The sequence below is a fragment of the Alteriqipengyuania triglochinis genome (genome assembly GCF_054655655.1).
The window spans coordinates 109582-164692 of record NZ_BAAHNC010000002.1 but is presented as its reverse complement, the minus strand read 5'-3'; the positions used below and the strand labels follow the sequence as shown (position 1 = coordinate 164692).

At 66.9% G+C, this 55111-nt stretch carries 54 protein-coding genes (2 of these 54 running past the window's edge); 22 read left to right on the top strand and 32 right to left on the bottom strand.

Annotation, left to right across the window (positions count from 1 at the left end):
• Positions 1–879, top strand: the 3' portion of a protein-coding gene (locus tag ACYQ0L_RS06520) for a DNA polymerase III subunit delta (RefSeq protein ID WP_459788226.1). 165 nt of this gene lie to the left of the window's left edge; 879 of the gene's 1044 nt are visible here — the last part of the coding sequence; its start codon lies off the left edge, out of view; its stop codon occupies positions 877–879.
• A 33-nt stretch (positions 880–912) separates the two neighbouring features.
• Here ACYQ0L_RS06520 and ACYQ0L_RS06515 read toward each other — a convergent pair whose 3' ends face one another.
• Genes ACYQ0L_RS06515 through ACYQ0L_RS06505 form a run of 3 tightly spaced genes read right to left on the bottom strand, consistent with a single transcriptional unit; the run spans position 913 to position 2775 of the window.
• On the bottom strand, positions 913–1467 hold the full coding sequence (locus ACYQ0L_RS06515; protein ID WP_459788225.1) for an LptA/OstA family protein: 555 nt from the start codon (positions 1465–1467) through the stop codon (positions 913–915).
• Positions 1464–2132 carry an LPS export ABC transporter periplasmic protein LptC gene (lptC, locus tag ACYQ0L_RS06510; protein WP_459788224.1) on the bottom strand — a complete coding sequence of 223 codons (669 nt, stop codon included), beginning with the start codon at positions 2130–2132 and terminating at the stop codon, positions 1464–1466. Before lptC ends, ACYQ0L_RS06515 begins: the two co-directional genes overlap by 4 nt.
• A gap of 22 nt (positions 2133–2154) precedes the next feature.
• The gene (locus ACYQ0L_RS06505; protein ID WP_459788223.1) at positions 2155–2775 is read right to left on the bottom strand and encodes a ribonuclease D; all 621 of its coding nucleotides are present in this window, start codon (positions 2773–2775) and stop codon (positions 2155–2157) included.
• Between the two features lie 146 nt (positions 2776–2921).
• Here ACYQ0L_RS06505 and ung point away from each other — a divergent pair, with 146 nt between their 5' ends.
• Positions 2922–3608 (top strand): uracil-DNA glycosylase, encoded by a 687-nt coding sequence (ung, locus tag ACYQ0L_RS06500; RefSeq protein WP_459788222.1) that lies wholly within the window; start codon positions 2922–2924, stop codon positions 3606–3608.
• On the opposite strand, the gene ACYQ0L_RS06495 is transcribed toward ung, so the two are convergent.
• Together ACYQ0L_RS06495 and ACYQ0L_RS06490 are read right to left on the bottom strand one after the other, a co-directional pair.
• Entirely contained in the window at positions 3609–4868 is a 1260-nt protein-coding gene (locus tag ACYQ0L_RS06495) for a hypothetical protein (protein ID WP_459788221.1), read from the bottom strand.
• Entirely contained in the window at positions 4868–6139 is a 1272-nt protein-coding gene (locus tag ACYQ0L_RS06490) for a TIGR04063 family PEP-CTERM/XrtA system glycosyltransferase (protein ID WP_459788220.1), read from the bottom strand. The genes ACYQ0L_RS06495 and ACYQ0L_RS06490 overlap by 1 nt, the downstream gene beginning before the upstream one ends.
• 124 nt (positions 6140–6263) lie before the next feature.
• Here ACYQ0L_RS06490 and ACYQ0L_RS06485 point away from each other — a divergent pair, with 124 nt between their 5' ends.
• From ACYQ0L_RS06485 to ACYQ0L_RS06455, 7 genes are all read left to right on the top strand, one after another.
• A complete protein-coding gene (locus ACYQ0L_RS06485) occupies positions 6264–6407 on the top strand; it encodes a hypothetical protein (protein ID WP_459789036.1) in 144 nt (47 codons plus the stop codon).
• On the top strand, positions 6404–7834 hold the full coding sequence (locus ACYQ0L_RS06480; RefSeq protein ID WP_459788219.1) for a DUF5935 domain-containing protein: 1431 nt from the start codon (positions 6404–6406) through the stop codon (positions 7832–7834). The genes ACYQ0L_RS06485 and ACYQ0L_RS06480 overlap by 4 nt, the downstream gene beginning before the upstream one ends.
• Positions 7831–8952: an acyltransferase family protein gene (locus ACYQ0L_RS06475; RefSeq protein ID WP_459788218.1), complete on the top strand. Its 1122-nt coding sequence runs from the start codon at positions 7831–7833 to the stop codon at positions 8950–8952. Before ACYQ0L_RS06480 ends, ACYQ0L_RS06475 begins: the two co-directional genes overlap by 4 nt.
• A 129-nt stretch (positions 8953–9081) precedes the next feature.
• Positions 9082–9531, top strand: a complete 450-nt coding sequence (locus tag ACYQ0L_RS06470) for a MaoC family dehydratase (protein WP_226661464.1) — start codon at positions 9082–9084, stop codon at positions 9529–9531.
• A gap of 105 nt (positions 9532–9636) precedes the next feature.
• Positions 9637–10818, top strand: a complete 1182-nt coding sequence (locus ACYQ0L_RS06465; protein WP_459788217.1) for an acetyl-CoA C-acyltransferase — start codon at positions 9637–9639, stop codon at positions 10816–10818.
• 85 nt (positions 10819–10903) lie between these two features.
• Positions 10904–11566: a hypothetical protein gene (locus ACYQ0L_RS06460; RefSeq protein WP_459788216.1), complete on the top strand. Its 663-nt coding sequence runs from the start codon at positions 10904–10906 to the stop codon at positions 11564–11566.
• Positions 11567–11598: 32 nt separating this feature from the next.
• Positions 11599–12204 (top strand): DUF4126 domain-containing protein, encoded by a 606-nt coding sequence (locus tag ACYQ0L_RS06455; protein ID WP_459788215.1) that lies wholly within the window; start codon positions 11599–11601, stop codon positions 12202–12204.
• Between the two features lie 17 nt (positions 12205–12221).
• On the opposite strand, the gene ACYQ0L_RS06450 is transcribed toward ACYQ0L_RS06455, so the two are convergent.
• Complete coding sequence (locus ACYQ0L_RS06450; RefSeq protein WP_459788214.1) at positions 12222–13457, bottom strand: polyhydroxyalkanoate depolymerase; 1236 nt, start codon at positions 13455–13457, stop codon at positions 12222–12224.
• Between the two features lie 251 nt (positions 13458–13708).
• Between ACYQ0L_RS06450 and ACYQ0L_RS06445 the strand changes: the two genes are divergently transcribed.
• The 5 genes from ACYQ0L_RS06445 (at position 13709) to ACYQ0L_RS06425 (ending at position 19410) form a co-directional block, all read left to right on the top strand.
• On the top strand, positions 13709–15445 hold the full coding sequence (locus tag ACYQ0L_RS06445; protein WP_459788998.1) for an ABC transporter transmembrane domain-containing protein: 1737 nt from the start codon (positions 13709–13711) through the stop codon (positions 15443–15445).
• A gap of 160 nt (positions 15446–15605) precedes the next feature.
• A complete protein-coding gene (locus ACYQ0L_RS06440) occupies positions 15606–17774 on the top strand; it encodes a M13 family metallopeptidase (RefSeq protein WP_459788213.1) in 2169 nt (722 codons plus the stop codon).
• 82 nt (positions 17775–17856) lie between these two features.
• The gene (locus ACYQ0L_RS06435) at positions 17857–18666 is read left to right on the top strand and encodes an undecaprenyl-diphosphate phosphatase (protein WP_459788212.1); all 810 of its coding nucleotides are present in this window, start codon (positions 17857–17859) and stop codon (positions 18664–18666) included.
• 90 nt (positions 18667–18756) lie between these two features.
• Positions 18757–19011 (top strand): hypothetical protein, encoded by a 255-nt coding sequence (locus ACYQ0L_RS06430; RefSeq protein ID WP_459788211.1) that lies wholly within the window; start codon positions 18757–18759, stop codon positions 19009–19011.
• Between the two features lie 120 nt (positions 19012–19131).
• Positions 19132–19410 (top strand): pentapeptide MXKDX repeat protein, encoded by a 279-nt coding sequence (locus ACYQ0L_RS06425; protein WP_459788210.1) that lies wholly within the window; start codon positions 19132–19134, stop codon positions 19408–19410.
• A 112-nt stretch (positions 19411–19522) separates the two neighbouring features.
• Here ACYQ0L_RS06425 and phhA read toward each other — a convergent pair whose 3' ends face one another.
• From phhA to ACYQ0L_RS06400, 5 genes are all read right to left on the bottom strand, one after another.
• Positions 19523–20458 carry a phenylalanine 4-monooxygenase gene (phhA, locus tag ACYQ0L_RS06420; RefSeq protein WP_459788997.1) on the bottom strand — a complete coding sequence of 312 codons (936 nt, stop codon included), beginning with the start codon at positions 20456–20458 and terminating at the stop codon, positions 19523–19525.
• 74 nt (positions 20459–20532) lie between these two features.
• The gene (locus ACYQ0L_RS06415; RefSeq protein ID WP_459788209.1) at positions 20533–21384 is read right to left on the bottom strand and encodes an HTD2 family dehydratase; all 852 of its coding nucleotides are present in this window, start codon (positions 21382–21384) and stop codon (positions 20533–20535) included.
• Positions 21384–22604: an acetyl-CoA C-acetyltransferase gene (locus ACYQ0L_RS06410; protein ID WP_459788208.1), complete on the bottom strand. Its 1221-nt coding sequence runs from the start codon at positions 22602–22604 to the stop codon at positions 21384–21386. Before ACYQ0L_RS06410 ends, ACYQ0L_RS06415 begins: the two co-directional genes overlap by 1 nt.
• The gene (locus ACYQ0L_RS06405; RefSeq protein WP_459788207.1) at positions 22604–23773 is read right to left on the bottom strand and encodes an acyl-CoA dehydrogenase family protein; all 1170 of its coding nucleotides are present in this window, start codon (positions 23771–23773) and stop codon (positions 22604–22606) included. The genes ACYQ0L_RS06410 and ACYQ0L_RS06405 overlap by 1 nt, the downstream gene beginning before the upstream one ends.
• 71 nt (positions 23774–23844) lie before the next feature.
• Complete coding sequence (locus tag ACYQ0L_RS06400) at positions 23845–24183, bottom strand: hypothetical protein (protein ID WP_459788206.1); 339 nt, start codon at positions 24181–24183, stop codon at positions 23845–23847.
• Positions 24184–24348: 165 nt separating this feature from the next.
• Between ACYQ0L_RS06400 and ACYQ0L_RS06395 the strand changes: the two genes are divergently transcribed.
• On the top strand, positions 24349–25359 hold the full coding sequence (locus ACYQ0L_RS06395) for a polysaccharide lyase domain-containing protein (protein ID WP_459788205.1): 1011 nt from the start codon (positions 24349–24351) through the stop codon (positions 25357–25359).
• A gap of 16 nt (positions 25360–25375) precedes the next feature.
• On the opposite strand, the gene ACYQ0L_RS06390 is transcribed toward ACYQ0L_RS06395, so the two are convergent.
• From ACYQ0L_RS06390 to xth, 3 genes are read right to left on the bottom strand one after another with little or no spacing between them, the layout of a single operon-like run.
• Positions 25376–25897, bottom strand: a complete 522-nt coding sequence (locus ACYQ0L_RS06390) for a GNAT family N-acetyltransferase (protein WP_459788204.1) — start codon at positions 25895–25897, stop codon at positions 25376–25378.
• The gene (gene ribA, locus ACYQ0L_RS06385; protein ID WP_459788996.1) at positions 25894–27015 is read right to left on the bottom strand and encodes a GTP cyclohydrolase II; all 1122 of its coding nucleotides are present in this window, start codon (positions 27013–27015) and stop codon (positions 25894–25896) included. Before ribA ends, ACYQ0L_RS06390 begins: the two co-directional genes overlap by 4 nt.
• Positions 26964–27761, bottom strand: a complete 798-nt coding sequence (gene xth / locus ACYQ0L_RS06380) for an exodeoxyribonuclease III (protein WP_459788203.1) — start codon at positions 27759–27761, stop codon at positions 26964–26966. Before xth ends, ribA begins: the two co-directional genes overlap by 52 nt.
• Before the next feature lie 134 nt (positions 27762–27895).
• On the opposite strand from xth, the gene ACYQ0L_RS06375 reads away from it, so the two are divergent.
• The gene (locus tag ACYQ0L_RS06375) at positions 27896–29359 is read left to right on the top strand and encodes an alkaline phosphatase (RefSeq protein WP_459788202.1); all 1464 of its coding nucleotides are present in this window, start codon (positions 27896–27898) and stop codon (positions 29357–29359) included.
• A 392-nt stretch (positions 29360–29751) separates the two neighbouring features.
• Here ACYQ0L_RS06375 and ACYQ0L_RS06370 read toward each other — a convergent pair whose 3' ends face one another.
• The 5 genes from ACYQ0L_RS06370 to pabB all read right to left on the bottom strand — a co-directional run bounded on the left by ACYQ0L_RS06370 (position 29752) and on the right by pabB (position 33739).
• Positions 29752–30420, bottom strand: coding sequence for a LolA family protein (locus ACYQ0L_RS06370; protein WP_459788201.1), 669 nt, complete (start codon positions 30418–30420; stop codon positions 29752–29754).
• A 76-nt stretch (positions 30421–30496) separates the two neighbouring features.
• Positions 30497–30664, bottom strand: coding sequence for a 50S ribosomal protein L33 (rpmG, locus tag ACYQ0L_RS06365; RefSeq protein WP_129792036.1), 168 nt, complete (start codon positions 30662–30664; stop codon positions 30497–30499).
• A 160-nt stretch (positions 30665–30824) separates the two neighbouring features.
• Positions 30825–31244: an alternative ribosome rescue aminoacyl-tRNA hydrolase ArfB gene (arfB, locus tag ACYQ0L_RS06360; protein ID WP_459788200.1), complete on the bottom strand. Its 420-nt coding sequence runs from the start codon at positions 31242–31244 to the stop codon at positions 30825–30827.
• Entirely contained in the window at positions 31234–31920 is a 687-nt protein-coding gene (locus tag ACYQ0L_RS06355) for an RluA family pseudouridine synthase (protein ID WP_459788199.1), read from the bottom strand. Before ACYQ0L_RS06355 ends, arfB begins: the two co-directional genes overlap by 11 nt.
• A gap of 10 nt (positions 31921–31930) precedes the next feature.
• Positions 31931–33739, bottom strand: a complete 1809-nt coding sequence (pabB, locus tag ACYQ0L_RS06350; RefSeq protein WP_459788198.1) for an aminodeoxychorismate synthase component I — start codon at positions 33737–33739, stop codon at positions 31931–31933.
• A 107-nt stretch (positions 33740–33846) separates the two neighbouring features.
• On the opposite strand from pabB, the gene ACYQ0L_RS06345 reads away from it, so the two are divergent.
• Positions 33847–35421 (top strand): helicase HerA-like domain-containing protein, encoded by a 1575-nt coding sequence (locus ACYQ0L_RS06345; RefSeq protein WP_459788197.1) that lies wholly within the window; start codon positions 33847–33849, stop codon positions 35419–35421.
• 95 nt (positions 35422–35516) lie between these two features.
• On the opposite strand, the gene ACYQ0L_RS06340 is transcribed toward ACYQ0L_RS06345, so the two are convergent.
• From ACYQ0L_RS06340 to ACYQ0L_RS06315, 6 genes are all read right to left on the bottom strand, one after another.
• Complete coding sequence (locus ACYQ0L_RS06340) at positions 35517–36968, bottom strand: sensor histidine kinase (protein WP_459788196.1); 1452 nt, start codon at positions 36966–36968, stop codon at positions 35517–35519.
• A 6-nt stretch (positions 36969–36974) separates the two neighbouring features.
• A complete protein-coding gene (locus tag ACYQ0L_RS06335) occupies positions 36975–37718 on the bottom strand; it encodes a response regulator (RefSeq protein ID WP_459788195.1) in 744 nt (247 codons plus the stop codon).
• Between the two features lie 4 nt (positions 37719–37722).
• A complete protein-coding gene (locus ACYQ0L_RS06330) occupies positions 37723–38313 on the bottom strand; it encodes an EF-hand domain-containing protein (RefSeq protein ID WP_459788193.1) in 591 nt (196 codons plus the stop codon).
• 233 nt (positions 38314–38546) lie between these two features.
• The gene (locus ACYQ0L_RS06325) at positions 38547–38945 is read right to left on the bottom strand and encodes a cupin (RefSeq protein WP_459788192.1); all 399 of its coding nucleotides are present in this window, start codon (positions 38943–38945) and stop codon (positions 38547–38549) included.
• Positions 38938–39336, bottom strand: coding sequence for a VOC family protein (locus ACYQ0L_RS06320; RefSeq protein ID WP_459788191.1), 399 nt, complete (start codon positions 39334–39336; stop codon positions 38938–38940). The genes ACYQ0L_RS06325 and ACYQ0L_RS06320 overlap by 8 nt, the downstream gene beginning before the upstream one ends.
• A gap of 72 nt (positions 39337–39408) precedes the next feature.
• Positions 39409–41253 (bottom strand): aminopeptidase P family protein, encoded by a 1845-nt coding sequence (locus ACYQ0L_RS06315; protein WP_459788190.1) that lies wholly within the window; start codon positions 41251–41253, stop codon positions 39409–39411.
• Between the two features lie 112 nt (positions 41254–41365).
• Here ACYQ0L_RS06315 and ACYQ0L_RS06310 point away from each other — a divergent pair, with 112 nt between their 5' ends.
• The 3 genes from ACYQ0L_RS06310 to ACYQ0L_RS06300 are packed head-to-tail and all read left to right on the top strand — an operon-like array spanning position 41366 to position 44591.
• The gene (locus ACYQ0L_RS06310; RefSeq protein WP_459788189.1) at positions 41366–43561 is read left to right on the top strand and encodes a S9 family peptidase; all 2196 of its coding nucleotides are present in this window, start codon (positions 41366–41368) and stop codon (positions 43559–43561) included.
• Complete coding sequence (locus ACYQ0L_RS06305; RefSeq protein WP_459788187.1) at positions 43558–44187, top strand: HAD family hydrolase; 630 nt, start codon at positions 43558–43560, stop codon at positions 44185–44187. The genes ACYQ0L_RS06310 and ACYQ0L_RS06305 overlap by 4 nt, the downstream gene beginning before the upstream one ends.
• Complete coding sequence (locus ACYQ0L_RS06300; protein ID WP_459788186.1) at positions 44184–44591, top strand: acyl-CoA thioesterase; 408 nt, start codon at positions 44184–44186, stop codon at positions 44589–44591. The genes ACYQ0L_RS06305 and ACYQ0L_RS06300 overlap by 4 nt, the downstream gene beginning before the upstream one ends.
• Before the next feature lie 24 nt (positions 44592–44615).
• Here the strand turns inward: ACYQ0L_RS06300 and ACYQ0L_RS06295 are convergent, their stop codons facing one another.
• The 3 genes from ACYQ0L_RS06295 to ald all read right to left on the bottom strand — a co-directional run bounded on the left by ACYQ0L_RS06295 (position 44616) and on the right by ald (position 48269).
• A complete protein-coding gene (locus ACYQ0L_RS06295; protein WP_459788185.1) occupies positions 44616–45350 on the bottom strand; it encodes a hypothetical protein in 735 nt (244 codons plus the stop codon).
• Between the two features lie 789 nt (positions 45351–46139).
• Entirely contained in the window at positions 46140–47123 is a 984-nt protein-coding gene (locus tag ACYQ0L_RS06290) for an oxidoreductase (RefSeq protein WP_459788184.1), read from the bottom strand.
• A 30-nt stretch (positions 47124–47153) separates the two neighbouring features.
• Positions 47154–48269 (bottom strand): alanine dehydrogenase, encoded by a 1116-nt coding sequence (ald, locus tag ACYQ0L_RS06285; RefSeq protein ID WP_459788183.1) that lies wholly within the window; start codon positions 48267–48269, stop codon positions 47154–47156.
• A gap of 172 nt (positions 48270–48441) precedes the next feature.
• Between ald and ACYQ0L_RS06280 the strand changes: the two genes are divergently transcribed.
• Positions 48442–49557, top strand: a complete 1116-nt coding sequence (locus ACYQ0L_RS06280; protein ID WP_459788182.1) for a substrate-binding domain-containing protein — start codon at positions 48442–48444, stop codon at positions 49555–49557.
• Positions 49558–49638: 81 nt separating this feature from the next.
• Here the strand turns inward: ACYQ0L_RS06280 and ACYQ0L_RS06275 are convergent, their stop codons facing one another.
• The 3 genes from ACYQ0L_RS06275 to ACYQ0L_RS06265 all read right to left on the bottom strand — a co-directional run bounded on the left by ACYQ0L_RS06275 (position 49639) and on the right by ACYQ0L_RS06265 (position 53672).
• Complete coding sequence (locus tag ACYQ0L_RS06275; protein WP_459788181.1) at positions 49639–50490, bottom strand: EamA family transporter; 852 nt, start codon at positions 50488–50490, stop codon at positions 49639–49641.
• Positions 50491–50657: 167 nt separating this feature from the next.
• A complete protein-coding gene (locus ACYQ0L_RS06270) occupies positions 50658–53018 on the bottom strand; it encodes an FtsK/SpoIIIE family DNA translocase (protein WP_459788180.1) in 2361 nt (786 codons plus the stop codon).
• A gap of 111 nt (positions 53019–53129) precedes the next feature.
• The gene (locus tag ACYQ0L_RS06265; RefSeq protein WP_459788179.1) at positions 53130–53672 is read right to left on the bottom strand and encodes a thiamine phosphate synthase; all 543 of its coding nucleotides are present in this window, start codon (positions 53670–53672) and stop codon (positions 53130–53132) included.
• Between the two features lie 25 nt (positions 53673–53697).
• Between ACYQ0L_RS06265 and ACYQ0L_RS06260 the strand changes: the two genes are divergently transcribed.
• Positions 53698–54369, top strand: a complete 672-nt coding sequence (locus ACYQ0L_RS06260) for a YggS family pyridoxal phosphate-dependent enzyme (protein WP_459788178.1) — start codon at positions 53698–53700, stop codon at positions 54367–54369.
• Between the two features lie 109 nt (positions 54370–54478).
• Here ACYQ0L_RS06260 and ACYQ0L_RS06255 read toward each other — a convergent pair whose 3' ends face one another.
• On the bottom strand, positions 54479–55111 hold the 3' end of the coding sequence (locus ACYQ0L_RS06255) for a DcaP family trimeric outer membrane transporter (RefSeq protein ID WP_459788177.1). It continues 726 nt past the right edge of the window; only the last 633 of its 1359 coding nucleotides appear in the window; the start codon falls outside the window, past its right edge — the gene reads right to left on this strand; its stop codon occupies positions 54479–54481.

Sequence of the window (55111 nt, the reverse complement as noted above, 5' to 3'; positions counted from 1 at the left end):
ATCGACATGGCAGGCGCAGAGCTGCGCCGCGATCCCGTGCGCCTCGCCGATGAGGCGCGCTCTTCCTCCCTCTTCGGCGACGCGCGCCACATCCTTGTGCGTGCCACCGGCGAGGAGGCGCATGATGCGCTCAAGCTGCATCTGGAGGCAGAGGGGGAGGCGTGCCCCGTGCTGATCGTGGCGAGCAGCGCGACCGACAAGTCGCGCACGGCCAAGCTGGTCGCGGCTGCTGATGGCACGCTGATCGCCATGTTCTACCCGCCCAACCTGCGCGACATGGCGGAGACCGTGCGCGATCTCGCCGATCGCAGCGGGCTGCGGCTCGGCGGGGATCTCGCGCAGCGGATCGCCCGCGCCTCGGGCCTCGACCGGCGACTGGCCGAGGCCGAGGTGGAAAAGCTGGCGCTGTACCTCGATGCCGCGCCCGATTCGCCCAGGACGGCAGACCTCGCCGCCTGGGATGCGATCGGCGCGACGAGCGAGGAGGACGGCTTCATGCCGCTGGTCAACGCCGCGCTGGGCGGCCATGCGAAACGCCTGCCGGGCGAACTGGCGCGGCTGCATACGCTGTCGCTCAATCCCGTCGGCGTGGCGCTGGCGTTCGAGCGCAGGGCCGCTCAGCTGGCGCAGCTTTCGGCACGGATGCGTCCGGGGGAGGATGTCGCCAGCTTCGTCGAGGCGCAAAAGCGCGCGCGGCGGATCTTCTTCAAGGACGAGCGCGACCTGTCGGAGCAATTGCGCATCTGGCGCGGGCGGCGGCTCGACCGGCTGGTCTCGCGCCTCACCGTGCTGCATCAGGCGCTGCTCGCCAACAGCCAGCAGGCCGAATTGCTCCTCAGCCAGGAAATCGCGTGGATCGCGCGCGCGGCTTCGCGCTAGTTCGATACGGCTGGCGCCGCAGCAAAGCTAGAATCAGTCTTCGGGTACGGAGAACGAACCCGTCACGCGGCCACCGTCCTGCGAATTTCCGCCGGAACCGTCTACGCTGGAAAGACCCGTGCGCAGGTCGATCGTCAGCCGTCCGCCATTGAGCGTGTCCGAACCGCGCCGCAGCCGGACGTTGCCGGTCATGGTGATGACCCGGCGGTTGAAATCGTACACGGCGACATTGCCCTGCGCGCGCTCGTTCCCGCGGGTCACGGTGACGCCGCCGGTGGCCGAGATGCGCTGGATGCTGAGCGAGCCAGCATCCGAATAGTCGACGATCGTGCGCCCGGCGGTCATCTTCAGGTTGGCCTGGTCGATCACCACATTGCCCGACAGGACGACCCGGTTCTGCCGGTCCTGCAGCTCGATCCGGTTGGCCGAGTAGTTGACCGGGGCATTGGAATTATGCGCGGCGATGGCCTGCGCATTGAGGTGGAGGCCGGCCACCGTACAGATCGCGAGGGCAAAGCCCGCCACGCCCGATCGCGCGGCGAGGCGATAATGCTCACGGGTCAAAAAGGGGCGCTTTCGCGGGCTCATTCCATGGTCTCCAGTGCGCCGGGCACCATGCGCAGGCGCGCATTGCCGTCAAGCGTAATCGTCCGGCTTTCAAGGTCGACCTTCAGGCTGTCGGCAGAGAAGGTTCCGGCGGGGACCGCGCCCGACACGCCCTCGCTCCCGACCAGCAATTGCTCGCGCAGGTCGACCGACACGCCGCGCGCGACGAGGTTATAGCCGTCTGCGGCGCGCAGCATCACCGGGCCCTGCACGTTCAGCAGTTCCTCGTCGATGTCGTAGGCGCCGCCCTCGGCCGCGATCTGTGCGGGGCCTTCGCTCAGCAGGATGCGGGCGATCACATCGTCGAGCCGCACGATCCCTTCCGCGCTCGACCTCTGCACCGCTGCCTTCGCGGCGAGCGAGAAGGGCCGGCCCTTCTCGTCCGATCCGCGATAGGTCGCATTGTCGATCCGCAGGCGTTCGTCGACCTGCTCCACCTTGTCGCGGTCGAGGATGAAGGAGACTTCGCTGCGTGGCGAGAAAGGCGCGATGACGAGGAAGGCGACGATCGCGCCGGTCGCCATCGGCAGGGCGATCGCCAGGATCTTGATCAGGCGATCGTGAAACCCGCCGGGCGCGGCCTGACGCTCCCGCCCGCGGCGCTGGTTGCGCGCCTCTTTCGTCTCTTCCACCGGATCGTGATGCATAGCGGGTCCAGGCCGGTGCGGCCTACTCGTGGCTGAAGATGTCCGCGTTCGGCCAGCCGGCAAGGTCCAGGCGGGCGCGGGTCGGCAGGAAGTCGAAACAGGCCTGCGCGATTTCCAAACGCTGTTCGCGCAGCAGGCGTTCCTCGAAGATGTCGCGCAGGCGGTGGAGATAGCGCACGTCCGACGCGGCATATTCGCGCTGCGCATCGTTGATTTTGGGCGCGCCCCAGTCGGAACTCTGCTGCTGCTTCGAAATATCCTCGCCCAGCAGTTCGTTGACCAGCATCTTCAGGCCGTGGCGGTCGGTATAGGTGCGGGTCAGCTTGCTGGCGATCTTGGTGCAGAACACCGGCGCCGCGGTGACGCCCAGCCAGAACTCGATCGCGGCGAGATCGAAGCGTGCGAAGTGGTACAGCTTCACCCGCGCCGGATCGGCCAGCACGGCCTTCAGGTTGGGCGCATCGAAGCTGCTGCCCACCCCGAAGCGGACGAGATGCTCGTCGCCCTGACCGTCGCTGATCTGGACGAGACACAGCCGGTCGCGATGGGTGATGAGACCCATCGTTTCGGTGTCGACGGCCACTGCGGCCCCCTCGGCAAGGACGCCTGCGGGCAGGTCTTCTTCGTGGAAATGGACAGCCATTAAGGAACCTTCGATTGGTGGGTAAAATCTGCGGGGCTAACCGCTATCGGGCCGGCATCGGAATCTGCCCGCTGCCCTAGGCCGATTGGGGAAAGAGGGAAAGGGCGTCTGGCGCGCCCGGCCTTCCCGGCATAGCCAGTGGGGCGATGACCAATGACCTGCCCGAAAGCTGGCGCGCGACGCTGGAGCCGGTGCTGGCGAGCCCCGAGGCGCGTCGGCTGGGGGGCTTCCTGCGCGCAGAAGCGGACGCGGGCAAGGCGATCTATCCGCCCGAGGGCTGCCGCCTGCGCGCGCTCGAACTGACCCCGCTCGACCGGGTGAAGGTCGTTATTCTCGGGCAGGACCCATATCACGGGCCGGGCCAGGCAATGGGGCTGAGCTTCTCGGTCCCCGAGGGCGTGCGGCCCCCCCCGTCGCTCAGGAACATCTTCAAGGAACTGGCGGACGACTGCGGGATCGCCCCGCCATCGAGCGGCGACCTGACGCCGTGGGCACGGCAGGGCGTGCTGCTGCTGAACAATTCGCTGACGGTCGAGGCGGGGCAGGCGGGCAGCCATGCCGGGCGCGGGTGGGATGCGATCACCGATGCCTGCGTGGCGGCGGTGGCGGAGCGCGAGGAGCCTGCGGTGTTCATCCTGTGGGGCAGCCATGCGCAGAAAAAGGCTTCGCGAATCGCCCAGATGAATGCGCCGACGCGCCACTGCGTCATCCGCTCCGTGCACCCGAGCCCGCTATCGGCCCATCGCGGCTTTTTCGGCTCGAAGCCGTTCAGCAAGGCCAATGCCTTTCTGGAACAGGCGGGCCGCGATCCGGTGGACTGGCGGCTGGACTAGTCAGGCCACATCGTCGAGGCGCGACAATCGCTCGAGCGCCTGACGAAGCGCCCGATCGACATCGACCGGCGGAGCGGGTCTGGAGGCCAGCGCCGACTCGTAGCGAAAATCGCCGGTCCGCCGCGGCACCCCGGAGAACGGCGCATGCGCCTCGGCCCGCATTTCCGCCTCGGCTCTGGCATCCTCGCCCTGCAGGGCGCGGGCCAGCCGCTCGACCAGTTCGGCGACGCCCAGTTCGGTCAGCTCGGGCTCCTCGGCGCGCGGTGTCGGCCAGGCGGGCGGAGGGGGCGAGGCAGCGGCGGCCCGCATCGCGCGCGACAGTTCTTCGAACCCTTCGAGCGGCGGGAGCTGCTGGGGTCGTGCGGGCTGGCGCGGTTCCTCGGCTTCGGGCGGTGTTTCGGCTTCGCGCGGGGAGAAGCTGCGTAGGTCCTGCGGCTCCTCGTCCTCTTTCACGAAATCGGCGAAGGGATTGTAGCGCGGCGGCGCAATGTCGTGCGAATCGGTTTGCGGCCCGGTTTCGGGCCGAGCTTCGGTTTGGCGCGGCGCGCCGGACTGCCACTCGCTCCCTGCAGCGTGCGGATCGTCGAACGGGCGAGGGGCGAAGCGCGCATCGGGTTCCGGCTTCCGGGTAACCTCCAGTTCCTTGAGGTCATAGGTGCCCGAATCGCTCCAGGCGGAAGCGAAATAGGGGTCGTCGATCGGCGGCCTCGTCTCGTCGACATCGTCATCGGCGACAAGTTCGTCGGACAAGGTGTACTCGTCGTCGTTTTCCGCATGGGGCTTGGGCCTGTCACCGGCGTGCGCGTCTTCTTCTTCGTCGTCGTCGTCGATCAGATGGCCCAGGCCAAGGGCCGAGCGAATGTCGAGCGGCGGGCGCGTATCGTCCTTGCTCTTGCCGCCGATGCGCCTCTTGCGGGTCTTCTCCTGGGGGAATTCCCTGTTCGGCGCAGGCTCGCGTTCGGACGCGGCACGCTCCGGCAGATCGCTTCGCACGCGGCTGGCGATGAACAGCCCGAGGACAAGGCCGATCCCGGCGGCGACCAGCGCCGCGATGATGCGGGTATTGGCCCCCAGGGGCGAGCTTTCGCCCAGGGCCGCGTCGAACACGATCTGCGGCAGGAACAGGCAGCCCCCGCCGAACAGCGCGGCAAACCACAAGGCGACAAGCGCGGGGAACACGGGGCTGGACGTCAGCCCGCCAGACTGCGGCTCCGCCTCTCGTGTTGCATATTCGTTCTCGGCCACGGGCCCTTCCTTCATCACTGACCACCCTGGCGGGCATGGATGCGCGCATGCGGCCTCATCCACGCCTCGCTTCCGGGCGACCGATCCATCGGCCTGCCTAACAGGCGATGGTAAACCTCTTCATAACGGCGGCTGTTGATCGACCAGTCGCGCGTCGCCGCGATGAAGGTGTGCGCGCGTTCGCGCATGGCCGGCCATGCGCCGCGCGCATCCAGCATGTCCGCCAGCGCCCCCGCCATACCCTGCGAATCGTCGGCGGGGAACAGTACGCCGGTCTCGCCATCGGCGATCAACTCGCCATGGCCGCCGACATCGGACGCGGCGACGATTCGCCCCTGCGCCATCGCTTCGAGCGGTTTAAGCGGCGTCACCAGATCGGTCAGGCGGCTGCGCTTGCGCGGATAGGCGAGCACATCGATCAGGCTGTAGTAATTCTCGACCTCGTCGTGCGGGACGCGGCCGGTGAAGACGATGCCGTCGGATGCGGGCGAGGCGGCGGCCTGCGCGCGCAATGCCGCGTCGTCCTGCCCGCCGCCGACCAGCAGGAGCTGCGCCTGCGGATGCCGCGCGCGCAGCAGGGGCAGGGCGGCGATCAGATCATCCAGCCCCTCGTAGGGATAGAAGCTGCCGATGAACCCGATCACCGGACCATCGCCAAGGCCGATTCGCGCGGCGAGCGCGGGGTCGCGCGCGACCGGCGTGCCGAACTGCGTCAGGTCGACCGCATTGGGCGAAAGGCCGATCTTCTCAGGAGCGAAGCCGCGCGTGACGAGATCGTCCCGCAGGCCCTCGCAGATCGTGAACACCGCATCGGCCCGCGCGACGACCCGATTCTCGAGCATGCGGGTCAGCCGGTATTTGAGCGAGCCTTCGGTGCCCGTCCCGTTGCCGACCGCCGCATCCTCCCAGAAGGCGCGAATCTCGTAGACCACCGGCAGGCCGAGTGCGCGCCCTGCGCGAATCGCGGCCAGTCCGGCGAGCGCGGGCGAGTGGGCGTGAAGCACATCGGGTCGCCAGTCGCGCGCCAGACGTTCGATCGCGTCTGCCTGGGCGCGCACTTCGCGCCACTCGTGCAGCAGCGGCGGCCCGGCCACAGCGGCGGTGGTCCGATGGAAGCGCAGGCCCTCGCAGGTCTCGTCCGCCGGGCCGTCGGCACTGTGACGCGGCCCGGTGATGCCGCGCACCTCCAGCCCGTCGTCGGCCTGCGCGCGCATGATCGCGCGGGTGCGGAAAGCATAGCCGCTGTGGAGCGGAAGCGAGTGATCGAGGACATGGAGAACGCGCATGACGCGGCAGGGCGTAGCGCAGGCGTACTTAACGCCGCGTCAACTCACGGCTGCTAGCGCCTTCGCAACGATGCCCCGCGATGCGCGCGGGAGCCGAGAATTGCGAGCGAGGAGCTCATCCGCCGTGATCGACATGATCGTCCTCGTCTCGATCCACGGCCTCCTGCTGTTCGCAGCCTACCGACTGACGACGCGCGACGATCTGGACGAGGATCCGATGATCGAAGGTGACGAGCCGGGCGGGCGCGGAGCCGGGAACGCTCCATGACCGACCTGTTCCTGCTCTCCTTCTTCGGTGCGTTCCTGCTGCTCGGGCTGAAGCGGCCTTTCCTGTGGGTGTGCCTGTATCTCTATGTCGACATCCTGATTCCGCAGAAGATCGGCTATGGCCCGATCACGAGCCTGCCGCTGTCGCTGATCGCCTTTGCCGCCGCCTTCGGCGGATGGCTGCTGATGGATCGCAAGAGCAGGCTGACCTTTACCGCGCGTCAGGCGATCATGCTGTTCCTGCTGGGCTGGGCCTGGTTCACGTTGCAAGGCGCAGAGTTCGCGCAGCCCGCGGCGGAAAAGTGGGACTGGGTCTGGAAGACGCTGGTCTTCGCGATCTTCCTGCCCTTTACCGTGACCACCCGGCTGCGGTTCGAAACCGCCGCGCTGATCATGGTGCTGACCCTGTCGGCCATCCTGATCTCGGGCGGGATCAAGACCGTATTGGGCGGCGGCGGCTATGGCAGCCTCGCCCTGTTCGTGAACGAGAACTACGGCCTGTACGAAAGCAGCACGCTGTCCACCGTGGGGATCGCGATCATCCCGCTGATCTACTGGTTCACGAAGCACGGCACGATCTTCCCGCCCGGCCTGCCGGTAAAGCTGTTCGCGCTGGGCCTGACCGGGGCCTGCCTGCTGATTCCGGTCGGCACGGAAACGCGCACGGGCCTCGTGTGCATCGCGATGCTGGGCCTGCTGGTCCTGCGCGAAAGCCGCCACAAGGTGCTGCTGATCTTCGGCGGCGTGCTGCTGGTGCTCGTCGCCATTCCCTTCTTGCCGCAATCCTATGCCGACCGCATGTCGACCATGGCAACGGCCGAGGAGGACGAAAGCGCGTCCACCCGCGTGGCGGTGTGGCAGTGGACGATCGACTACGCGAAGGAGCATCCGCTCGGCGGCGGGTTCGAAGCGTACCGGGGCAACAGCTTCACCTATCGCCTGCCGCAGACCTCGGGGGAGGGCAACTCGACCACCGTCCGGTACGAGAAGGTGGTGGACGAAGGGCGGGCATACCATTCCGCGATCTTCGAGATGCTGGGCGAACAGGGCTATCCCGGGCTGGCGGCATGGCTGCTGCTTCAGGTGCTCGGCCTGATCCAGATGGAGGTGCTGCGCCGGCGCATGCGCAGGCTCGGCGATCCGCGACTCGAATGGCTCGGCCATCTGGCGATCGCGCTGCAATATGCGCAGATCATCTATCTCGTCGGCGCGCTCTTCCAGGGGCTTGCCTGGCAGCCTTTCATCATGATGCTCATCGCGCTGCAGATCGCGCTGGTCATTTACGCCCGGCGCGTCGATGCGCCCAAGGGTGGCACGATCGGCGAACGGCTGGCTGCAGAGCGCAGGCGGGCGGCTGAAGCGGAACAGCAGGCGAGCGCTGCCGGGCATCCCCAACCCGCGTTCGGAGAGGCGGGGAGGGCGAAGTGATCGCGCCGCCACTGCCTGCGCCGGGCGCGGCGCGGCCCCCGCAGATCGACCAGTTGACCGGCCTGCGCGGGATCGCGGCATGGTTCGTGGTGGTCTATCACATGCGGATGTCCTGCACGGCGATCATGCCGGAGTGGGCACTGGGCGTGTTCGACCGGGGCTATCTCGCGGTCGACCTGTTCTTCATGCTGTCCGGCTTCGTCATGTGGCTCAACTATGCCGACAGGATGCGCAGGGGCGGCTTGCGGCAGGCACCGGCATTCTGGTGGAAACGGGTCGCGCGGATCTGGCCGCTTCATCTCGCCATCCTTGCGGCGATGGCGGCCTTCGCGCTGGTCCTGCTGGCGACCGGGCGGGAAACGGCCAATGATCCCTTCGCGCAGCTGCCGCTGCATGTCTTCCTGCTGCAGAACTGGGGGCTGACCGAGGCGCTGGCGTGGAACCATCCCGCATGGTCGATCAGCACCGAACTGGCCGCCTACCTGGTCTTTCCCTTCATCGTCCTCGCCGTGCGGTGGGAAAAGCTGCCGAGTGTCATGCTCGTCGTGCTGGCCGGGCTGCTGTGCGGCGCGATCTTCGCGCTGTTTTCGGCCAGCGGGCACGATTGGCTCGGCGCGGACATTCCGCAGCTCGGCCTGTGGCGGTGCCTCTTCGAATTCGCCGTCGGCATCGTGCTCGCGCTGCTGTGGCAGCGTTGGCAGAGCTTGCGCCGCGCGGGCGTGCGCATCGCCGCGGCGCTGGTCGGCCTGCTCGCGATCGCGTGGGCTCTCGACCTTACGGAGACCGCCTTCGTGCCCGCGGCGTTCGCGCTTCTCCTGCTGGCGCTCGCACTGGGCCAGGGGCCGGTGGTGCGGCTGTTCGCATGCCGCCCGATGCGCATGCTGGGCGACCTCAGCTATGCGACCTACCTCGCCCATTATTTCCTCTTCATCCTGTTCAAGGTCGCGTTCGTCGGGCCCGATGCGCAGCTCGGCGTGCCGCAGTTCGCGGCCTTCCTGCTGCTGCTTCTGGCGGTCTCGGCAGCGCTGTTCCACGCGTTCGAAAAGCCCGCCCAGCGGGCCCTCAACGCGCTTCGTCCAGCCGAGTCTTTCCGGAACGGCCTGCCCGCCAGACCGTAGCACCAATGGCCAACCCAGCCGTGTCGTAGCGTCGGATTCAACGCATTTGCATCCCGCGCCGCGCTCCGCCATGAACGCTGGCAATCCGCGCGCCGTCCGGCCCGCGAAAGACATTGGAGGATGACAGGAATGAGCCCGCAGGACATCGCCGAAAAGGTCGGCGAACAGATCGGCACCAGCCCCTGGGTCGAGATCAGCCAGGAACGGATCAACCAGTTCGCCGAGGCGACCGGCGACCACCAGTTCATCCACGTGAACGAGGAAGCGGCCAAGATGACGCCGTTCGGCGGCACCATCGCCCACGGCTTCCTGACCCTGTCGATGATCCCCTATCTCAGCGCCGAGGCCGACCTGCCCAAGCCCGACGGCATCAAGATGGCCGTCAACTACGGCGGCAACAAAACGCGCTTCATCAACCCGGTGAAGAGCGGCAAGAAAATCCGCGGCCACTGGAAGCTCCTCGAAATGACCGAGAAGCGCCCCGGCCAGTGGCAGCAGACGGTCGAGATCACGATCGAGATCGAAGGCGAGGAAAAGCCCGCCCTGATCTGCGAATGGATGACGATGTTCTTCGTCTGAAAATTCCTGGTGTGAGTCCCAGCGGAAGCTGGGACCTCATGCGATCAGGCAGCAAGAATAAGGAGGTCCCAGCTTCCGCTGGGACTCAGCAAGAGGACCCTTCCCATGACCCGCAGCGCAGTTATCGTATCCACCGCACGCACCGCCATCGGCCGCGCCTACAAGGGCGGCTTCAACGACACCAAGGGCGCAACGCTCGGCTCGTACTCGCTCGCCCCCGCGATCGAGCGCGCCAAGATTGAGGCCGGCGAAATCAACGACGTCGTATGGGGCGCCGCGCTCCAGCAGGGCGCGCAGGCGGGCAACCTCGGCCGCCAGGTCGCGCTGCGCTCGGGCTGCCCGATCGGCGTTTCTGGCATGACCATCGACCGCCAGTGCTCCTCGGGCCTGATGGCGATCTCGACCGCGGCGAAGCAGATCATCGTCGACAACATGGATATCGTCGCCGGCGGCGGCCAGGAATCGATCAGCCTCGTCCAGACCCCCGAAATGCGCGTCATGCCCGATCCCGAGCTGATGGCGATGCACAATGCGGTCTATATGCCGATGCTGCAGACGGCTGAAACGGTCGCCAAGCGCTACGGCATCAGCCGCGAAGCGCAGGACGAATACGCGCTCCGCTCGCAGCAGCGCACCGCCGCCGCACAGGAAGCGGGCAAGTTCGACGACGAGATCGTGCCCGTCACCGTCACCATGAAGGTGAAGGACAAGGAAACCGGCGAGGTTTCCGACCAGGAAGTGACCGTCGCGAAGGACGAAGGCAACCGCCCCAGCACCACGCTGGAAGGCCTGCAGTCGCTCAACCCCGTGATGGGCCCCGACAGCACGATCACAGCCGGTAACGCCAGCCAGCTGTCCGACGGTTCGTCCGCCAGCATCCTGATGGAAGAAAAGCTGGCCGAGAAGCGCGGCCTGACCCCGCTCGGCCGCTATGTCGGCATGGCGGTTGCGGGCACCGAGCCTGACGAAATGGGCATCGGCCCGGTCTTCGCGATTCCCGCCGTGCTCGAACGTACCGGCCTCAAGATGAGCGATATCGGCCTGTGGGAACTGAACGAAGCCTTCGCGGTGCAGGTGCTCTACTGCCGCGACAAGCTCGGCATCCCCGACGAGGACCTGAACGTCAACGGCGGCTCGATCTCGATCGGCCACCCCTACGGCATGACGGGCGCACGCTGCGTCGGCCACGCGCTGATCGAAGGCAAGCGTCGCGGCGCCAAGTACATCTGCGTCACCATGTGCGTCGGCGGCGGCATGGGCGCGGCGGGCATCTTCGAAGTCCTCTGACGCTGCGAGATTTCGCATGATACAGGGCGGCACCCGGGGAATACCGGGGGCCGCCCTTTTTCGTTCGGCAGGCGGAGGATTGCTCGTGAATGTCAGGATGATCGGATGTGCGCTCGCGGCGCTGGCGCTGATGGCATGCGAGGGGCAGGACGATCCCGCCGGAAAGGCCGACGCGCCTGCGCAAGCCGGGCGGCCGGGCGAGGAGGCGGGCCCGCCAGCATCCACCCCGGCATCCCCGCCAGCATCGGCTTCCTCCGCGGGAAACGCGGCCGGCTCAGCGGGATATTCTTCGCACTACACCCCCCTCGACCTTGCGACCTGCACGGTGACCGATTCGGAAAGCGAGGAGGGCCAGTGGGCCGAGCGGACCTGCCCCGGTTATCGCGGCATTCCCCTGTTCGTGGACGATGGCGACGGGCGGTTCGATATCGATGCGGGCGTGCGCAATGAGAAATTCCAGTCTTTGGGTGCCTTCAACGATCCGCCCGACACGATCGAATGGCGCATGAAGGACGGCGTGCCCTTTGCGATCATTTACCGCCTTACCGACGCGAGCCCGGACGATGTCGGGCGCACCGTGCTGATGGTCGAACGGATCGGAACGGCGCAGCGGCCCGGCTGCACCGTGGCGCAGGTTGTGGGGAGCGCACAGGGCGCGAATGCCAGAGCTCGCGAATTGGGGGACCGCACTGCCGCAGGATTCGATTGCGCAGCGGGCAAGCCGGAAGCGGTCGGCAAAGCGCGCTGATGCATACCGGCTGATCGTGCTATAGGCAGGCGATGGGTGTGATCGAACTCCTCGGCCTTGCAGGCTCGATCAGCCTGCTTTCGGGCTGGCGCCTTTACGCGAGTGTGCTGGTCACCGGAATCGCGATGCGCACCGGCTGGGTCCCGCTGCCCGAACAGCTGCAGGTGCTCGACGTGCTCGCCAACCCCTGGGTGCTGGGGATCGCGGCGGTCGGCACGGTGATGGAGTTTCTCGCCGACAAGGTGATGTGGCTCGATTCGATCTGGGATGGGATCCACACGCTGATCCGGCCCGTCGGCGGGGCGCTGCTGGCGCTGGCGATCGTCGATCCGGCCGATCCCGCGTGGCAGGTCGTCGCCTTCCTGCTCGGCGGAGGAGCCGCCTTTGCCGCCCATGCGGGCAAGGCAACCGCCCGCGCGGCGGTGAACACCAGTCCCGAGCCGGTCAGCAACGTGATGGTCTCCACGGCGGAAGACGTCGCAACCGTCGGGTTGCTGGCGGTCGCCATAGCCAACCCGGTCGCCGCCGCAGTCATCGCGCTGCTGCTGTTGACGGTCTGCATCTGGCTGGTCGTGGTCGTCCGGCGAACGCTGCGGCGTTTCCTGCGAAAGACCAGGCAGCCCCGCGACCTCGCCTAGCGGAGCGCCATACCGGCCTAGCCGTGGGCTTCCATGAACTGCTCGATCACCGGCGCGACCTTCGTGCGCCACTTGCTGCCGTTGAAGATGCCGTAATGCCCCGCCCCCTCGACGAGGTAGTAGCGCTTCTTTTTCTCGGCCAGGTTGCGTGCCAGCGGCAGCGCGGCCTTGGTCTGGCCGATGCCCGAGATATCGTCGCGCTCGCCTTCGACGGCCAGCAACGCGGTCTGCTCGATGTCGCCGAGGTCGATCACCGTGCCGCGATGTTCGAAGCTGTTGTTGGGCAGCGAGTGTTCCTGGAACACCTCCCGCACGGTCTGGAGGTAGAATTCCGCGGTCATGTCGCAGACCGAACGGTATTCGTCGTAGAAATCCTTGGTCAGCTGGGCGCTTTCGTCCTCGCCCGCGACGAGATGCTTGTACATCTCGTAATGCGACAGGATGTGGCCGCCCAGGTTCATGCTCATGAAGCTCGCGAGCTGCATGAAGCCGGGATAGACTCGCCGCCCGCTGCCCGAATATTGCGCGGGCACGGTGGCGATAACGTTCTGCTCGAACCAGCTGAGCGGCCGCTTCATGGCCATGTCGTTGACCGTGGTGGGGCTTTCGCGCGTGTCGATCGGGCCACCCATCATGGTGAGCGTTTTCGGTGCGGCCTCGTCCTTCGCGCCGTTCATCAGCGCAGTCGCGGCGAGCGCGGGCACCGATGGCTGGCAAACCGCGACCACATGCGCCGCGCGGCCATCGTTACGCCCGGCGATGACCTGCAGGAACTCGACGATGTAGTCGATGTAGTCGTCGAGGTCGAAACGTCCCTCGCTCATCGGGACATCGCGGGCGTCGTGCCAGTCGGTAATGTAGACTTCCGAATTCTCGACCATCCGCTCCACCGTGCCGCGCAACAGCGTGGCGAAGTGCCCGCTCATCGGTGCGACGATCAGGACGCTGGGCGCATCTTCGGGCAGGTCGTTGCGGCGGAAGCGCTTGAGGTCGCCGAAGGGGCGGTGCAGCACCAGCGTTTCGACCACCGGATCGGGCTTGCCGTCCACCATCACGCTTTCGATGTCGAACTCGGGCTTGCCGCGGCGGATGGTTGCATGGGCGAAAACTTCCAGCGCCGACCCGGCGATCGGGCCGATGCCGCTATAGGCCAGCGGATTGCGCGGATTGGTCAGCAACTCGGAGCCGATCGAGGCCATCGCGCTGGCGCTGTTGAGCCAGGCGGCCTGAATTTCGTAGGCGTGGTAGAGCAAGGCAAACCCCTAAAAAGTCACATATCCGGCATTATAGCCGGTCCCGTAGGCGCAGCCTGCCGGGCTTGGTGTATTTGTGCAATGCACAAGATTGCGTCCAAGGTCCATGCCCCGTGGATTTCCGCGCGCCGTCCCGCTAACCGGGTGCCGCAATGGCACGTGACAATCAGCGATCGAGGCGCCGCCGCGGCGGCGGTAAGGAAGACGGGCGAGCAAAGGGCGAAAAGGCCCGCTCGCTCGCGCCGCTGCGGATGGTTTACCGCGAGGCGGCGCGCTACCCGCGCCAGACCGCGCTCGCCTTCGCCGCTCTCGTCACGACATCGGCGGCGACGCTGGCGATCCCGTGGCGCTTCAAGGTCATCGTGGACGAGGCGTTCGGCGGGTCCGCCGGCCCGGCCGAGATCGCGCATGCCTTCGAATATCTGCTGATGATCGTGGTGGTGCTGGGCATCGGCACTGCCATGCGGTTCTATTTCGTCAGCTGGATCGGCGAGCGGGTCGTGGCCAACCTGCGGCTGAAGGTGCAGCGCAACCTGCTGCGCCAGTCGCCCAGTTTCTACGAAGAGAACAGCCCCAAGGAAATCTCCAGTCGGATGACCTCCGACACGGCGATCATCGAAACGGTCGTGGGCACGACGGTGTCGGTCGCGCTGCGCAACCTGCTGACCGCGATCGGCGGTATCCTGCTGCTGCTGTATCTCGCGCCTTCGCTGACCCTCGGCCTGCTGATCGGCATTCCACTGGTGCTGGCGCCGATCGTGATCTTCGGGCGCAAGATCCGCACGGTTTCGCGTTCCAACCAGGATCGGGTGGCCGATGTCGGCGCCTATGTGACCGAAGTGTTGAGCGCGATGCCGATCGTCCAGAGCTTCGGCCAGGAAAAGCGCGAGGGAGAGCGCTTTTCGGGAGTGGTGGAGCGCACGTTCGAGACCGCCAAGCGCCGCATCCTGCTGCGCGCGGCGATGACATCCATCGTCATTGTGCTCATTTTCGGCGGGATCACGATGGTCATGTGGCGCGGTGCGCTCGCCGTGTCGGAAGGCGTGATTACCGGCGGCACGATCACCGCCTTCGTGCTCACCGGCGGTCTGGTCGCGGGCGCATTCGGCTCGCTGACCGAGGTCTACGGCGATCTGCTGCGCGGAGCGGGCGCGGCGGACCGGCTGGCCGAACTGTTGCAGGCAGAGCCGACGATCGCGCCGCCCGCCAAGCCGCAGCCGCTGCCCGTGCCCGCGCGCGGCAGCCTCTCGTTCCGCAATGTCGGCTTCACCTATCCCTCGCGCCCCGGAGAGCCGGTGGTCGAGGACATCAGTCTCGAAGTGGAGCCGGGCGAAACCGTGGCACTGGTCGGCCCGTCGGGCGCGGGCAAGTCGACGCTCTTCATGCTCGCCCAGCGATTCTACGATCCCGAAGAGGGCACCATCCGGCTCGACGGGATCGCGCTGCCCAGCGCGGACCCGGCGGAAATTCGCGCCCGCATGGCCTATGTTCCGCAGACGGGCACGCTGTTTTCGGGCAACGCGCGCGACAACCTGCGCTATGGCCGGTGGGACGCGAGCGACGACGAGATCTGGGAGGCCGCGCGCCTCGCCAATGCCGCCGAATTCCTCGAAACCCTGCCTCACGGGCTCGACACCAGTCTGGGCGAGGACGGCACCCGGCTTTCGGGCGGGCAGCAGCAGCGCATCGCGATCGCGCGTGCGATCCTGCGCGATGCGCCGATCCTGCTGCTGGACGAGGCGACCAGCGCGCTCGATGCGCAGAGCGAGCGGCTGGTGCAGGATGCGCTCGCCCGGGTGATGCGCGGGCGCACGACGCTGGTCATCGCGCACCGGCTGGCGACCGTGCGCGAGGCGGACCGGATCGTGGTCCTCGATGGCGGGCGGATCGTCCAGCAGGGCACGCATTCGCAGCTGCTCGCCCAGGGTGGCCTCTATGCGCGACTCGCGAAGCTGCAATTCCAGGCACCGGAAACCGGCGCTGCGTGACCTGAGGGCCTGATCGGAGCGCACGTGATCGACCAGCGACATAGCAGGGTCGACGGGCGTCGGCACTATGGCCCCGCGCAGGGCTATGGCATGATCGCGCGCAAGCCGCCGTTCATCGCGGACGGCGATAGTGCAAATGTTTGAACAGAGGGCACAATCTATGATCCGCACACTCCTAGCCACCACTGCCAGCGTCGCCGCGCTGGCGCTTGCCGCGCCCGCCATGGCGCATGACGGACCGGCTGGCGACGATATCGAACTGCTGGTGCAGGATGGCGATGCGGCCGAGGCGCAGACCCCGACCATGAGCTTCGGCGAATGGGGTGTGGACCCGACCACGCTGTCCGACAGCATCGATCCGGGCGACGACTTCTTCGCCTACGTCAACCAGGAATGGCTCGACGCGAACCCGCTGCCGCCCGAATACAGCCGCTTCGGCGCGTTCAACCTGTTGCGCGAAAAGTCGACCAGCGATGTGAAGACGCTGGTGGACGGCCTGCTCGCCAAGCCCGCAGCGCAGCTGACGGCGGACGAGCAGCGCATCGTCGATGCGTATAATTCCTATTTCGACACCGCCGCGATCGACTCGGCCGGCCTCGCCCCCGCGCAGCCTTATCTCGACAAGATCCACAACGCCAAGACGCTGGCCGAACTCGCTACCCTGTGGGGCACGCCGGGCTATTCCGCGCCGCTTGGCGGCGGGGTGAGCGTCGATTCGAAAGAGCCGACGCGCTATTCGGTCTATGTCGGTTCGGGCGGCCTCGGCCTGCCTGACCGCGACTACTATCTCGACGAGAGCGAGAAGGGCCGCGACATCCAGGCCAAGTATCGCGAATACCTGACCTTCCTGATGACCGAAGCGGGCTATGACGATCCCGCAGGCATGGCGCAGTCGGTCTACGACTTCGAGGACACCATCGCCCGCACCGTATCGTGGGACCGCGCGACGCGCCGCAACCGCGACCTGACCTACAATGCCCTCACGCCGAGCGAGCTGGGCGCGATGTCGGGCGGCTTCCCGCTGACCGCGATGCTGACCGCGAGCGGCTTTGCCGAGACCGACCGCTTCATCGTCGGCGATCTCCCGCCGAGCCTCGAGGAAGCGGAAGAGCTGGGCCTGACGCAGGAAACGCTCGACAAGATCGGCGGCGGTACGCCCGCGATGATGGAACTGATCGTAAACACACCGGTCGAGATTCTGCAGGCGTGGACGATCAAGGAATTCCTCGAAAACAACGCCTCGGTCCTGCCTTCGCGCTTCGACGAGGCGGACTTCGCGTTCTACGGCAAGGTGCTGCAGGGCACGCCCGAACAGCGCCCGCGCTGGAAGCGCGCGATCGGCGAATCGGAAAGCCTGCTGGGCGAGCTGCTCGGCAAGTCCTACGTCGCCGAGTACTTCCCGGCGGAAAACAAGGCCGCGATGGAAAAGCTCGTCACCAACCTGCGCCGCGCGCTCGCCAACTCGATCGAAGAGCTGGACTGGATGGGTGAGGAGACCAAGGAAGAAGCGCTCGCCAAGCTCGATGCGTTCGATCCCAAGATCGGTTACCGCGACAATCTGGAAACCTACGAAGGCCTGACGATCACGCCCGGCGATCCGATCGCCAACCGCATGGCGGCGGCGCGCTGGAGCTGGCAGGATAGCCTGTCCAAGCTGGGCGGCCCGATCGACCGCACCGAGTGGTTCATGCTGCCCCAGACGGTGAACGCGTACTACAACTCCACCAAGAACGAGATCGTGTTCCCCGCAGCGATCCTGCAGCAGCCCTTCTTCGCGCTCTCCAACGATCCGGCGGTCAACTACGGCGGCATCGGCGGCGTGATCGGGCACGAAATGGGCCACGGTTTCGACGACCAGGGCGCCAAGTCCGACGGTACGGGCATGCTGCGCAACTGGTGGACCGATGCCGATCGCGAAGCCTTCGAAGGGCTGACCGATGCGCTGGTCGCGCAGTACGACGCGTTCTGCCCGCTCGACGATGGCGAGACCTGCGTGAACGGGCGTCTGACGCTGGGCGAGAATATCGGCGATCTCGGCGGGCTCAGCCTTGCCTACCGCGCCTACAAGCTCAGCCTGAACGGCAAGGAAGACAAGGTGATCGACGGGCTGACCGGCGACCAGCGCTTCTTCCTCGCCTGGGCGCAGGTGTGGCGCAGCCAGCAACGCGAGGAAGCGGCGCGCCAGCGCCTGCTGACCGATCCGCACAGCCCGGAACAGTACCGGGTGAACGGCATCGTGCGGAACATGGACGCATGGTACGAGGCGTTCAACGTGACCCCGCAGGACGATCTGTACCTGCCGCCGGAAGAGCGGATCAGCATCTGGTAAGGCGCAACACGCCTTTCAAATCGGCAACCGGGGGCCGTGCGAGGTTGACTTGCACGGCCCCTTTGCTTTCAGGCTGATCGCCATGGATACCATCGTCTCCGCCATCCTCCTCGGCATCCTCGAAGGGCTGACCGAATTCCTGCCCGTTTCCTCCACCGGGCATCTGATCCTTGCGCAGGCGTGGTTCGGCTACGACCCCGCGCTGTGGCGGCAATACAATATCATCATCCAGCTGGGTGCGATCCTCGCCGTGGTGGTGACCTACTTCAAAACCTTCTGGTCCATGGGCACGGGGCTGCTGCGCGGAGAGCGCAAGGCGATCATGTTCGTGCGCAACATCCTGCTCGCCTTCCTGCCTGCGGCGGTCATCGGCCTGCTGATCCTCGACGTGATCGATGCGATGCTCGAAAGCCCGGCAGTGGTCGCGACCGCGCTGATCATCGGCGGGATCGCGATCCTCGTCCTCGAAAAGACGATCCCCACGCGCGAGGAGCAGGGCGTCGAGGCGCTGTCATGGAAGGCGGCGATCGGGATCGGCTTCGTCCAGTGTCTCGCGATGATTCCGGGCACCAGCCGCTCGGGCGCGACCATCATGGGGGCGCTGGCCATGGGCGTGGGCCGCAAGACGGCGGCCGAGTTCTCGTTCTTCCTTGCCGTGCCGACCATGCTCGGCGCATCGGTGGTCAAGATCTTCCAGGAGCCCGAGCTGCTGGAGGGCACCGCCACGATCGGCTGGACCCATATTGCGCTGGGGTTCTTCGCCAGCTTCCTCGTCGCGCTGGTCGTGGTGCGCGCCTTCGTCGCCTATGTCAGCAAGCGCGGTTTCGCGCCCTTCGCGTGGTACCGCATCCTTGTCGGTTCGGTTACGCTGATCTGGCTCTTCGCATTCTGAAATCGCGCAAAAGCGCACTTTTCGGGAACCTGATGCGCGCCTGTCGGTTCGACGGAAACATGCTTATAACAAGTTAAGTTTTCGAGGCTGATGGGCTTACTGGTTCTTCTTTCTACCGGCGCGGTGCTGGGCTGGCTCGTGGCTCTGGTCACCGGGGCCGAGCATACGCGGGCCGCGTGGCTGCGGATCGGTCTCGGCTCGGTGTCGACCGTCGTGACCGGCGCCCTCGTCAGCGAGAGTTCGTTGATCCACACGCTGGGCGCGAATGCGCTGCTTCTGGCGATTGTCTGCGCCTGTATCGTCCTCGCGTTGGTATCCGTCATGGAGCCGCTGACCCGGCGGTAGCCGTTTTCCCCAAGATAGCGCTGTCCCGCGCCGATACGGACCTGAATGCGGCAATTTCAGGGTATCCGTGTGGCGAAAACATGGCTATGCGGATCGCCCAACCAATTCAGGGGAAGAATGATGAAGACCACTTTCAAGGCAGCAATGCTCGCTTCGACCGTCGCTCTGGGCCTCGGCGTCGCCGCTTGCGGTGAAACCGAAACCGCCGACACCACCACCGAAGACGCGATGGCGGAAGACGCGATGGCTGAAGACGCCATGGCCGAAGACGCGATGGCCGAAGACGTGATGGCTGACGATGCGATGGCCGAAGACGCCATGGCCGACGAGACCATGACCGAAGACGCGATGGCTGACGAAGCCACCGACGAAACCGTCGAAGAAGAAGCCGCCGAGTAATCGCGCTTCGCCTTCTGGCGAATTCGACCGGCCCCGAAGCGATTCGGGGCCGGTTTTCTTTTGTTCGTGTGGGATGCCTGCCCGACGCGTGTCGCCCGCTCCGGGGCGCGGTTCAGACGGGCCTGGCGCCGCTGCCCAGCCCGCCGCGCAGGTTGTATTCCTGCGTGCCCACCTGCAGCACATCGTCGGTGTCGATCACCGCCGTGGTCGCATAGGTGAAGTGCGGGGGCAGCCGCTGGTAGAGCCGCGCGAAGTCGCGCTCTTCGGTCTTGTGGAACAGGTCCTCGAAGCTCTCGATCACGAAATAGGTGTTCTGCAGGTCCGAGATCACATAGTCCGTGCGCATCACCCGATCGACGTCGAGCATGATGCGGTTGGGGCTTTTCGCCTCGACCGAGAACTGCACCTCGGTGGGGCCGGACAGGATGCCCGCACCATAGGCGCGCAGGCCCTCGTCCTCCTGGATCAGGCCGAACTCGACCGTGTACCAGTACAGCGCGCCGAGCGCCTTGAGGCGGTTATACTGCATCGCCCGCCAGCCGGCCTTGCCATAGGCTTCCATATAGTCCGCGAAGACCGGATCGGTCAGCATCGGCACGTGGCCGAACACATCGTGGAACACGTCGGGTTCCTGGATGTAATCGAAATCCTCGCGCGTGCGGATGAAGTTGCCCGCCGGGAAACGGCGGTTGGCGAGGTGGTAGAAGAACACCTGATCGGGCACGAGCGCGGGCACGGCGACCACGCTCCACCCGGTCAGCTGTTCGAGATCCTCCGACAATTCGCCGAAATCGGGCACGCCGCCGCGATTGAGATTGAGCTTGTCGAGCCCGCGCATGAAGGCCGAACATGCCCGCCCGGGGAGCAGGTTCATCTGCCGTTCGTACAGATCGTTCCAGACCGCATCGTCTTCGGAGGTGTAGGTCGACTGCTTTTCGAGCCAGTCTTCCCCCAGATGCTCGGGCCGCTTGAGCGGCGCGGTGAATACCTTGTCCGACGGGGTCGGGATGGTGCCAAAGTCGGTTTCGGGTTCGAGGACGGTTGCCATATCGGTAAGCATACCAAACCCCGTGGAGTCGTGCAATTTGCGTTGCTCATCGCGCACGCAAAAGGGTCGCCGGTCTAGAGGTGCGCGGACGCCTGGGTCAGCACCGCCCCGCCATCGTTCAGGGCGGCCAGCTCAAGCCCTTCGTCCACCCGGCGTACCGCGAGGTGCAGCTTGTCGCCCGCGATTGCGGGAGAGCGCGCCGAAAAGGCGAAGCTGCGCACACCATCGGGCCCGCCCAGCTCGGCGGCGAGCTGGAGCAGCAGGGTCGCGATCAGCGGACCGTGGACCACCGGCCCGCGATAGCGCTCGACCTCGCGGGCATAGGGCGCGTCGTAGTGGATGCGGTGGGTGTTGAAGGTGAGCGCGGAAAAGCGGAACAGCAGTGCCTCGTTCGGCGCCAGCGTCCGGACGCGATCCCACGCAGTGGGGTCGAACAGCGGCTCGCCGACCGGTGGAGGCACGAGGGCCGCGTCGCTTGCCGCAGCCTCGCGGTAGACGAGCGTCTGCACCTCGCGGATCGCGGGCGCGCCGCCCGCAGCCAGTCCATGTTCCAGTTTGAGGAAGGCGAGCCGCCCGCTGCGGCCGTCCTTCTCCTCGATCGAGAGCACGCGGCTGGTTTTCTCGATCCGGTCGCCGAGCGCGAGCGGACGCAGGAACTCGATCTCGCTGCCCGCCCACATCCTGCGCGGCAGGTCGATCGGCGGGTAGAGGCTGGCGGGATCGTCGGAGCGGGCGGGGTGCCCGTCTTCCCCCAGCATCGCGGTAGGCGCCTGCGGGGTGCACAGCGCGAAGTGGATGCCCTGCGGCATGGCAGCGCCTTGCCGAGCCGACAGGTCGAGCGTCGCAAGCCAGCGCGCGGCGAGCGACTCGTCGAGTCGGTCGGCGGCCCGCGCCTCGCGCCCGATCCACGCAGACCAGTCGGGCACTAGGCTGCGCGCTCGAACAGGGCGGCTAGGCCCTGTCCGCCGCCGATGCACATCGTCTCCAGCGCATAGCGCCCTTCGCGCCGGTGCAGCTCGTGCGCCATGTCGGCGAGGATGCGCACGCCGGTCGCGCCGATGGGGTGACCGAGCGAAATGCCCGATCCGTTGACGTTGAGCATGTCGCGCCGCGAATCGTCCTCGCTCCAGCCCCAACCCTTGAGGACGGCGAGCACCTGCGGGGCGAACGCCTCGTTCAGTTCGACGACGTCGATATCGTCCCAGCCCTTGCCGGTACGCGCGAAGAGTCGTTCGGTGGCGGGCACGGGGCCGATGCCCATCCGCGCCGGATCGCAGCCGGCAGCGGCCCAGCCTTCGAACCACAGCAGCGGTTCGAGGCCGAGTTCGGCCAGCTTGTCTTCCGACACGACGAGGCACGCGGCGGCGGCATCGTTCTGCTGGCTGGCATTGCCCGCGGTGACGATCCCGTCCTTCTCGATCGCCCGCAGGCCACCGAGCGTTTCCATCGAGGCATCGGGCCGGAAGCCCTCGTCACGCTCGAAGCGGATCGGGTCTTTCCGGCGTTGCGGCACCTCGACTGGCACGATGTGCCCATCGAACTTGCCCGCTTCCCATGCGGCGGCGGCCTTCCGGTGCGAGGATACCGCGTATTCGTCCGCCGCCTCGCGGCTGATGTCGTAATCCTTCGCGAGGTTTTCCGCCGTCTCGATCATGCCCGAGATGACGCCGAACCGCTCGATCGGCTGGCTCATCAGCCGTCCGCGCGTCAGCCGATCCCACAGCGCCATGTCGCCCATCTTCGCGCCGTGGCGGGCCTTGGTGGTGTAATGCTCGACATTGGACATCGACTCGACGCCGCCCGCCAGCACGCAGTCGGCCGCGCCGGTCTGCACCATCATCGCCGCTTCGATCACCGCCTGCAGGCCTGAGCCGCAGCGCCGGTCGAGCTGGAAGCCGGGCGTCTCGATCGGCATGTCGGCGGCGAGCCAGGCCCAGCGGCCGATCGCGGGCGCTTCGCCGCTGCCGTACCCTTGCGCAAAGACCACGTCGTCGACTCGCGAGGGATCGACGCCGGAGCGTTCGACCAGCGCCTTGATGATGATCGCGGCGAGCGGCCCTGCCTCCAGCGGGGTCAGCGTGCCGAGGAACCGCCCCACGGGCGTGCGGAGCGGCGAGACGATCGCGGCGCGGCGCAGCTGAGCCATCAGGCCTGCGCCCCGGCGGCGAAGTTCCGCAGCATGTTCTTGGCGATCACCAGCTGCATGATCTGGCTGGTGCCTTCGTAGATCGTGTAGATCCGGCTGTCGCGATAGAACCGCTCCGCCTCGTATTCGGCGAGGTAGCCCGCGCCGCCGTGGATCTGCACGCAGCGGTCGGCCACGCGGTTGCACATTTCGGAGGCGAACAGCTTGGTGCAGGCGGCGGGCAGCAGCGAAGGCTCGCCCGCGTCGACCTTGGCGGTGGCATCCTTGAGCATGCACTCGGCGGCGTAGATCTCCGCTTCGCTGTCCGCCAGCATCGCCTGGATCAGCTGGAACTGATTGATCGGCTCGCCGAAGGCCTTGCGGTCCTGGGCGTAGCGCATCGCGGTATCGAGGATACGCCGCGCATAGCCCGCACTCGCCGCCGCGACGGACAAGCGCCCGTTGTCGAGGCTCATCATCGCGGTGCGGAAGCCCTTGCCTTCCTCCCCGCCAAGCAGCGCATCGCCATCGACGCGAACGTCGTCGAAATAGATGTCGGCGATCTGGCTGCCTTCCTGGCCCATCTTCTTGTCCGGCTTGCTGACCGTGACGCCCGCCTTTTCCATGTCGACGAGGAAGGCGGAGACATGCGCGTTCTTGGGCAGCGCTTCCTTGCTCGTGCGCGCCATGATCAGGCCCAGCTTCGCGAAGGGCGCGTTGGTGATGTAGCGTTTGGAGCCGTTGAGGATATAGCCGTTGCCGTCCTTCACCGCGGTAGTCTGCATCGCGGCGGAGTCCGATCCGCTGCCCGGCTCGGTCAGCCCGAAACACGCGATCTCGCCCGCGGCGAGGCGCGGCAGCCATTCGGCCTTCTGTTCTTCGGTCCCGGCGTTCTTGAGCGCGGTGCACACCATGCCGAGGTTGATCGAGGTGATCGAACGGTAGGCGGGCAGTGCGTAGGAGAGGACGCGGATCGTCTCGACATATTGCGAGGTATTCATCCCCGCGCCGCCGTATTCCTCGGGCATGGTCAGGCCGAACAGGCCCATTTCACGCATCTCGTCGAGGATCTCCTCGGGAATCGCGTTCGCTTCGATCACGTCCTTCTCGGCAGGGATCAGCCGCTCCTGGATGTAGCGTTTGAGCTGCTCGATGAATTGTTCGAAGGTGTCTGCGTCCATTCCCGACATGCGTAGTATTCCTCTCCCTTGGTTCGCGTGCGATCCGGGCGGGCGCGTTGCTCGCTCCGCCCGGAAGCCGCTCAGTTTTCGGTGCCCATGTTCTCGAGCTCGGCCTGGATGTCGGCCGCCGCGGCTTCGGCCGCTTCGGCATCGCTCTGCATCCGCTCGCGCTCGCTGGCGACGCGTTCCTCGTCGGTCTGGGTTTCGACCGGGGCGGGGGCCGGCATGGGCTCGGGCGAGGCAAGCTCGTCGTCCTCGATCGGCTCTTCGTTGACGTCGCTCAGCGCTTCGTCGGCCATGATCTCGACATCCTCGGCCACGACCTCGTCGCTCGCGTCGTCGGAATCGCCACACGCGGCGAGGGACAGGGCGCCGAGCGTGATCGCCCCCGCCAATCCGGTTCGAATTGTGAATTTCATCTGCGCATACTCCAATGGAAAAATTGCGGGCTACCGGCGATTTCGCACCACCCGCGCGGCGCCGAATTAAGCAGAGGATGACCCGCGGGCAAAGGGAAATCCCCTGAGCCGAGCATGCCGGAGGGTTAGCCGAGTGTTTACCATTATGCATTAGTCATCCCGCCCATGGCCCATGTTCACGACCTTTCCGACCATCCGATCCGCAACCGTCCGGCGCCGGGGCGGCCATCGATGCTGCTCGCAGGCCTTGTTGCCGTAGCGGCGATCGCGCTGATCCCGATTGCAGCGCTGATGGCGCAGTCGGGCGGCGCGGCCTTCACCGTCGTCGAAACCAATCGCCGCTATGCCAGCCTGCAGGCGGCGGTCGACGCGATCGGCCAAGGCGAGGGGAGCATCGCCATCGCGCCGGGCACCTATCGCCAATGCGCCGTACAGGGTGCCGGGCGGATCGCTTACCTGGCGAGCGAGCCGGGCCGGGTCGAGTTCACCGGCACCGCGTGCGAGGGCAAGGCGGCCCTCGTCCTGCGCGGTGAAGAGGCCAGCGTTTCGGGGATTGTCTTCAGCAATATCGCGGTCGACGATGGCAATGGCGCGGGCATCCGGTTCGAGGCGGGCAAGCTGACCGTCGCCAATAGCTGGTTCCGCAACAGCCAGCAGGGCATCCTGACTGCCGGTGGCCCGATGATGCGCCTCGTGGTCGACAAGTCCACCTTCACCGCGTTGGGCACGTGCGAGAATTCGGGCGGCTGCGCACATTCGATCTACACCGGCGATATCGGCCATTTCCGGCTGACCCGCAGCCGGTTCGAGCAGGGCACAGGCGGTCACTACGTGAAATCGCGCGCCGCCCGGGTCGAGATCGCTGCGTCCAGCTTCGACGATTCGAACGGCCGGGCGACCAATTACATGATCGACCTGCCCGCCGGTGCGCGCGGCCAGATCACCAACAACTGGTTCGTGCAGGGGCGCGACAAGGAGAATTACTCCGCCTTCATCGCGGTGGGAGCGGAGGACCAGCTCCACAGCTCCGACGGGCTGACCATTGCCGGCAACGATGCCCGCTTCGTGCCCGAACTTTCGCGCGAATCGACCTTCGTCGCGGACTGGACCGGGGCGCAGCTGCGCATCGCCGACAACCGCCTTGCAAGCGGGCTCAAATCCTTCGAGCGCCGCTGAGCCGATTTGCGGATTGTCAGTTCTGCGGCTTCACGCTGAAGCCGGGAGCATAGGTCACCTCGCCTTTCGGGCGGGGCCCGTCGCCCAGCATCCGGACCTGGAAAAACTCGGGCTGCACGTCGCGCAGGATCAGCTCCGGATCGGGCCGGAAACCATATCGCTCGTAAAGCCCGGGTTCGCCCAGCAGGACGATGCCTTCGGCGCCCAGCTCGCGCATCCGCTCGATCCCCGCTTCCGCCAGCTGCGAACCGATTCCGGCGCGCTGGCGCGTGGGCATCACCGAAACCGGACCGGCCGCGTACCAGTTGCCGGTCCCGTCGGAAATGCGAACCGGCGAGAAGGCGATATGCCCGATGATCGCCTCGTCCATGTTGGTTGAGACCAGCGACAGGCTCAGGTCGCCGCTGGCGCGCAGGGCATTGACGATTTCGTGCTCGTTACCGTCCGATCGGTCGGCCTTGGCGAAGGCGGCGCGGGTCAGCGCGCAAATCGCCGGGATATCGGCCTCGCGCTCTTCGCGAATTGTCAGCTTCCTCATGGCAGGAGATGGCCGGACCGGTCCCGCTTCGTGGCAAGATAGCGCTCGTTGTGAGGATTGATACCCGTGCTCAAGGGGACCCTTTCGACGATGTCTATTCCCAGTTGCTGCAGCGCGGTAAGCTTCGCCGGGTTGTTCGTCAGCAAGCGAATTCTGGGAATCCCCAAAAGTGAGAGCATCCGTCCCGCAATGGGAAAGTCCCTCGATTCGTCGGGCAGGCCGAGCCGCTGGTTGGCCTCGACCGTGTCGTGCCCCTGTTCCTGCAACTGGTAGGCGCGCAGCTTGTTGACCAGCCCGATTCCGCGCCCTTCCTGCCGCAGGTAGAGCACCACCCCGTAGCCGCCCGCCTCCGCCTCGTGGGCGAAGGCGTGCAGCGCCGCGTCGAGCTGCGGGCCGCAATCGCACTTGAGGCTGCCGAAGACGTCGCCGGTAAGGCATTCCGAATGCACCCGCACCAGCGGCACGCGATCCGCACTCTGTTGCCCGATGATGAGCGCGGCATGTTCGCGCAGATCGGCGGGCGAGCGGAAGATCGCGATCTGTGCATCGCTCGCCGCAGCGGTGGGCAGGCGCGTGCGGGCCGCGATCCGCAGGTGTTCGGGCGCGGAGAACGCCGCGAGGTCGCCGGTGCTCACGGCGACTGGCGTATCGTCCACGTCGGGGTCGATCAGGAATGCCGGCAGGATCCCTGCGCGCCGGGCCATGTCGAGCGCGCTGGCGGGCCAGTCGTCCGCGGGCAGGGGCAGGGCGCGAAACGGACCCTTCATCGGATGACTGAGGTCGAGCGCCGGATCGGCCACCGCGCGCGCCAGATCGAGCGCGAAGGCTTCGCCGCCCTCGATCAGCACCGGCGCATGAGGAACTGCGGCATCGCGCTGGTTGGCGAGCTTGAGGGTCTGCGCGCGCGCGGCCGAGATCAGCATGCGCGCCGCCGATGCGTCGGGCTCCGCCGCCGTCTCTACCGGCAGCAGCACCGGGCCCTGATCGACCCGGATCGGCCAGCCATGGCGCAGGGCGTCGATCGCCTGGGCAAGTGCCCTCGCACTGCCGCCGGAAGCGGGCTCGCTCAGAGGTCGAACTCCGTCGTCAGCGGCACGTGGTCCGATGGGCGCTCCCAGCCTCGCGCTTCTTCGAGGATGGAGTGGCCGGTCGCCTGCTTCGCCAGTTCGGGGCTGGCCCACATGTGGTCGAGGCGGCGGCCCTTGTCGTTGGTCTGCCAGTTCGGATTGCGATAGCTCCACCAGCTGTAATACCGCTCCGGCGCAGGCACGTGCTCGCGGCCGATATCGGTCCAGCCGTGCGCGTCCATGAAGCGCTGCAGCGCCTCGACCTCGACTGGCGTGTGGCTGACCACTTTCAGCAGCTGCTTGTGGCTCCACACGTCGCTTTCGAGCGGGGCGATGTTGAAATCGCCCACGATCAGCGTGGGCTGCTCGACCTTTTCGGCCCAGCGCGTCATGCGTTCGAGGAAGTCGAGCTTCTGGCCGAACTTCGCGTTCACCTCGCGGTCGGGGACGTCGCCGCCTGCGGGCACGTACACATTCTCGATCACCATGCCCTGATGCGCGGGATCGGTCAGCTGCACGCCGATATGGCGCGCCTCGCCGTTATCCTGCCAGTCGTGGCGGGAGAATTCCTCGAACGGCAGGCGGCTGACGGTGGCGACGCCGTGGTAGCCCTTCTGGCCGTGGATCGCGATATGCTCATACCCGAGTTCGCGGAACGCCTTGGCGGGGAAGGCCTCCTCGACGCACTTGATCTCCTGCAGGCACAGCACATCGGGTGCGTGGGCGTTCAGGAACTGCTCGACAAGCGGCATCCGCAGGCGGACGGAATTGATATTCCAGGTGGTGACAGAAACCATGCGGGGGGACTTAGGCGCGGGCTCGGGCGCCCGCAAGCCGCACGAATGGCGATCGCTGCGGTCGCACGCTTGTCTCATTCCTGCGCGAGGGGCATGGGAACGCCGATCCGGTTATTTGTTCGAGGGAGCCTGCCATGATCCGTCTTTTCGCCCGCCCGCAACAGCGGCGCTGGGCCGCACCTGCAGTTGCCGCGCTGGCCATGCTTCCGCTGGCGGCGTGCACCTCGACCACCAATTACTACGGCACAGAGCCTTCCGCGCAGACCGCTCCCCCGGTTGCGCAAGGGACGGCGAAGAACGTGATCCTGTTCGTCGGCGACGGGATGGGCATTTCCACGATCACCGCTGCACGCATTCTCGACGGACAGCAGAAGGGCCAGCAGGGCGAGGAAAATTCGCTCAGCTTTGAAGAGTTCGACAATGTGGCGCTGGTCAAGACCTACAACACCGATGCGCAGGTCGCCGACAGTGCGGGTACCGCGTCCGCTCTCAATACCGGCAGGAAGACGCGCATCGGCGTGATCAACACCGCGCCCGACGTGCCGCGGGGCGATTGCGCCGCGTCGCTGGGCCACGGGATGGAGACGATTGCGGAGCAGGCCCATGCCCGCGGCAAGGCGGTAGGGATCGTCAGCACCGCGCGCCTGACCCACGCGACTCCAGCGGCGGTCTATGGCCACAACCCCGATCGCAACTGGGAATCGGATGCCGACATGCCGCAGGCGCGGCAGGCTCTGGGCTGCACCGATTTCGCCCAGCAGCTGGTCGCGTTCCCGTTCGACCTCGCGCTGGGCGGCGGTGCGCGCAAGTTTTTCGGCACCGGCGAGGGCGGCGAACGGAGCGATCCTGCGGCCAACCTGCCGCGCGCATGGGCGGCGCGCACGGGCGGCACCTTCGTGACGGATGCCGAGGCAATGCGGAAGGCGCCGCTCGACAAGCCGGTGCTGGGGCTCTTCTCGCCCAGCCACATGACCTACCAGCTCGACCGGACGGCGGGGACGAGTGAGCCGACCCTGACCGAGATGACTGCCGAATCGATTCGCCGCCTCTCCGGCGATGCGCAAGGCTACTACCTGATGGTGGAAGGCGGCCGGATCGATCACGGCCACCACGCGGGCAAGGCGGGCTACGCGCTGGAGGAGACGATCGAACTCGCCCGCGCGATCCAGTACGCGGTCGACAATACCGACCCGGACGAAACGCTGATCCTGGTAACCGCGGATCACAGCCACGTCTTCACGATCGCGGGCTATCCCAAGCGCGGCAATCCGATTCTCGGCCTGGTCCATCCGCCCGCAAGCGGGGACGAGGATCATCCCGGCGCGGCGAATGACGAAGCGGTGATCGCAGGCGACGGGCAGCCGTACACCACGCTCGGCTATGCCAACGGCCCGGGCGCGGTGAAGGGCGCGCGCGGCGAACCGGAAACGGGCGCGCAGGCGCAGCAGCAGTCGCTCGTCCCGCTCGGCTCGGAAACCCATGGGGGCGAGGATGTCGCGCTGTTCGGCACCGGTCCGGGCGCCCAGCGGGTGCGCGGGGTGATCGAACAGAACCGCGTTTACGCGATCATGCGCGCGGCCTTCGGCTGGGACGACTGATTTTCCTTCGCTCGCGGTGAGTGCGCTGATGCGCACCACCTCCGCGGGGTCGACCTGACGGTCGGCGGCCGGTCGGCCTTGCCCTTGCCTCCGATGCCTCCGGCTCGCGACTGGACCTGGTTCGCCAAGGCGGCGCGGGCCGCTGTCGCTTGCGCGGCCGGCGCTGCGGACGCAGAAAACCCCCGCGCCGGGGGCTGTGGCACGGGGGTTCCTTACGAGCGTTCGTCACGCTTGCTACAAGGCCGCACTAGAAGTGAACCGCGGGGCAACAGGGGGGAAACCCGCTGGTTCGATCGGCCTTGTGAAATTCAATCTAGGGACGTCCGCCTTGCCTGCAAATGAACGCGACCGGGCATTCGACCGCACATATGGGGCATTGGTCGACGAACGGTTTAGCCCGGTCGACGGGATGCGCGGCGCGGGTCCTTGTAGGTGAACGTCGAGTCGCTGACCGACACGCCGTAGCGCTGGTTTTCCAGCCGCACGGTGGTGCGGTTGTTCTGCGCATCGAGTGCCACCCAGTTGGTCAGCTCCCAGCCGCCCGGGGCACTCCCGCTGCGCACGAAAATCAGCGTGATGGTGCCGTATTCGGGCTTCTTGGGATCCTTGACCTCGACCGACAGCACGTTGGGATTGCCGGTATTGCGTAGCTTCCCGTACTTTTTCACGTCGCGATTGGGATCGAGCAGCGCGCCCAGCGGCGAATTGCTGATCGGCCAGCGCTCCACCTGGTTGACCTCGTAATCGACCATGGTGAGCGTCTTGCCGTTCGACACCACCAGCAGCGGCACGCCGCCCCCGTATTCGAAGCGGATCTTGCCGGGACGCTTCAGCGTCATCTTCCCGCGGACCGTCTGGCCCTTGCGGTCGGTCTGCGTGAAATCGGCGCGCATCGTCTCGATCCCGCGCAATGCGGCAACCGCATTGTCGAGCGTGCCCGCCGACTGCGCAAGCGCAGGCGTGGCGAGCGTGAAGGTGGCCGCGACGGGCGCGGCCCCAATCAGGGCGATGCTGGCAAGCCCGGCGAGCGGGCGGCGATAGATCTTGTTCTTGGTCATCATGCGGCTTCCGTAATCGTTTCGGAGTGAACCGCGCGTGAGCGACACGGGTTCCGCGCCGCCATCCAAATAGGATGCCTTACTTGATCTTCGCTTCCTTGAACTCGACGTGCTTGCGCACGACCGGATCGTACTTGCGGAAGGTCATCTTCTCGGTGATGTTCCGCGGATTCTTCTTCGTCACGTAGTAGAAGCCGGTGTCCGCGGTCGACACGAGCTTGATCTTGACGGTCGTCGGCTTCGCCATAACTCAATCCTGCCAGTTCAAAGACCCGGCCATCGGTGGTTCGCTCCGGCGGAGCTAACGATGTGCAGCGGGTGAAAAAACAACAGGCGGCGCACACGGCACCGCCCGATCGCAGGCGCTATTGGCCGTGAGCGGTGGAAAAGTCAAGCAACGAGTCGCCCTACCAGTCGCTGCGGCTAGGCTTGCCGCGATTGGCCTTCACCTGCCCGCGCTCCTTCTTGTGCTTGAGGCGCTGGGTCTTGCCGACGCGGTTAAGCCGGGTCTTCGCGCGTTTCTTGGGCCTGCGATGCGCCTCGCGCAGCAGGTCCTCCAGCTTTTCGCGCGCCAGCCCCCGATTCGCTTCCTGCGTCCGATGCTCGCGCGCGACGATCAGGATGTCGCCACTGTCGGTAAGGCGGCTGCCCGCAACCTCGCCCAGCCGCCGGAAGGCGAAGGGTGAGAGGCGCAGCTTGTAGGCGTTGACGCGCAGCTGCACCTCGGTGGCGACCTTGTTGGCGTTTTGCCCGCCCGGGCCCGAGCCCGCGACGAATCGCTCCTCCGCGAGAGCGTGGGCCCGCGCGATCAGGTCGTCAGGCAGCATCGCCTGCATCCGGCGCGGCGGCGGCCTCCATTTCGAAACCGAGCGCCACGAAATCGGCAGGCAGCGGGCTCGTGGCGGCGATGTCGGTCTTGCCCTCGCGCGCCACGGTGATCGCGCTGGCGTGGAGCATCGTACGCGGCGCGCCTTCGCGGCTGCCGTAGACCGGGTCGCCCAGCAGGGCGATGCCGATCCCGCTCGCCGCGTGGACGCGAATCTGGTGCGTGCGCCCGGTCGCGGGCCGGAATTCGACGAGCGCGCGGCCGTCATGCTCGGCCACGACGCGCCACTCGGTGACGGACGGCTTGCCCTTCTTCGCGGGAATCATCCGCCAGCCCTTTTCGGCGCTGCTGATCTTGGAAAGCGCGAGCTCGATTCGCCCCTCGCGCTCTTCCGGCACTCCTGCCAGCACTCCGTAATAGACCTTGGTCACCTGCTGCGCCTCGAACGCGGCGGCAAAGCGCTTGTGCGCCTTGGGATTGCGCGCGAGCAGCAGGCAGCCGCTGGTATCGGTGTCGAGCCGGTGGACCGGCAGCGGGCGGCGCTGGAAGCCGAGCTTGAGCGAATCGAGATGATCCTCGAGGCACTCGCCGCCCTTGCGCGGCCGGTCGATCGGCAGGCCGGCCGGCTTGTCGATCACCAGCGCTTCGCCGTCTTCGTATAAAATCGGGATGTTCATATTGGTCCTGTCAGACGAGGCGGGCGGGCATCAGCCCGCGCAGGGCGTTGCCGAGGAAGAAGCCTTCGGCGAGGTCGTCGAGCGTCAGTTCGCCTTCGACGGCGCGGCCCTCCGCGAGAAGGGATGCGAGAAACACGCCCGGCAACAGGCCGAGTCGCGCCGCGGGGGTAATCAGTGTGCCGTCGCGTTCCACGAACAGGCTCGTCCAGCTGCCTTCGGTGACGAGCCCGTCGTCGCGTACCAGCAGCGCCTCGTGCGCGTCCAGCTCGTGCGCCGCGGCCAGCGCATCGGCATAGAAGCCGCGATCGGTGGTCTTGTGGTGCAGCCGCCAGTCGCCCGGATCGACGGGCAGGGGCAGCGCGATGCAGTCGAGTGGTTGTTCGGCGGGTTGGGGGAGCGGCGCGACCTCGATCGCGGTGGTGCCGGAGCGCGCACAGGTGAGCCGTACTTTCGCGCCCTCGCTCAGTTCGAAACACAGTGCCTGGATCTGGTTGCGCGCCGCATGCCGGTCGAACGCGAAGCCGAGCGTGAGCGCGCTGGCCGAAAGCCGCGCGAGATGCCCTTCGAGCAGCGGGATACCCTCTTCCGGGTCGAAGCGCATCGTCTCGATCAGGTCGAAGGCGGGCGCGCGGCATTCGGCACTGCTGGCGCGCGCAAAGCCCGCCTTGATCTGTGCCTCGCGCCACTCGGAGAGCGGTTCGCTATCGGCGACGATCCCGGCGCCCACGCCCAGCACCGCAGTGCCATGGCCATTCTCGACCGGGGTCAGCCGCAGCGTGCGAATCGCGACGTTGAAGCTGCCCGCGCCGTCGGGGCCGAAGGCACCGATCGCGCCGCAATAGGGTCCGCGTGCATCACGCTCGAGCTGATCGAGCAGTTCCATCGCGCGGATCTTGGGCGCGCCGGTGATCGAACCGCAGGGGAACAGCGCGCGCACGATATCGGCCAGCCCGGTCTCGGGCTGAAGCTCCGCGCGCACCGTGCTGACCATCTGGTGCACGGTGGGGAAGCTCTCAATCGCGAAAGGATCGTCCACCCGCACCGATCCGGCTTCGGCCACGCGCGCCATGTCGTTGCGCATCAGGTCGACGATCATCAGGTTTTCGGCCCGGTCCTTCTCCGACGCGGCCAGCTCGCGCGCCGCCGCGTCGTCCGCCGCCGGATCGGCGTGGCGCGGGCGCGTGCCCTTCATCGGGCGGGCGGAAATCGTATCCCCGGCAATCTCGAAGAACAGTTCGGGCGACAGGCTCACCAGCGCATGGCTGCCGTCCCACACCACGCCGCCGTGCCCCGCATCCGATGCCTTGCGCAGGTTGGCATAGAGCGCCAGCGGCTCGCCCCGGAAAGCGCCTGTCAGCGGCAGGGTGAGATTGGCCTGGTAAACCTCGCCCGAAGCGATTCGCTGCTGCAGTTCGGCAAAGCGTTGCTGCCAGGTGCCCAGCGAGATCGCGGGCTCCAGCGGGCCGAGGCTCGCCGCGCCCGGCGCGCGCTCGGCCAGCCATGCGTCCACCTCGTCCGCCGGGATCGTGCGCTCGCTCTCGAACAGGCCGAGCCATACCAGCGGGCCCGCCGCGCCTGTCCGGGCATCGGCCAGCGCGCGCAGCTTCGGCTCCAGCGCCAGCCCCGCCTCGTAGGCGAGGTAACCTGCCAGCACGCCGCCGTGCTTCGCCTGCGCCGATTCGGCCTGCGCTAGGGTTTCGGCCACGTCGTCAGGGCGCAGCGCCCGGAACACCTCGCGCGGCGATTCGAACAGGCGCGCACCGCCCTGCGATTCGCCGCGCGCGTCGTCGAGCAGGATGAAAGGGTCCGCCTGTGCCATCGTCCCCCCGCTCTATCGAAGGGCGCACGAATTGGAACCACCTTGACGGGTCAGGGGCGCGATGCGCAGATCGGACACGGTCGGACGAAGCGAGGAGTGACGCGGGCGTGAGCGCGATTTTTCTGGGACGCAACGCGTCGGGCGAGGCGCAGGAGCTGCTTCCCAGCCGCGCCAACCGACACGGACTGGTCGCGGGTGCGACGGGGACCGGCAAGACCGTGACGCTACAGGGCCTCGCCGAAAGCTTCTCCGCGCAGGGCGTGCCGGTGTTCGTGGCCGACGTGAAGGGCGATCTCGCCGGGCTCGCGGTGCCGGGCTCGTCCAAGTTCAAGCATGCCGACAAGCTGGAAGGCCGCGCGGCGGAGCTGGGCATGGACGACTATGCCTATGCCGATTTCCCGGTGATCTTCTGGGATCTGTTCGGGGAGCAGGGGCACCCGGTCCGCACCACGGTTTCCGAAATGGGCCCGCTGCTGCTCGCGCGCCTGCTCGACCTGAACGAAACGCAGGAAGGCGTGCTGCAGATCGTCTTCCGCTATGCCGACGATAACGGCCTGCTGCTGCTCGACTTTGCGGACCTGCGCAGCCTGCTCGCCTTCGCCGGTGACAACACCGACACCGTATCGGGCGAATATGGCCGCATCACAAAGGCTTCCGTCGGCGCGATCCAGCGCGCGCTGCTCACGTTCGAGAGCCAGGGGGCGGACCGTTTCTTCGGCGAGCCCGCGCTCGAAATCGACGACCTGTTCCGCGTCGATGCGCACGGGCGCGGCTTCATCAGCATCCTCGCCGCGGACAGGCTGATGCGCAGCCCGAAGCTCTACGCGACCTACCTGTTCTGGCTGCTCGCGGAGCTGTTCGAAACGCTGCCCGAAGTCGGCGACCCGGAGAAGCCGAAGCTCGTCTTCTTCTTCGACGAGGCGCACCTGCTGTTCGACGATACGCCCAAGGCGTTCCGGGATACGATCGAGACGGTGGTGCGCCTGATCCGCTCCAAGGGCGTGGGCGTGTTCTTCGTGACTCAGAACCCGATCGACATTCCCGACGATGTCGCGGGGCAGATCGGCAACCGCGTGCAGCACGCGCTGCGCGCCTTCACCCCGCGCGACCAGAAGGCGATTCGCGCCGCGGCGGACACGTTCCGCACCAATCCGGATCTCGACGTGGCGCAGGCGATCACCGAGCTGAAGGTGGGCGAGGCGCTGGTTTCCACGCTGGGCGAGGATGGCGCGCCCTCGGTGGTGCAGCGCACGCTGATCAAGCCGCCGCGCAGCCGCCTCGGCCCGCTTTCGCCGGGCGAGCGCGCGGTGATCCTCGGCGCGAGCCCGCTGGCGGGCAAGTACGACCACGCGGTCGACCGCGAGAGCGCGGCGGAAGTGATCGCGCAGAAAATCGCCGACGCCGCCGAGACTGCACAGGAGGTGGAGGAGCAGGGCGAGACCGAGGTCCGCAAGCGGGAGCGCAAGAGCACCAGCATCTGGGGCAAGGCGATCTCGCGCGGGAGCAAGGTCGCCGCAGGCTCGGCCGCCGGGATGGCGGCGCGCACGGTGCTCGGCAAGAAATCGCGCGCCAACCCGGTGGCCTCTGGCGTCACCTCGGCGGCGGGTTCGATCGCGACCGATCTGGCCGGGCCGGTCGTCGGCAGCTTCGTGCGTAATCTGGTCGGCGGGCTGATGCGTTAGTATCGCGGTCCCAGCCCGCACCCCCGCCCGGCCAACCCACACAGGATACTATCGATGGGTTGGCCGGGCGGGGGTGTGGGCCGGCCCCGTAGGAATCAGTTCGCCAGTGGCAGGCGTATCTCTGCGCGCAGACCGCCTTGCGCGCGGTTGGCGAGCACCAGCTCGCCGCGATGCTCGCGCACGATTGCGCGGGTGATGGTGAGGCCGAGCCCCGCGCCGCCTGTGTCGCGATTGCGGCTCGCCTCGCCCCGACGGAAGGGTTCGAGCATCGCGGCCATGTCCTCCCGCGCGATGCCGGGGCCCTCGTCTTCCACCGCGATCACCACCACGCCGTCCTGACGCTCCAGCGAGACCTGCGCCGATCCGCCATAGCGCAGCGCGTTCTCGATCAGGTTGCGCAGCGCCCGGCGCAGCCAGGTGACCTGCACCGGCATGACGACGCGCTGCGTCTGCGCGATGGCGACGGGCCGGTCCATGTCCTCGAACTCCTCGACCACACTTTCGACCAGCGCGGCGAGCTGCGTTGCCTCGGGTGGGTCCTTCGCGCGGCCGATCCGCGCCAGCGAGAGGATGTCGTCGAGCGAACGGCGCAGGTCCTCGATCACCTCCGCCATCCGCGCGCGCTGCGTCTCGTCCGGCACGCTCTCGATCCGCACGCGCAGCGCGGCGAGCGGCGTCTTGAGGTCGTGCCCGATCGCGCCGAGCATCACGTCCTTCTCGTCCAGCAGCGCCGCGATCCGCGCTTCGAGCAGGTTGTGCGCGGCGATCAGCCGGCTGACATCCTCCGGCCCTTCGGGTGGCAGGGGTTCGCCTGCGGTCTGCGTGCGCGCGAAATCCTCGACCCGCGCGGTCAGCCGGGCGAGGGGCTGCGTGATTCGCCGCAGCACGAGATAGGTCGCGCCCAGCAGGACGAGGAACAGCAGCACGGTCTGCATCGCGATCAGCCACAGCGCACCCGTCTCGACCGGAGGCCGCACCGCTCGGGCCACGATCCAGCGCGATTCGCCCGGCTGGCGGATGGCGGCGACGAGCAGTTCTCCGTCGTGGCGCAGCAGTCGGGCGCGCAGGCGCGGCCGGCGTTCGGCGGAGCGGGCCACCACCGGGTCTGCGGCGATGGGGCGGCGGGTCGCGACTAGCTCTTCCGGGGCCACCCCCTGCCGCGCCAGGATCTCGCGCAGGCGCGCCTCGGCCGAGGGATCGCGGGCGTCGCCCGGGCGCAGGGGAGATACGTCAGCAACCGTGCCGGAAAGGCGCGGTGGAAGCCTGCGAATCCGCTCGTTCCGCTCCCGCGAGGCAGAGCGGCCCAGATCGATCCGGTCTTCAGGCCTTTCGGTCCGCCGCATCGCGCGGCGGATATCGCGCGGGCCTTCGACACCGCGGTTTGCGGTACGCAGGAGATGGAAGACCGCGGCGTTGGCGGTGGCGACATCGCGCCGTTCCTCGACCGAGCGATAGAGCAGGAAGCCCGACACCGCCTGGCCGACCAGCAGGGTCGCCGCGATGGCGAGCAGGCTCTGGCCCAGAAGGCTGCGGGGCAAAAATCGCACCATCGATCAGCCGGGTACGCGCGTGACGTCGGCCGCGAAGCGATAGCCGCCGCCGCGCACGGTCTGGATGAAATGGGGCTGTTTGCTGTCCTCTTCGATCTTGCGGCGCAGGCGGCTGACCTGGTTGTCGACCGCGCGATCGAACAGGTGCGCCTCGCGCCCTTGCACCATGTCGAGCAGCGAATCGCGATCGAGCACGGCGCGCGGATGGTCGAGAAAGGCGCGCAGCATGCGGAATTCGGCAGTCGAGATCGGGATGACCGTGCCCTGCGGGTCGGTCAGCCGCTGCTTGAGCGGATCGAGCCGCCAGCCTTCGAACGCGTAATGCGCATCCTCGTGGTCCGACTCGGGGGTTGCGCGACCGGCGCGGCGCAGGACCGAACGGATGCGGGCAACCAGCTCGCGCGGCTCGAACGGCTTGGTGACATAGTCGTCGGCCCCGATTTCCAGCCCGACGATCCGGTCGGTCGCCTCGCCCATCGCGGTCAGCAGGATGGTCGGCAGCTTTTGGGATTCGATCAGGTGGCGGGTGAGCGAGAGGCCGTCCTCCCCCGGCATCATGATGTCGACCAGCGCGAGGTCGGCTTTCTTTTCGCGCAGCATGGAGCGCGCGGCGGCCGCGCTTTCGGCTTCCAGCACCACGAACCCCTGACCGACCAGATAGTCGACCAGGGGTTCGCGCAAGGTGCGCTCGTCATCGACGAGCAGGATGGTGACGGCCGTATCGGCTGCGTGCGCGGCCATCGTCATCGGGTTACTGGCCTGCACGCTCGGCGCGGCGCGCTTCGCGGCGCTCGGCCATCTGGGCGCGCATCGCCTCACGCGCGGCTTCTCGTTCGGCCTGGGTTACGGTGCCGTCGCTATTCGCATCGGTGCGGTCGAACCGGGCCAGCGCATGGGCCTGGAACTCCTGCAGCGTCAGGCGACCATCGCCATTGGTGTCGGCCTTGGCCATCATGCCGCCGCCGCGATGCCAGCCGCGCATCCCGCGATGGTGCTTGCCGCGTGCCCGACGTTCGCCCGCTTCGGCGCTCTGTCCGCGTTCGGCCATCCTCTGGGCGCGCCGTTCCTGCCGGGCTTCGCGCGCGGCTTCGCGTTCGGCCTTGCTGATCGCGCCATTGCCGTCGGTGTCGAGGCGGGCGATCCGCTGTTCGCGGCGCAGCTCACGGTCGGCGAGATCGAGCACGCCGTCGCTGTTCATGTCCATGCGCTGGAAGCGCTCGGCGGCCTTCTGGGAGACTTCGGCGCGGGTCATCGGGCCGGGGTTGCGGTCGCCGGGTTGGGCCAGCGCGGCGGTGCCTGCCAGCAGCGAAATGCCTGCAAGGGCGAGAATGGGGGTTTTCATAGGGGTGCTCCTGTTGGTGGAAGAGCTGCGAGACGGGCAGGGGGGGGGGGGGAGATCGGAAACCCGCCTCGCAGCTCATGACACCTCTTCTACCCGCGCATTGTCGCGCCGGTTTGCCACGAACCGGCCGCTTTGTAACGAATTGTCGCAGGATCGGTGCCCCGTTCACCCGAGTGCAATGGAGCGGCGCAAGGCGGCGGTATCGCGTCGCGGCGCGGCTCTCGCAGGCGCGCTCAGCGCGGGCGGTGCTGCGTGCCTTCGCCAGCAGTGATGAACAGCGCAATCGCCTCTGCCTCGACATCGGCGGTGTGCCACACGCCGGGATCGTTGATTGCGTAGTCCCCAGCCGTCAGCGCGATCCGCTCGATCCGTCCGCCGGGAAATTCCTGGGTCAGCACGATCGTGCCCGCCGTGCACACCACCACTTCGTGCCCGCGCGGGTGCATTTCCCAGCTGTCCCAGCTCTCGGCGAAGGAATGTAGCGAGACCAGCCTGCCCTCCGCGCCATCGGCGGCGGTGCGCTGCGCATAATCCTCGTACCAGTCCATCCCGGTTAAGGGCGGCTGCGCCTGCGCACTCGCCCCCAAGCCGAGGTGGACCGGATTTTCGGACAGGTTTCGCGCCCTAGCCATCCGCCAGGGCCATGCAGAAGGCATTGAGCTTGTTGCCGTCGCGGTCGCGGAAATAGGCCGCGTAGAACACCAGTCCGTTCTCGTCCGCATCGCCTCGCGGGCCGGGCGCGCCCTCGTCGGTGCCGCCATTGGCCAGCGCGATCTCGTGCAGGCGGCGGACCTGTTGCTTATCCTTCGCCTCGAAGGCGACCATCGTGCCGTTGCCGACGGTCGCCTCGTTCCCGTCGTAGGGCTTGGTCAGCGCGATACCTGCCGCGCCGCCGGGCTCGCCCCACGCGATGTAGCTGTCGAAGTCCATCATCCGCCCCACGCCCATCTCCTTGGCGATGGCATCGTAGAAGGGCGCATTGCCCTGCAGGTCGTTGGTGCCCAGCGTAACGTAACCGATCATTGAACCGTCTCCCGAATCGCGAATGCCGCGACAGGAACATTACGAGAACGCTTGCGCGCCTGCAAGCGGCATTCAGAGCGGCTGGGTATGCCGCTCCAGCCAGTCTGCCGCCCGCTCGTCACCGGTTTCGGCGACCCGCGAGCCGAGGATTTCGCGGCAGCAGGCGTGATAGTGGTCGACCCAGTCGCGTTCCTCGGGCGTCAGCAGGTCGACGTCGATCAGCGTGCGGTCGATCGGCACCCAGGTCAGGTTCTCGAACCCGAACCACGTTCCCTCGTCCGCGTTCTCGATCGTGCGCTCCTCGATCAGGACGAGGTTCTCGATCCGGATGCCGTATTCGCCCGCCTTGTAGTAGCCGGGCTCGTTCGAGCAGATCATGCCCGCGGCGAGCGGCTCCATCGTGCCGCCCTGCGATCCGGTGGTCTTGGCGATCCGCTGCGGGCCCTCGTGCACGCCCAGCGCGCTGCCGACGCCGTGGCCGGTGCCGTGCGCATAGTCGCAGCCCGCTTCCCACAGGTGCATGCGCGCCATCGTGTCGAGCTGGCCGCCGGTGGTGCCCTCGGGGAAGACCGCGCGTGCGATCGAGATGTGGCCCTTGAGCACGCGGGTGAAGCGGTCTTTCATTTCCGCGCTCGGCGCAGCCTTGCCATCGGCGCTGCCGACCCACACGGTGCGCGTGATGTCGGTCGTGCCCGCGCGTTCCTCGCCGATATACTGGCCGCCCGAATCGCACAGGAAGATGCTGCCCGGCGGGATCTCGATGTTGCTGTCTTCATCGACCTTGTAGTGCGGCAGCGCGGCGTGGCCCGCGGCGGCCGAGATGGTGTCGAACGAGGTATCCTTCAGCCCACCGTCCACGCTGCGGAATTCGAGCAGCTTGGCTGCCGCGGCAAGTTCGTCGACCTCGCCCGTGGGGGCCTCGGCCTCGATCCAGGCGAGGAAGCGGGAGACTGCCGCGCCGTCGCGCGCCTGCGCGTCGCGGTGGCCGTCGATCTCCGCCTCGTTCTTGATCGCGCGCGGCAAAATGGTGGGGTCGCGCGTCTCGACCACTTTCGCGCCGCCCTCTTCGAGCGCCTGCGCAATGGCGGCGACGCCGTATTCGGGGTCGAGCGCGATGCGCTTGCCTTCGAACGCGCCCAGCGCACCCTCGAACTCACTGCGCGGACGGATGGTGACCGCATTGCCGAGGTGCTGCTTGAGTTCGGGCCCGACCTTGTTCTCGTCGATGAACAGCTGCGCCGTGCCGTCCTGCTGGACCAGCGCGAAGGCCATCGTCACGGGCGTGTGCGCGATGTCGCCGCCGCGGATGTTGAACGCCCAGCCGACCGAATCGAGCGCGCTCAGCACCACGCCATCGAGCTTCTCCTCGCCCAGCCAGTCGGCGATCGCGGCGCGCTTTTCCTGCGCGTTGCGGCCGGCATGCGTGTCCGTATGGACGCGCGCCTCGGCATCGCTCTGTTCGGGCTGGTCTGCCCACACGGCGTCGATCGGGTTGCCATCGACCGGGACCAACTTGGCGCCGACCTTTTCCAGCGCCGCAGTGGTGGAGCGGACCCAGCCTGGGGTGGCGAGCCACGCGTCGTAGCCGACCTGTGCGCCCTCAGCGACATTCGCGGCGAGCCAGTTCGCCGGATTGTCCCTGGGCACGCCGCGATATTCGAACAGGCGTTCTTCCACCTGGTCGCGCACCTGCACGGTATAGCGCCCGTCGACGAAGATCGCCGCCTTGTCGGCCAACACCACCGCGCTGCCGGCAGAGCCGCCGAACCCGGTCAGCCAGCGCAGCCGCTGTGCATCCTCGCCGACATATTCGCTCATGTGCGCATCGGCGATCGGAACGACGAAACCGTCCAGACCCCGCCGCTTGAGTTCCTCGCGCAGGGCGGAAAGGCGGGCTTCGTGGGTCTGCATCAGCATTTTATCGATCCTGTGGTTCTTGTGTCTGGCTCTGCCCCCGATCTGGGGTCATACCCCAGCAACGCAAGGCTTTCAAAGCCGGGTGCCATCGCGCAGAGGGGGACATAGACCAATGAGCAAGCTTTTCACCGCCGCAATCGCCTTGACCGCATTCACTTTGCCGGTCGGCGCAGTGGCCCAATCCGATGGAGCCGATACCAGCGTGAGCAATTCCGAAAGTGATGTGCCTGTTTCCCCTCCCGTCGCCGAGAAGCGCGATTACAGCTTCACCACCCACGGGATCACCCTCACCGATCCCTATCACTGGCTGAAGGACCCATCCTACCCCACCGTCGATGACGAGGACGTGCTTGCCTACGTCAAGGCGGAGAATGCGTGGTTCGAGGCGCAGATGGCGCCGCACCAGGCGCTGGTGGACGAACTGTTCGAGGAGATGAAGGGCCGCATCAAGGAAGACGATTCCACGGTGCCGCAGAAGGATGGCGACTGGCTCTACTGGTCCGAATTCGAAGAGGGCAAGGAATACCGCCTGCACTACCGCAAGCCGGTGGGCGGAGGCGAGCCGCAGGTGCTGCTGGATGAGAACCAGCTGGCCGAGGGCAAGGACTATTTCCGCCTCGGCGCGTTCTCGGTCAGCAAGGACGGACGCTTCCTCGCCTACTCGTCGGACGATAACGGGTCCGAGCGGTACACCGCGCGGATCAAGGATCTTGCGACGGGTGAACTCCTGCCCGACGAACTGACCAACCTGCGCGGCGGACTCACCTGGGTCGCGAACGACAGCGCGCTCGTCTACGGCCCGTCGACCGAAGAATGGCGCACGCTCGAGGCCAAGCTCCACGTGATCGGCGCGCCGGTTGCCAGCGACGTGACGCTCTACAAGGAAGCGGATGAAAGCTTCGGCGTCGGCACCGGGCTGACCGCGCAGGAAGACTGGCTCGTCATCGCCACGGGCGACAACGAGACGAGCGAAATCCGGCTCGTCAGCGCCGACAACCCGACCGGCGATCAGATCCTGGTCAAGCCGCGCCAGAAGGGCGTGGAGTATGATGTCGACGTGCGGGACGGCACGCTGTTCATCCACACCAACGATAATCACATCAACTTCCGCCTGGCGACCGCGCCCTTGGCCAATCCGGGCGAATGGACCACGCTGATCGAAGGCTCGGACGATTTCTACCTGACCGATTTCGAGCTGTTCAAGGATTTCTACGTCACCGAAGGGCGGCTCGCCGGGCTCGATCAGGTGCAGCTGCGTGCCTACGACGACGCAGACGATATGACCCCGATTCGCTTCCCCGAGGCGAGCTTCGTTGCGGGGCTCTCGAACAACCCCGAATACGACATGCAGAAACTGCGCCTGTCGTACCAGAGCATGGTCACGCCGGGATCGGTCTACGATTACGACGTGAAGACGGGCGCGCTCGAACTCCTGAAACAGCAGGAAATCCCCAGCGGCTACGACGCGACCCAGTACAAGACCGAGCGGCTGACGATCACCGCGCGCGACGGCACGCAGGTGCCGGTCAGCGTGGTGATGCGCAAGGATCGCCCGGCAGGGGCGGGCCCGCTGCACCTCTACGCCTATGGCGCCTATGGTTACGCGGTGCCGCCGGGCTTCTCGACCAGCCGGCTGAGCCTCGTCGATCGCGGCATGGCCTATGCCATCGCGCATATCCGCGGCGGCGACGATCTGGGCCGCCGCTGGTACCTGCAGGGCAAGCTGAACGAGCGGACCAACACGTTCGAGGATTTCGTCGATGTGGCCAAGGGCCTCATCGACGCGGGCTACACCGAAAAGGGCCAGATCAGCGCCAGCGGCGGCAGCGCCGGGGGCGAGCTGATGGGCGTGGTGGTCAACACCGATCCCGACCTGTGGGGCGCGGTGGCCGCGCATGTGCCCTTCGTCGACGTGCTCAACACCATGCTCGACAAGGACCTGCCGCTGACTCCGGGCGAATGGCCCGAGTGGGGCGATCCCATCACCAGCAAGCAGGCCTTCGCCTACATGCTCAGCTACAGCCCTTACGATCAGGTCGTCGCGCAGGATTACCCGCCGCTGCTGGTCACCGCCGGCCTCAACGATCCGCGCGTCACCTACTGGGAGCCCGCCAAGTGGGTCGCCAAGCTGCGCGCGACCAAGACGGATACCAACACGCTGCTGCTCAAGACCAACATGGGCGCAGGCCACGGCGGCAAGTCCGGGCGCTTCGCCTCGCTGTACGAGACGGCGGAGGAATTCGCCTTCATCCTGACCCAGCTGGGCGTGGTGGACAGTGCCGCAAGCGAAGGAGCCGACTCAGAATGACCATCCGCAACGTCGTCTTCGATGTCGGCAACGTGATCGTGCGGTGGGAACCGCAGACGATCGTCGAGCTAGCCTTCGGCAAGGACCTGCCCGCCGGGATCACCAGCAAGGACCTGTTCGGCGGCGACATCTTCCGCGCCCTGAACCGCGGCGCAATGAGCCTGACCGAAACGCAGCGCATGTTCGGCGAACGCCACGGCTTCGACCGCAAGACCTGCGACCGGCTGATCTCCGCCCTGTTCGAAAGCCTCGTGCTGATCGAGGAAACGCCCAAGCTGATGCGCCGCCTCAAGGCGAGCGGCTACGGCATCTATGCGATCACCGACAATGTGCACGAAATCGTCGCCTACCTGCGCGGGCGCTACGATTTCTGGCCGCTGTTCGACGGCGCGTGCGTCTCCGCCGATCACTCCACGCTCAAACCCGATCCGCGCATGTATACCTGGCTGACCGAGACCTATGGCCTGGTGCCGGAGGAATGCGTGTTCTTCGACGATCTGCAAAAGAACGTGGACGGTGCCAAGGCGGTGGGGATGGAAAGCTTCGTCTTCACCACCACCGCGCAGGCGGAGGCGGACCTGCGCAGCATCGGCGTCGATCCGGACGCCAGGCTGGAGGCCGCGTGAGCGAGAGCTGGGCCTTCCAGCGCGACTACACCGCCGCGCCGGAGCATATCGACGAGCTGGGCCATGTGAACAACGCGGAATGGGTCCGCTGGATTCAGGACATCGCGGTGTCGCACTGGCATGCGGTCGCCCCCGAGGAACACCGCGAGGCCTATATCTGGGTCGTGACCCGGCACGAGATCGACTATCGCGGCAATATCCGCGAAGGCGAGGTCGCGCACGGCAGCACCCGCGTATCGGGCAAGCCGCGCGGCGCGCAGTTCGACCGCGAGGTGCAGTTCGTGGACGATGCAGGCAAGGTGCTCGTCTCCGCGCTCACCCGCTGGGCGATGCTCGATGCGAAGACGCTGCGCCCGCAGCGCGTCACCGCAGAGATCGCCGCGCCGTTTGTGGCGGGTGGCTGAGGTAAGCCAGCTCCCTTTGAGCGATCAGGTCGCGGCGCTCCGATGTGATCGGGGCGCTGCCGGGCTATCGTCTGGGGCGACGCACCTGATGACGACGATCAGAACGACCAGCGCCGGCAGGATGAGAATGCTCGCCTCCCGCCCGGCCGTGCCGCCGACCATGAACCACGCGCTGCTGAGAATGGCGGCGGGCCAGAACGAGATCGCCTGGCTCACCTGCACGAAGGCATAGCCGCGGTTGAACCCTTCCTCGCCCACCGCAAGCGCGATCCAGAGCATAGCGGAGATCAGGCAGTTCAGGATAGCGGAGGAGAGCGACGGGGCCGAAACGTCGAACCGAACCGCTCCGGCCGCCCAAAGGATCGCGGCGATTACGGTCAGCAGGCCGAACCCGGTCGCCGCGCCGATACCCGCCAGCCTGGGCGCGTCGTCCGGATACCAGCCGGACAGCCTGAGCGGCGTTTTGGTCAAGGCCAGCATCAAGGCGGTCGGCACGACCACCACGGCGATCAGGAGCAGGATCGCGCGCAGCGTGCCCATCCCAAGGCCTGCCTGCGCCATCTCCAGAAGGTTTGCGCCGCATACGCCCTTGGCGATCGCGCTGACGAGGAGCATGCCGATGGCGGCGATCAGCAGATAGGCGACCGCCTTGCCGAACGAGACCAGCCTTGCGCGAGCGCCGGGCCGAAGCGCGAGGAAGTCGCCCTCTTTCGCCGATGCAGTATCGATCTGGCCAAGCCCGGCGCGTCGTTCGTGCATGTTCCCGGCTCCACCGTGGGCTTGCACGAAGGCTATTGCGCTGGTGGGGTCATCGTAATTTCGTTTCGACGAGCGACATGGCCTTCAGCGCCGCAGATCGGGATAGCGCTCGCGGGGTGCGCACTTCGCCTTTCGAACCTCGCCTCCATGGCCTCGCTCGTCGCTGGCGGTGCGATGCTCGATATAAAGACCCTGCGCTGAGCGCGCATCGCGGCGGAGATCGCGTCCCTCTTCAATTAAGGGATGTGGGCATTCATGAGCGATTCGCACAATCGCCGGAGGCTCATTGCGTGTCCTGTTTGCAATCGACCCGTCTTAGCTTTGGAACCGACGGCCCGAGAGAAATTAGGACTAGGCTTCGGCCCTCTTCGCCCTCGGGAATAACGGCCCATTGTGCCGAATAATTGCGACCTTGCCTCTCTGAAATACTTTCGAAGTAGGGGATTGTCTCATAACGCCACCGACCGTCTTGGTTTTGCGTTAAATATACGCGAGGATTGATCGAAATCAAAGTATCGGCTTTTCTCCCGAAGTCGCTGTATTCGAAGTCTGTGCTTACAACTTCCTTATCCACGGCGATTGCTCGGTCGTTAATTTGCACTATTGGAAAGCCGGGTGCAGAGTAGCACCCATTCACACGCAATTGTATCTCGATAAAACGATCCTCCGGATCAGAGCAGCCGGCCAAGAGGGTTGCGGGGCAGATGATTGACGCAGCGATTAGTATCCGGGCCTGCGCCATCCACCGGCGCTGGTGCTTTTGGTAAATTAAAAGTCGGCGCATAGCCCTCACACTCCCGCGACCATCTCCTCGCTCATCGCCCACAGGCGCTGCGCGCTGGCCTCGTCCACCGCGTAGGGCTCGACCTTGTCAAACCGGCTGGGCTCGTCCGCGTCGGCCAGCGCGGCGATGTCGCAATCCTCGCAATATTCGCCGCCGCGTGTCCGAAGCGCCGGAGAGGTCGCGGCCCATAGCGTGGTCGAGGCGCCCTGGGTGGGCGTCTTGAACATCTTGGCCGCGCGTTCGGACGGCTCGCCATCCTCGTTCATCCAGCCCATCGCGACCATCTCCTCTTTATCGAGGTGGCGTTGCAGCGGGGTCATGATGCCGCCGGGGTGGACTGCGAAGGCGCGTCCGCCGTGCGGCGCCAGCCGCGCGTTCATGCCCACGGCGAACAGCGCATTGGCGGTCTTCGCCTGGCCGTAGGCCTGCCACTTGTCGTATTCGCCCTCGTTCCAGTGCGGATCGTCCCAGCGGATATCGCTCAGCTTGTGCCCGGTGGAGGACAGCGCAACCACGCGCACGTCGCTGCCGGGAAGCGCAGCGGTCTTGACCAGCAGCGGCATCAGCGCCTGCGCGAGCGCGAAATGGCCGAGGTGGTTGACGCCGAACTGCTGTTCCCATCCGGGGCCGACACGGGTCAGCGGGCAGGCCATGATCCCGGCATTGTTGACCAGCAGGTCCAGCCGATCATGCTGCGCAGCAAAGTCCGCAGCAAACTTGCGGACCGAGGCGAGGTCGGCGAGGTCCATCTCCATGATCGCGACGTCGCCGTGTACATCTGCGAGGTTGCCCACCGCCTTGGCATGATTGCGCGTGGGCACGATCACCTTTGCGCCCGCTCCGGCGAGGCCGCGCACGGTTTCGACCCCGATGCCCGAATAGCCGCCGGTGACGATCGCCACCTTGCCGGAGAGATCGATCCCGCTCAGCACCTCCTGCGGTTCGCTCGTCCGGCCGAAGCCCGAATCGGTCGGTTGCTGGGTGCCCATGATCTCTCTCCCCGTCAGGTCATCGCGGTGTCAGGCGAGTGCCTTCTCCACCGGAACATACTCGTATCCCAGGTCTTCGGCGACCGCCTTGTAGGTCACCTTGCCGTCCCACACGTTCAATCCTTCGGCGAGGTGCGGGTTGGTGCGCATCGCGGCCTTCCAGCCCTTGTCCGCGATCTGCAGCGCGTGGGGCAGGGTGACGTTGTTGAGCGCATAGGTGCTGGTCCGCGCAACCGCGCCCGGCATGTTGGCGACGCAGTAGTGGACGATGCCGTCGACCACATAGGTCGGATCGTCGTGCGTGGTCGCCTTGCTCGTCTCGAAGCAGCCGCCCTGGTCGATCGCGACGTCGACCAGCACGGCGCCCTTCTGCATGTCCCCCAGCATGTCGCGCGTGACCAGCTTGGGGGCCGCCGCGCCGGGAATCAGCACCGCGCCGATCACGAGGTCCGCCTGGCACACCGCATCATGCAGGTTGGCCGCGTTGGAGAAGCGCGTCTTGGCGCGCGTCTCGAAATGCGTGCCCACGCGTTCGAGGACTTCGGGATCGCGGTCGAGGATGGTCACGTCCGCGCCCACGCCCGCCGCCATCTGCGCCGCGTTGAAGCCGACCACTCCGCCGCCGATCACGACGACCTTGCCCGGCATCACACCCGGCACGCCGCCCAGCAGCACGCCGCGGCCGCCGTGCGCCTTTTCGAGCGCGGTGGCGCCGGCCTGCACGCTCATGCGCCCGGCCACCTGGCTCATCGGCTTCAGGAGCGGGAGCGAGCCGTGGGGCCCGGTCACGGTTTCATACGCGATCGCGGTGACGCCCGCGTTGACCAGGTCGACCGTCTGTTCGCGGTCGGGCGCGAGGTGCAGGTAGGTGTAGAGGATCTGGCCCTCGCGCAGCTTCTTGCGCTCGCCCGCCTGCGGTTCCTTCACCTTCACAACCATTTCGCACTCGGCGAAGATCGGGTCCGGCCCGTCGACGATCCGCGCACCGGCGGCTTCGTATTCGGCGTCGGTCGCATCGATGCCGAGGCCCGCGCCGCTTTCAATCCACACCTCGTGGCCGTGGCGGGCAAGCTCGCCCGCGCTCTCGGGCGTCAGGCCGACCCGGTATTCGTGGTTCTTGATTTCCTTGGGGCAACCAATGCGCATAGGTTTCGACAAGCCTTCTTCAGTGATGCCCTGCCCGTTAGGTCGGACGCGTCGCGACGGCAAGGCCGGCGCGGCAGTGCCGTAGGGGCGAGGCATCGTCATATGGCTGTCACACGTTCGTGGTTATGCGCGCTCGAACGGACAATTCCCTGCGTATCAGGAGACGCATCACATGAAATTCACGCACGTGCTGGCCGTGGCGGCAGCCGCCGGTCTCATGCTCACCGGATGTAGCAGTGGCGGAGGCTCGCGCGATTCGATCCGCGCGGTCGGTTCGTCGACCGTCTATCCCTTCGCCAAGCTGGTGGCGGAAAGCTTCGCCCGCTCGAATCCGGACATGCGGTCCCCGCTGATCGAATCGACCGGTTCGGGCGGCGGCATCGCGCTGTTCTGCAAGGGTGTCGGCGCGGACACGCCCGACATGGTCAACGCATCGCGCCGGATGAAGGTGAGCGAGTTCGAAACCTGCCGTTCGAACGGCGTGACCGACATTACGGAGATCCAGGTCGGCCTCGACGGGATCGCCTTTGCCAGCACCACCGGCGGCATCATGATGAGCCTGACGCCGGAGATCGTTTACAAGGCGCTCGCCGCGAACCCCTATGGCGAAGAGCAGACCAACGAGACCTGGGCCGATGTCGACCCGTCGCTGCCCGACACGCCGATCCTCGTCTACGGCCCGCCGTCGACCAGCGGCACGCGCGACGCGCTGAAGGAACTGGTGCTGATGGCCGGGTGCGAAACCGACCCGGCGATGGAAGCGCTCAAGGAAAGCGACGCAGACGCGTTCGACCGGACCTGCACCGAAGTGCGTTCGGACGGCAAGTATGTCGACCAGGGCGAGCAGGACAACCTGATCGTCCAGAAGATCCAGGGCAACAAGAACGCGGTCGGCATCTTCGGCTATTCCTATCTCGAGGAAAACGAGGGCCGCGTGCAGGGCCTGCCGATGAACGGCGTCGAGCCGAGCTACGACAATATCGCGAGCTTCAAGTATCCCGGCGCGCGTCCGCTCTACATCTACGTGAAGCAGGCGCACCTCCAGGCGATCCCGGGCCTGCAGGCCTATCTCGACCAGTGGATGGCGATGTGGGACAAGGGCGGTCCGCTGGCCAAGATCGGCCTCGTCGCGCTGCCGCCCAGCACGATGGAAACGATGACCCAGCGGATCAGCCAGCATCCCGCGCTGACCGCCGCCGAGCTGGAAAGCGACTCCGACCTCGAGGCCGAGCGTGCCGAGGCCGCCGGTGGCGAAGGTGACACGGCCGAAGGCGAAGACGCCGAGTAAGGCGCAAGGCCTTATCAGGCTAGCGAAAGGCCGCCCGCTCCCACCGGAGCGCGGCGGCTTTTTGGTGTGCGCCGGATCGCCTCAGTTGGTGCGGCCCAGCCGGGTCATGAGAACACCCGTCAGCACGATCATGGTGGACACCACCTTCGCCAGGCTGAGCTTCTCTTTCAACACGAGCACCCCGATCAGCAGCGCGAACACGATCGAGGTTTCGCGAAGCGCCGTTACCAGCGCGATCGGTGCCTGCGTGAACGACCAGATGACCAGCGCATAGGCCGCATAGGACGCGCCCCCGCCGAAGATGGCGAGCCGCAGCCCTTCGGTCGGCACGCGTTTCAGCACGGACGGGCGCGCGACGGCGGTGATGGCGCAAAAGGCGAGCGCATTGCCCATCGTCAGCCACCCGTAATAGCCAAGCGCCGTGCCCGCCTCGCGCGCGCCGAGCCCGTCGACCAGCGAATAGGAGGCGATGAAACACCCAGTGACCAGCGCGAGCGCCGCCGCCTTGCGGTTGTGCAGCTTGTCGTGCCGGCCGACCAGCGCGATCGACATGATGCCAAGCCCGATGATCGCGACGGCGGCCAGCTCCACGGGCAGCAGGGTCGCCCCCAGGAATACCACCGAGACGATCCCGACGATCAGCGGCGCGCTCCCGCGGGCAAGGGGGTAGACCTGCGTCAGGTCGCCTGCGCGGTAGGATGCCATGAGGAAGAATTGATAGCCCAGGTGCAGGCCGATCCCGGCAAGAATCAGCGCGTAGCTGGAAGGGGCCGGGGCCGGCACCAGGGCAAGCGTGGGTATCGCGAACACGGCCTGCCCGATGACGACGCATGCGGTGCCGAGATATTTGTCGCTCCCGCCTTTCACCATTGCGTTCCAGCCTGCATGCAGCGCGGCGGCGAGGACGACGGCAAGAAAGACAGTCAGGCTCATGGCGAGATGCTGTAGGCCTGCCAGTGGCAAGCAGCCAACCCTGTATCGCAGGGCAACCGGCGCGCGATCACCGGTCTTCGGTTTTGCGCATCTTCCCGTCCTCGCGCGCGTGCATCCGGCCGACAGCCGCTTTGTTCCAGCCTGGACCTACCGAGTGCGCGCACCCGCTACAGCGGGTTGCCGTCCTTGTCGCGGTACACGTCGCGGCGGCCCACGTGGTTGGCGGGGCCGACGAGGCCTTCGCTCTCCATCCGCTCGATCCACTTGGCGGCGGTGTTGTAGCCCACGCCCATCTGGCGCTGGAGCCAGCTGCCGCTCGCCTTCTGGTTCTCGAACACGACCTGGCAGGCCTGGCGGTACTTGCGCTCGTCCGGATTGTCGCTCGCGGTGAATTCGTCCTCGAAGGCGAAGCCGCCGCCCATTTCGGGCTCTTCGGTGACCGCGTCGACATAGGCAGGCGCGCCCTGCTTGCGCCAGTGCTCGGCCACGGCCTCGACCTCTTCGTCGCTCACGAAGGGGCCGTGGACGCGCGCGAGGTTGCCGATATTGGGCTTGAACAGCATGTCGCCCTTGCCCAGCAGCTGCTCCGCGCCCTGTTCGCCAAGGATGGTGCGGCTGTCGATCCGGCTGGTCACCTTGAAGCTGATCCGGGTGGGCAGGTTGGCCTTGATGACGCCGGTGATGACGTCGACCGAGGGGCGCTGGGTGGCCATGATAAGGTGGATGCCCGCCGCGCGCGATTTCTGCGTCAGGCGGCGGATCAGGATCTCGATATCCTTGCCCACCACCGCCATGAGGTCGGCCAGCTCGTCCACGATCACCACGATCAGCGGCAGCTCTTCGTAGTCGAGCTCCTTCTCCTCGACGATCTCCTCGCCCGTTTCGGGATCGTAGCCGGTCTGCACCCGGCGGCCGAGCGGCTCGCCCTTGGCCTTGGCGGCCCGCACGCGGTCGTTGAACCCGGCAATGTTGCGCGCGCCGACCTCGCTCATCTTGCGATAGCGCTTCTCCATCTCCTCGATCGTCCACTTGAGCGCGCGGATGGTCTTTTCCGGCTCGGTCACGACGGGGGAGAGGAGGTGGGGAATATCCTCGTAGCTCTTGAGCTCCAGGACCTTGGGATCGACCAGGATCAGGCGGCATTCGGCGGGCGTAAAGCGGTAGAGCAGCGAGAGCAGGATGGTGTTGAGGCCGACCGACTTACCCGAACCCGTGGTCCCGGCGACCAGCAGGTGGGGCATGGCGGCAAGGTCCGCGATGATCGGTTCGCCCGCGATATCCTTGCCCAGGATGATCGGCAGGTCGCCCGGCGCATCGACGAAGTCGGAACACGCGGCGAGTTCCTTGAAGCCGACCATCTGGCGTTCGGCATTGGGCAGTTCGATGCCCATCACCGTTTTGCCGGGCACCGTGCTCACGCGCGCGGAGACCGCGCTCATGTTGCGGGCGATGTCTTCGGACAGGCCGATGACGCGCGCGGCCTTGGTGCCGGGGGCGGGCTCCAGCTCGTACATCGTCACCACCGGGCCGGTGCGCACGGCGGTAACTTCGCCCTTCACGTTGAAATCGTCGAGCACCGATTCGAGCAGCCGCGCATTGCGTTCCAGCGCCTGCCGGTCGAGCGGGACGACATTCGCCTCGCCCCGGTCGGACAGCAGATCGAGCCCCGGGAGCTCGAAATCGGCGAACATGTCCTTCTGGCGCGTGATGCCCTGGGCGTCGGCCTTGCGCGCCGCGGTCTTGGGATCGACGATCCTGGGCGCGCGGCGCGGGGGTGCGGCGTCGGGCGCAGGCTCGTCCGGAACCTCGAGCGTGGCGGGTTCCGCGCGTTTCGCCTTGCGGACCTTGGGCTTGGCGAGCGCGGGCTCGGCCCGTTCGCGCACCAGACCGCGGGGCATGCTGGGCAGGGTCAGCAGCCCGCGCCAGTCGAACGCGAAGACGCGCGCGACCAGGAATGCGCCACCGGTAAGCATGCCGAGCGCCACGGCAAGGATCAGCCACCCTGCCGCGCCGCCGAAGAGCTTCGCGGCGATCGCCTCGGTCGCGGTCGCGCCGAGCAGGCCGACCAGTCCGCCGGCGCCTGCGGGCAGGGCGAGCGCCGTGTCGGCGAGCGAGAGCGCCGCCACCGTGGCCAGCATCGCCATGGCGAGCAGCAGCAGCCCTGCCGGGCGCCACCAGCGTGTGTGCGCGGGCTCGCGATCCTCCTCGTTCGCAGCGCGCCACAGGCTGCGGGCCCCGATATAGAGCATGGGAAGCACCAGCGCGCTGACCCAGCCGAACAGGAATAGCGCGCGCTCCGACGCCCATGCGCCCGCGCTGCCCATCCAGTTGCCGATCGGCCCGTCCGGCGAGGCGGCGGTCGAGGGGCTGGGGTCGGTCTGGGTATAGCTGATCAGGGCGAGCGTGAGGAACAGCATCACCGCGAACAGGACCAGCGCCCCGGTCATCTGCACGGCACGCTTGACCGACGCGCGCAGCGCCTCGCGCCAGTCGAGCGTCTCGGTCGTGACGACTGCCTTGCTTGCCATGATATGCCTTCCGGGGGCCTTCGCTATAGGGGGTCGGAACGCATCATGAATCCTCGGGGAGTCCCCCGTCAAGGGATTTGGGGCCGGACGACGTCCGCGTAGGGCGGGAATCTAGGACAATCCGTCGATCGCCGCCCAGCGCGTCACGCCGAGTTCGCGGGCGCCTTGCGCTGTCATCCCGCCCAGCGCGATGACCGGAATGGTGCAGCGCGCCGCTAGCTCATGGAAGCGCTCCGCCCCCAGCGCGCGGCCACCGGGGTGCGAGCGGGTCGGGAAGGCCGGGGAGAGGAACAGCGCATCGGCCCCGCTGCGATTGGCGAGGTCGACCTCGCGCGCATCGTGTGCCGTGGCGAACCGCAGCAGGCCGTGCCGCTGGCCGAGCTTGCCGGGAGGGCCGTAAATGCCATCTGCGTGCCATTCGCGGCCCGTAGCGGCATCGCCCGAGAGGACCATGAGATGCGTTTTGCTGCGGCAGATGCTGCGCAGCATTTCCCACCGATTGCGGCGTGCCGCCGGTTCCAGATGATAGTGGCGGAAGACGAATCCCGAACCGTCGGGCAGCGAGCCGAGCGCGTCCGCCAGCACCGCATCATTGCGCGCATCGGACAGCAGCCAGAGACATGGCAGTTCTTCGGGTCGGGGCTGGATCGGCATCGTCCAGTCGCTATAGCGGCGCGTGATGGATAGCGCAGCAGCCCTTACACACGTCGAAGAGCGGATCGCCCGCGCCTGCAAAATCGCTCGGCGCGAGCGTGAAGAGGTCACTCTGATCGCGGTCAGCAAGACGCACCCGCCCGAAACGATCGAGCCCGTGCTCGACGCCGGGCACCGCGTTTTCGGCGAGAACCGCGTGCAGGAAGCGCAGGACAAGTGGCCCGCGCTGCGCGAGCGCTACGACGGCGTCGAGCTGCACCTGATCGGCCAACTGCAGTCGAACAAGGCGGAGGATGCCGCCGCGCTGTTCGACGTGATCCACGCGCTCGACCGGCCAAGCCTGCTCAAGGCGCTGGCCAAGGCATACGGCAAGCTGGGCCGCCGCGTGCCGTGCTTCATCCAGGTCGATGTCGGCGAGGAAGAGCAGAAGGGCGGCTGCGCGATCGCCGACCTGCCCGATCTGATCGCGCAGGCGCGCGAAGCGGATATCCCGCTGCTGGGCCTGATGTGCATCCCGCCGCACGACAAGGAGCCCGCGCCGTTCTTCGCACTGCTCGGCGAACTGGCACGGCGGCACGAACCCGAGCCGGGTGCTTGGGGTCTGAGCATGGGGATGAGCGGAGACTACGAGACGGCGATCATGCTGGGCGCGACCCACATCCGCGTCGGCTCCGCCCTGTTCGGCGCGCGGGGGTAACTCGCCGCAAGAACCCGGCGGTCTTTCCGCAACCCCGCTACCGGTCTTTTGTTCGGCAGGATGCGGATCGGAAGAGCTTCGAACCCTTCCGATCCGCTGTCCGGTCGCCCTAGAAGCCGTACTTCGCTGCGAATTCTATCCGGTCCAGCTGGCCCCGCTCGCCGGAGACCAGCTCGCGCTCGCCGTGCCGCAGTTCGATGCCGACGTCGAACTGCTTCACCGGAGAATAGAACAGGTTCACCGAGGCGCTCCATGCCTGCTCGTTCAAGCCAGCAAACACCGGGCCATCGGGGTAGTCGATCCGCTGCGCGCTCGCCATCAGGGTGGAGCGCAAGCGGTCCGTCCAGCCGAACTTCACCGCCGCAAAGCCTGCGGTCACCGGGAAGGTTTCCAGCTCGGTGCTGCCGGGCAGCAGGATCGCATCGGGCGAGAGGTTGAGGCCGACATACCGGCCGATGCCCTCGCCGCGCGTCACCATGAAGCGCAGGTCGTGCCGACGATCCTGATCGAGCGCGATCTTGCCGGCCAGCGATACGCCCCATCCGAACGCGCTTTGCGTGTCGTTTCCTGCCTCGATGCTCACCTCCCGGGCCAGACCCGCGAGCGAGAATTCCGCACCGCCCAGGGCGAAGTTCAGCCGTCCGGTCAGATCGGGCATGCGGTCGGTGTCGTGCTCGACGATGGCTGCCGAGTCGGCGATGGCCACGGTGGCAGAAGGGTTCTCAAGTGCCAGCGAAAGCGT

What these genes read in the sequence shown, in the direction of transcription:
- ACYQ0L_RS06515 (WP_459788225.1), bottom strand. Translation starts at nt 1,467, where the DNA reads ATGAGCCCGCGAAAGCGCCCCTTTTTGACCCGTGAGCATTATCGCCTC.
- lptC (WP_459788224.1), bottom strand. Translation starts at nt 2,132, where the DNA reads ATGCATCACGATCCGGTGGAAGAGACGAAAGAGGCGCGCAACCAGCGC.
- ACYQ0L_RS06505 (WP_459788223.1), bottom strand. Translation starts at nt 2,775, where the DNA reads ATGGCTGTCCATTTCCACGAAGAAGACCTGCCCGCAGGCGTCCTTGCC.
- ung (WP_459788222.1), top strand. Translation starts at nt 2,922, where the DNA reads ATGACCAATGACCTGCCCGAAAGCTGGCGCGCGACGCTGGAGCCGGTG.
- ACYQ0L_RS06495 (WP_459788221.1), bottom strand. Translation starts at nt 4,868, where the DNA reads ATGAAGGAAGGGCCCGTGGCCGAGAACGAATATGCAACACGAGAGGCG.
- ACYQ0L_RS06490 (WP_459788220.1), bottom strand. Translation starts at nt 6,139, where the DNA reads ATGCGCGTTCTCCATGTCCTCGATCACTCGCTTCCGCTCCACAGCGGC.
- ACYQ0L_RS06480 (WP_459788219.1), top strand. Translation starts at nt 6,404, where the DNA reads ATGACCGACCTGTTCCTGCTCTCCTTCTTCGGTGCGTTCCTGCTGCTC.
- ACYQ0L_RS06470 (WP_226661464.1), top strand. Translation starts at nt 9,082, where the DNA reads ATGAGCCCGCAGGACATCGCCGAAAAGGTCGGCGAACAGATCGGCACC.
- ACYQ0L_RS06465 (WP_459788217.1), top strand. Translation starts at nt 9,637, where the DNA reads ATGACCCGCAGCGCAGTTATCGTATCCACCGCACGCACCGCCATCGGC.
- ACYQ0L_RS06455 (WP_459788215.1), top strand. Translation starts at nt 11,599, where the DNA reads ATGGGTGTGATCGAACTCCTCGGCCTTGCAGGCTCGATCAGCCTGCTT.
- ACYQ0L_RS06445 (WP_459788998.1), top strand. Translation starts at nt 13,709, where the DNA reads ATGGTTTACCGCGAGGCGGCGCGCTACCCGCGCCAGACCGCGCTCGCC.
- ACYQ0L_RS06440 (WP_459788213.1), top strand. Translation starts at nt 15,606, where the DNA reads ATGATCCGCACACTCCTAGCCACCACTGCCAGCGTCGCCGCGCTGGCG.
- ACYQ0L_RS06435 (WP_459788212.1), top strand. Translation starts at nt 17,857, where the DNA reads ATGGATACCATCGTCTCCGCCATCCTCCTCGGCATCCTCGAAGGGCTG.
- ACYQ0L_RS06430 (WP_459788211.1), top strand. Translation starts at nt 18,757, where the DNA reads ATGGGCTTACTGGTTCTTCTTTCTACCGGCGCGGTGCTGGGCTGGCTC.
- ACYQ0L_RS06425 (WP_459788210.1), top strand. Translation starts at nt 19,132, where the DNA reads ATGAAGACCACTTTCAAGGCAGCAATGCTCGCTTCGACCGTCGCTCTG.
- phhA (WP_459788997.1), bottom strand. Translation starts at nt 20,458, where the DNA reads ATGGCAACCGTCCTCGAACCCGAAACCGACTTTGGCACCATCCCGACC.
- ACYQ0L_RS06410 (WP_459788208.1), bottom strand. Translation starts at nt 22,604, where the DNA reads ATGGCTCAGCTGCGCCGCGCCGCGATCGTCTCGCCGCTCCGCACGCCC.
- ACYQ0L_RS06405 (WP_459788207.1), bottom strand. Translation starts at nt 23,773, where the DNA reads ATGTCGGGAATGGACGCAGACACCTTCGAACAATTCATCGAGCAGCTC.
- ACYQ0L_RS06400 (WP_459788206.1), bottom strand. Translation starts at nt 24,183, where the DNA reads ATGAAATTCACAATTCGAACCGGATTGGCGGGGGCGATCACGCTCGGC.
- ACYQ0L_RS06395 (WP_459788205.1), top strand. Translation starts at nt 24,349, where the DNA reads ATGGCCCATGTTCACGACCTTTCCGACCATCCGATCCGCAACCGTCCG.
- ACYQ0L_RS06390 (WP_459788204.1), bottom strand. Translation starts at nt 25,897, where the DNA reads ATGAGGAAGCTGACAATTCGCGAAGAGCGCGAGGCCGATATCCCGGCG.
- xth (WP_459788203.1), bottom strand. Translation starts at nt 27,761, where the DNA reads ATGGTTTCTGTCACCACCTGGAATATCAATTCCGTCCGCCTGCGGATG.
- ACYQ0L_RS06375 (WP_459788202.1), top strand. Translation starts at nt 27,896, where the DNA reads ATGATCCGTCTTTTCGCCCGCCCGCAACAGCGGCGCTGGGCCGCACCT.
- ACYQ0L_RS06370 (WP_459788201.1), bottom strand. Translation starts at nt 30,420, where the DNA reads ATGATGACCAAGAACAAGATCTATCGCCGCCCGCTCGCCGGGCTTGCC.
- rpmG (WP_129792036.1), bottom strand. Translation starts at nt 30,664, where the DNA reads ATGGCGAAGCCGACGACCGTCAAGATCAAGCTCGTGTCGACCGCGGAC.
- arfB (WP_459788200.1), bottom strand. Translation starts at nt 31,244, where the DNA reads ATGCTGCCTGACGACCTGATCGCGCGGGCCCACGCTCTCGCGGAGGAG.
- ACYQ0L_RS06355 (WP_459788199.1), bottom strand. Translation starts at nt 31,920, where the DNA reads ATGAACATCCCGATTTTATACGAAGACGGCGAAGCGCTGGTGATCGAC.
- pabB (WP_459788198.1), bottom strand. Translation starts at nt 33,739, where the DNA reads ATGGCACAGGCGGACCCTTTCATCCTGCTCGACGACGCGCGCGGCGAA.
- ACYQ0L_RS06335 (WP_459788195.1), bottom strand. Translation starts at nt 37,718, where the DNA reads ATGACGATGGCCGCGCACGCAGCCGATACGGCCGTCACCATCCTGCTC.
- ACYQ0L_RS06330 (WP_459788193.1), bottom strand. Translation starts at nt 38,313, where the DNA reads ATGAAAACCCCCATTCTCGCCCTTGCAGGCATTTCGCTGCTGGCAGGC.
- ACYQ0L_RS06325 (WP_459788192.1), bottom strand. Translation starts at nt 38,945, where the DNA reads ATGGCTAGGGCGCGAAACCTGTCCGAAAATCCGGTCCACCTCGGCTTG.
- ACYQ0L_RS06320 (WP_459788191.1), bottom strand. Translation starts at nt 39,336, where the DNA reads ATGATCGGTTACGTTACGCTGGGCACCAACGACCTGCAGGGCAATGCG.
- ACYQ0L_RS06315 (WP_459788190.1), bottom strand. Translation starts at nt 41,253, where the DNA reads ATGCTGATGCAGACCCACGAAGCCCGCCTTTCCGCCCTGCGCGAGGAA.
- ACYQ0L_RS06310 (WP_459788189.1), top strand. Translation starts at nt 41,366, where the DNA reads ATGAGCAAGCTTTTCACCGCCGCAATCGCCTTGACCGCATTCACTTTG.
- ACYQ0L_RS06305 (WP_459788187.1), top strand. Translation starts at nt 43,558, where the DNA reads ATGACCATCCGCAACGTCGTCTTCGATGTCGGCAACGTGATCGTGCGG.
- ACYQ0L_RS06295 (WP_459788185.1), bottom strand. Translation starts at nt 45,350, where the DNA reads ATGCACGAACGACGCGCCGGGCTTGGCCAGATCGATACTGCATCGGCG.
- ACYQ0L_RS06290 (WP_459788184.1), bottom strand. Translation starts at nt 47,123, where the DNA reads ATGGGCACCCAGCAACCGACCGATTCGGGCTTCGGCCGGACGAGCGAA.
- ald (WP_459788183.1), bottom strand. Translation starts at nt 48,269, where the DNA reads ATGCGCATTGGTTGCCCCAAGGAAATCAAGAACCACGAATACCGGGTC.
- ACYQ0L_RS06280 (WP_459788182.1), top strand. Translation starts at nt 48,442, where the DNA reads ATGAAATTCACGCACGTGCTGGCCGTGGCGGCAGCCGCCGGTCTCATG.
- ACYQ0L_RS06275 (WP_459788181.1), bottom strand. Translation starts at nt 50,490, where the DNA reads ATGAGCCTGACTGTCTTTCTTGCCGTCGTCCTCGCCGCCGCGCTGCAT.
- ACYQ0L_RS06270 (WP_459788180.1), bottom strand. Translation starts at nt 53,018, where the DNA reads ATGGCAAGCAAGGCAGTCGTCACGACCGAGACGCTCGACTGGCGCGAG.
- ACYQ0L_RS06265 (WP_459788179.1), bottom strand. Translation starts at nt 53,672, where the DNA reads ATGCCGATCCAGCCCCGACCCGAAGAACTGCCATGTCTCTGGCTGCTG.
- ACYQ0L_RS06260 (WP_459788178.1), top strand. Translation starts at nt 53,698, where the DNA reads ATGGATAGCGCAGCAGCCCTTACACACGTCGAAGAGCGGATCGCCCGC.